The following is a 57,671-nucleotide window of genomic DNA, read 5'->3' as shown; positions in this document are numbered from 1 at the left end:
GGATTTCGAGGGCACGGCCAACAGCGCCTTCTGCAATGCCGGTGCGGCCGAGGATCAGAACGCTTTTGGCACCAATCTGTCCGATCTCTACGACGGCGATGGCCAGTACACCTTCATCGGTTCGTGCAACGCCGCGCTGCGCCAGACTTTCAGCCAGGGTGACACTGTTCAGGATATCATGGCCGCCGGTCTTTCGCAGGCGCAGGCCACGCAGGTGTTCAACGCGCTGAGCGCACCGGACAAGGCGAAGTCCGAAGGCGTGATCTTCAAGGGCACGCTGACGTTCACGCCGACCGATGACCTGCTGTTCTACGCCACCTATTCGGAAGGCTTCCGTCCGGGCCTGCTCAACCGCCCCGGCGGCGCGCAAGGGCCAGACGGCTTCACGGTTCCGTTCGAGTTGGAGACCGACTCAGTCAACAATTACGAACTGGGCTGGAAGACGCAGCTGTTCGATCGCCAGTTGCGGCTGAACGGCAGCGCCTTTTACGTGGACATCAGCAATCTGCAGACCACTATCTTCGATCCCAGCATCACCAACCTGTTCTTCTCGGACAATGCGGCGAATGCGGAGATCTGGGGGCTGGAAGCGGAGTTCACCTACGCACCCTATACCGTGCCGGGCCTCACGATTTCCGGCGCTTTGTCCGTGCTGGATAGCGAGATCACCGAGGTGCTGACGCCTACCGACGATGTGCAGCTGGGCAGCGATCTGGCTTATGCGCCCAACTTCCAGGGCAATCTGCGTGCGCGCTATGCCTGGGACGTCAGCCCGACGCTGAGCGCCTATGTCATGCCGCAGATGACGCATTCGGGTTCGAAGTTCACGGACATCATCGCCATCAACCGGCTGAAGCTGGACGGTTACACCACCTTCGGCCTGTCCGCAGGTGTCGAGACCGGCCAGTGGAATGTCGAGGTCTATGGCGAGAATCTGAGCGACGAACGGGCGCAGATCTCGGGCGATTTCTATTATGATCGTCCGCGCATCGTGACCAACCGGCCGCTCACCGTGGGTATCCGGGTCGGCTTCGACTACTGATCCGAGGGCGGATTGAATGGAACGGCGGCGGTGGCATTTGCTCCCGCCGCCGTTCCTGCGTTAGGGCACACGGCCATGACCAAAGGTGAAGAACGTTTGGCGCAAGGCCGCAAGGCTTTGCAGGAGGGCCGCCATACCGATGCGTTGGCCGCGGCAGACGCGGTGCTGGCGGATGACGGCGCAAATGGCGATGCTCTCTATCTGGCGGCGGTCGCGGCGCGCTATGCCGGTCGCAACCAGAAGGCTTCAGACTATCTCACCCGCCTCCACCGCGCGATGCCCGAATATGGCCGCGCCTGGCAGGAGGCCGGGCACCTCGCCCGCGATGCGGGTAAGCGCGACCAAGCGATCGGCGCCTATGGGCGCGCGGTGCGCTTCAACCCCGCGCTGGCGGCAAGCTGGCGGGAGCTTGCGCAGTTGCAGGCCGCGGCGGGGCGCGATGCCGAAGCGCAGGCAGCAGCGGCGCAGGAACGGCGGCTTGCCGGTCTGCCGCGCGAACTGCTCGCCGTGACCAACCACCTGCACGAAGGGCGGCTGCTGCGGGCGGAGGAAATCTGCCGCCATTATCTACGCAGCCATCCGCAGGATGTGGAGGGCATGCGGCTGCTCGCGCAGATCGGCATTCGGCTGGGAGTTCTGGACGATGCCGAATTCCTGCTGGAAAGCGCCTCCGCTTTTGCGCCGGAGGACGTGCAGATCCGCCTCGATTATATCGATGCCCTGCGCCGCCGCCAGAAATTCGAGCGCTCGCGGGAGGAGGCCAAGGCCTTGCATGCCCGCGATCCCGACAACCCGCTGTTCCAGTCCCAGCTCGCCATTGAGAGCTTGCAGACCGCCGATTACGACCGGGCGCTGGGTCTGTTCGAGCAGGTGCTGGACCGCCTGCCGCGCGATCCGGCCACGCTCACCAGCCGCGGTCATGCGCTGAAAACTATGGGGCAGCAGGACCGGGCCGTGGAAAGCTACCGCGCGGCCTTCGACGCCCGGCCCGATCATGGCGATGCCTATTATGCGCTCGCCAATCTGAAGACTTACAACTTTTCAGACGATGAAATGGCGCGGATGCGCGCGCAGGTCGATCGGCCCGATCTCGCCTTCATGGACCGCGTTCACCTCAGTTTCGCGCTGGGTAAGGCGCATGAGGACCGGAAGGATTATGGCGAGGCTTTTCGCTTCTACCGCGAAGGGAATGATCTGAAGCGCGCGCAGACGCGCTACAGCGCCGACGCGATGAGCGAAGAACTGGCCCGTCAGCGTGAAGCCTGCACCGCAGCGCTATTCGCCTCCAAACAAGGCGCGGGCCATAATGCGCCAGATCCAATCTTCATCCTCGGCCTGCCGCGCGCGGGGTCCACGCTGCTGGAACAAATCCTTGCGAGCCACAGCCAGGTGGACGGCACGCTGGAGCTGCCCAATATCCTGTCGCTCGCCCACCGTCTGCGCGGTCGCAGCGCCGCCCGCTCACGCTATCCGGCAGTGCTGCACGATCTGTCGGAGGAGCAGCTCACCGCTTTCGGCGAGCAGTATATCGCGGACACGCACATCCACCGGCAGGGCGCGCCTTACTTCATCGACAAGATGCCGAACAACTTCCGGCATATCGGCCTGATCCATCTGATCCTGCCGAACGCGACCATCATCGATGCGCGGCGCGACCCGATGGATTGCTGTTTCTCCGGTTTCAAGCAACTCTTCGCCGAGGGCCAGGAGTTCACCTACGGCCTGGAAGAAATCGGGCGTTATTATGCCGATTATGTGCGGTTGATGGACCATTGGGACGATGTGCTGCCCGGCCGCGTCCTGCGCGTACAGCATGAGGATGTGCTGGACGATCTGGAAGGCCAGACCCGCCGGATGCTCGACCATATCGGCCTGCCGTTCGAACAGGCCTGCCTCGATTTCCACAAGACCGAGCGCGCGGTACGCACCGCCAGCAGCGAGCAGGTCCGCCGCCCGATCAACCGTTCGGGACAGGGAGCATGGAAACCGTTCGAACCCTATTTGGACCCGCTGAAGGAAGCGCTCGCCAAAGGATGAGCGTTTTCGCCAGCCGCCCGGACTATCTACTATCGAAAACTTGAAGAATTCGATGGGCGCGCAAGCAGTTTGCGGTCGGACTAGATTGCAAATTTTCTCGATGGACTGAGGTCGCAATCAGGTTAGAGACTGCCTGATCCGCAAAAATAGCGAAAATTGCGATAAGAACCTGAGTTCTTTTGATGGCTGGGGTGGCAGGATTCGAACCTGCGCATGCCGATACCAAAAACCGGTGCCTTACCGCTTGGCTACACCCCAGCAGGCGCGTTTGCGTCCTGCGCGCCTATATACGGATCATCGCTGCGTTTGGAAGGGGAGTTTGCAGCCAAACTCTGCAAACCCCTTTTCGATGAGCGGAATGGCCCGAAGAGTTCAGCCGAGCCGTTTTACCCAGCCATGCGCGTCATTGCTCTCGCCGCGCTGGATTGCTTCCAGCTGGGTGTGAAGCTTGGCGGTGACATCTCCGGCCTGTTTGCCGTCGCCAATGGTGAAATCGCCCTGTTCGGACTTCACATGGCCAACCGGCGTCACGACAGCGGCGGTGCCGCAGGCAAAGGTTTCGACGCAGCGGCCGCTTTCCACGTCGGCCTTCCATTGCGCAAAGGCATAGCGCTCTTCGCGCACCTCGTGCCCGGCGTCGCGCGCCAGGGTGATGATCGAATCGCGGGTGATGCCGGCCAGGATCGTGTCGGTCAGCGGCGGTGTGACGAGGCTGCCGTCATCCATCACGAAGAACAGGTTCATGCCGCCCAGTTCCTCGATATATTTGTGCTCGGCCGCGTCGAGGAAGCATACCTGATCGCAGCCTTTGGAGAGCGCATGGCCGTGCGGCAACAGGCTGGCGGCGTAATTGCCGCCGCATTTGGCAGCGCCCGTGCCGCCGGGGCCGGCGCGGTTGTAATCCGATGACACCCAGAGCGAGATCGGCGCGGCGCCGCCCTGGAAATAGGCGCCGACCGAGCTGGCGATGACGATGAAAAGATATTCCTTCGCCGGGCGTACGCCGAGGAATACCTCACTCGCGAACATGAACGGACGCAAATAAAGCGCGGCGCCTTCGCCCGGCGGGATCCAGTCGGCGTCCGTCGCCACAAGCGTCTCGATCGCTTCCAGAAACAGGTCCTCGGGCAATTCCGGCATTGCGAGGCGGCGCGCGGAACGCTGGAAGCGCTGCGCGTTCTGTTCGGGCCGGAACAGTGCCGCGCCGCCATCGCCGAGGCGATAGGCCTTCATGCCTTCGAAGATTTCCTGCGCATAATGCAGGACGGCGGTGGCCGGGTCCATTTCGATCGGGCGGCGGGCGCTGACCTTGCCGTCGTGCCAGCCCTGGTCCTCGCTCCAGCGCAGCGTGACCATATGGTCCGTGAACAGCTTCCCGAATCCGGGGTTCTCCAGCAGCTGTTCGCGTTCACTGGCGGGGACGGGGTGGGGATGGGTTTCGACCGGGAAGTTTGTCATGCGGGCCGCTTTAGCGCGGGTTTGTGCCCATTTCCACCAGAGCATTATGCGTTTTGCACGATGCTTGCCACGGCGCGGCGCGCCCGCCATCCTGTGCCGCCCGATCCCGATAGGAACCGCCGCCTTGGCCGAACGCAACAGCCATTTCCCGCCCGCATCACCCATGTTCCTGCGCGAGGAGGAGGTGCGCCGCGGGCTCGAGCTGATGCACTTTGCCTCCGGCGCGCTGGAGGCTGCGGGTGACCGTGCGCTTGCCGAGGCTGGGCTGGGCCGGGCCCATGCGCGTTGCCTTTATTTCATCGCGCGCGATCCGGGCCTCAGCGTCAAGGCGCTGCTGGGTTATCTTGGCATCACCAAACAGTCGCTGGGCCGGGTGCTCAACGATCTGGATGCGCGCGGACTGGTGGAAAGCCGGATCGGGCGGAATGATCGGCGACAACGGCTGCTCTCGCTCACCGAACAAGGGCGGCGGGTGGAAGCGGGACTGTTCGAGGCGATGCGCATGCAGATGGCGGCGGCCTATGGCGATGCAGGGCAGGGGGCGGTGACCGGTTTCTGGCAGGTGCTGGAAGGGCTGATCGATCCGGCGGAGCGGCGCATGGTCGCCGGACTTGCGCGGCGCGGGGCCGATCGCCCTTGACGGAAGGGGCGCTTGCGGGCCACGCGGGCTGCATGAGCGATATTCTGAACCGGCTGGAAGCGGTGATTGCCGAGCGTCGCGCGGGCGATCCGGAAGCAAGCTATGTTGCCAAGCTGCGCGCCAAGGGGCGTCTTAAGATCGCGCAGAAATTGGGCGAGGAGGCGGTCGAAACGGTGATCGCGGCGGTTTCGAATGACCGCAACGGCGTGATCGGCGAATCCGCGGACCTGATTTTCCATCACCTCATGCTGCTGGCCGATTGCGGCATTTCGCTGGCCGAGGTGGAGGCCGAGCTGGAACGGCGCGAAGGTCTGTCCGGCCTTACCGAAAAAGCCGCCCGCCAAACTTAGGCGCGCGCACATCTTAGGAGATTGTCCATGAGCGTTGATGCCACCCAGCCCTATGACGAGGGCAATGTGTTCGCCAAAATCCTGCGCGGCGAAATACCATGCGATAAGGTCTATGAGGACGATCACGCGCTGGCATTTCGGGACATCAACCCGCAGGCCCCCACTCATGTGCTGGTGATCCCAAAAGCCGCCTATGTCAGCTGGAACGACTTTTCGGAAAAAGCGGGCGAGGCGGAAATTGCGGGATTCGTACGCGCGGTAGGCAAGGTCGGGCGCGATCTGGGGCTGGTAGAGCCGGGCTATCGCCTGCTCGCCAATATCGGCAGCGATGCGCATCAGGAGGTGGGGCACCTGCACGTGCACCTGTTCGCCGGCAAGAAGCTGGGCCCAATGCTGGCGGGGTGAACAGCGAAGCCGTTTACACTGGAACGCTTGGCTGACCCACTTCAATCCATCTCTTTTTTTGCGCCGCCCGGCGCAAATGAGGTCATGCAGCGGATGGGGCGCATTTTTTATTTTTTAGATCGGCAAAACGAGAAAATAGCACGATGGGATTTTTCAACGATTACCTGCCGACCACGGGTGACAAGCTTCTCACCAAATGGGCGCATTATTTCGAAGTCTATGAGCGGGAGCTAACTCGTTTTCGTAGCCGTCCGGTCCGCTTTTTAGAAATCGGTATTTTCCGCGGCGGTTCGATCCCGATGTGGAAAGAGTTCTTTCACGACGAATCGACGCTCGTATTTATCGATATCGATCCTGCTTGTGTCACGCACGCAATCGAGGGAACCCATGTCCGTATTGGCGATCAGTCCGATCCGGAATTTCTTCGATCCGTGATTGAGGAGTTTGGACCGTTCGACATTGTTCTGGACGACGGCAGCCACATCAATCGCCATCAAATTACATCTTTCGAGGCGATCTGGCCTGCGATCGATGATCGGGGCGTATATGTGGTTGAAGATTGCCACACATCCTATTGGCCCGGTTTCGGTGGAGGCTATCGCAACGAGGCCAGCTTCATGGAGTTCGCCAAGCGTATGATTGACCGGTTGCATTCCTGGTACACCGATCAGGATGAACTGTTTGAATTCGATCCGATTGCCAAGGATTTGCTGGGCGTTCGCATCTACGACAGCATCGTCGTTTTCGAAAAGCGGCTGAACAAAGAGGCGCCGATTTCTCTGCAGATTCAGAATGGGGAAGTCCAAGGCAGCCGCGCGCCGCTTACGATGCGTAATCGCACATCCATGTTTCGCGGGCGGGACGGAGGATGAATATCGTATCCGCAGGTCGCCGTTGAGACAGGATTACGGCCGGGGCGTCCAACTCGACAGGGAAAAGATCCTGCTGTAGGCCGCGCTGTATTTCATCGCACCTAACTCAAAAATAGGTCGCGATTACCCTCGTGGAGCGCACATATGTGGCATGGCGGATATGTATCCGAGATCGATTACACTCACGGATATTATGGAGAACTCGCGCCTGCGCGCATGCGGATGATTGCGACGCTCGCCCGTCAGAAAACCAGCGTTTCGGAAGAGCCGACCTATCTGGAGCTTGGCTTCGGGCAAGGATTGTCTCTCAACATTCATGCCGCGTCCAATCCAGGTGAGTTTTGGGGCAATGACTTTAACGCGGGGCAGGCAGCGACGGCGCAGGAACTGGCCGAAGCCAGTGGTGCCGGCGCTCATATTCTCGACGACAGTTTTGAAGAGCTGGCATCGCGTAACGATCTTCCAGAGTTCGACGTGATCGCTCTCCATGGTATCTGGTCCTGGATTTCGGACGAGAACCGCGCATTCATAGTGGACATCGCGCGGCGCAAGCTAAAGCCAGGCGGTATCCTCTATGCTTCCTATAACGTCACTCCGGGCTGGTCTCCGGCTGCGCCGCTCCGGCACCTGATGAAGCAATATGCTGACCGTTCGACATCGGGCACGTTGATCAGCAAAATCAATCAGTCACTCGAATTCGCAGAACGGGTCGTGGGCGCCGATGCGGCCTTTTTCAAGGCCAATCCCGCAGTGGCCAAACGGCTGGAGATGTTGAAGAAACAGGACCGCCGTTATCTCGCCCATGAGTATCTCAACTACAACTGGGACGTAATGCCTTTCTCCGACGTGGCGGAAATGTTGTCAGAAGCAAAACTGAATTTCGCAGCATCCGCGCAGCCGATCGACCTGATCGATATGCTGAATTTTCGCGAGCCAGCGATGAAGATGATGCAAGAGATCGACGATGTCGTGATGCGCCAGACGGTGCGAGATTATCTGGTCAATCAGCAATTCCGGCGCGATCTTTTCGTTAAGGGAGCCCGGTCGCTATCACCGCATCTCCAGTCGCAATACGCCCGCACGCAGCGTTTCGTGCTGACCTGCCCGCCGGACAAGCGACCAACCAAGGTCGCCACCGGCCGTGGCGAAATCCAGCTGAAGAATGAGATCTACGATCCGTTGGTCGAAATTCTTGCGGACGATAATTACCGGCCGAAATGTGTTGAGGAAATGATGGCCGATCCGCGCGGTTCGGGCATGAGCACGCAGCAGGTGGTGCAGGCGGTGATCGTGCTGGCAAACATCAATACGGTGCTCCCCGTTCATTCGGAAACGGCGGCGGCCAAGGTCAAATCCAGCACGGCAAAGCTCAACAGCGAGCTGTGTCAGAGGGCGGAGTATTCGGATGATGGCCGTTATCTGGCTTCCTCGCTGACCGGCGTGGGTGTTTCGGTCAGCAGGATCGAACAGTTGCTGCTTCGGGCAAATCAAGTTGGTGCGGAAGATCGTTCCGCATGGGCTTGGCAATACATGAAACGGGACGGCGTGAAATTTGCCGATAACGGCAAGGCAGTTGAAGGAGAGGCGGAAAACCTGCAGCGGCTACGTCAATCCGAGAAGACCTTTTTTGAAGATCGTTACCCCATTCTTGAACGGCTGGGTGCGCTGCCTGGCTGACCTGCGTTTGTTCTGCCGATCAGAGTGGTTCGGTCAGCAGCTTGGTCATTCGTTCATTCCATCGCAGGGCATCGAACCGTTCTTCGGCGAGAGCGCGGCTTTCTGCGCCCATCCGCGCGACCAATTCCGGTTGCTTAACGAAACGCTCCATGGCTTCGGCCAGTTCGTCAACAGAGCGGACCGGCACGACGAAGCCATTGCGGCCATCGACCACCGTCTCCCGGCATCCGACCGCATCGGTAGTGATGACTGCACGACCCAGTGCCGCGGCTTCTTGTGTGCTGCGCGGCACGCCTTCGCGATAGGACGGCAGCACGAAGACACTGGCATCGGAAAGCCATTCGGGGACATTGTCGACATGGCCTGGCCATTCCACGATGCCGTCCGCAATCCATGCGTCCAGCTCACCCCATGAAACGCTGCCCGGATTGGCATCGCGGTCACCCAGAAGGACGAAGCGAGCATCAGGATGGCGGGCCTTCACAATGCGGGCCGCCGCGACATATTCGCGCACGCCCTTCTCGCGCAGAAGGCGGGCCATCATGATGAAACTCGGCGGACCCGCCGGCGGAGAGGACGGTTTGAGTTCTTGCAGATCGACGCCGATTCCGCCGAGAACGATGATCTTGTCCGCCGTTACGAGACCCATTGCTCGGAATTGACCGGCGTCGTCTTCATTCAGAAACGCAACCTTATCGGCGGCACGCAGAGCGTTACGATAAAGCAGTTTAGTAATGGTACGCAGAAGCCACCGCTTCGCGCCGCCGCTATCTTCACCTTCGGTAAAGACGTACCCCAGACCTTCGATCAGTGCGATCCGGCGTGGCACTCGCGCGATCCACGCGGCCAACGTACCGAAAATGGCGGGCTTGGCGAAATAGCAAAGCACGGCATCAGGTGCCGTGCGGCGCAACTGCCCCGCCAGCAACCAACAATTCAGTGCATCGCGAATGGGATGCACGCCCGCCCGGTCCAGCGCTATATCTACCGGTTCCGCGCCATATGCGCGCGTGCGCTCGCGCAGTTCATCATTCCAGTCAGGCGCCATCGCGCTCAAATTGTGCCCTTGCCTGTTCAGCGACTGGATAAGCAGGCCGCGGAAGTTTGGTACGGTGATCGCACCACTAGTGATGAGCGTAATCTTCATCCGGCCTTTTCCCGATTCTGGTCTGTGATTTGGCGGAAGGCAGCGACGATGGCAGGCGCTATCGCCTGCAGCGAATAATGTTGCTCGACCCGGCGGCGAGCCTGTCCGCCCATAGCGGATCGCATATTGCGATCATTTGCGAGGCGATCGATCGCGGCTATCCACTCCCGCTCGTCAGAGGCGAGCAAGCCGACTTCCGGCGTTACGATCCGGCTGTTGACGCCCACCGGTGAAGCAATCACTGGTTTTCCCGCGGCCATATACTGAATAAGCTTATAACCGCATTTGCCGCGTTCCCATGGGCTGTCGACCAGCGGCATGACCCCAAGATCGATGCCGCTCAAAAGCTCACCCTCATCCTGCTCCGTCCAGGGCAGGTTCTCTTGGGGTGCGATCAAGCCCGGAACCGCTTCGGCACCAATTGTCACTAGCTTCAGGGCATGCCGGTCTGCCAAGGCGTTCATCGCCGCAATCACAGGGGCCAAATAGCGGGCGTTTGCCGGAGTGCCGATCCATCCGATCTTGACCAAGCCATCGTCAGGCGAGGGGCGCACTGGATAGCGATGCGGATCGACGACGGTGGGTATATCGAGAACGCGTTCTGCACCTGCTGCAAGTGCATAGTCGGCTAGATAGTCATTGCCCGCAAAAATCGCCGCGCTTCCGGCTATTAGCGGCTTCAGCTTATCTCCAAGCAGCTGGCGGACCAGCCCAGAGCCACTTTGATCATAGTTGTGGAAGATCGCGTCATCAAAATCGATGACATAGGGAGTTCGGCGCAAGGCAACCAGACTTTCCGCAGTGGCAGGAAGATAGGGAAACGCTTCCTTTTCAATCCACATAATGTCCGCTTTGGCCCTGAGCAGCGTACCGATGCGCCGCAGATGCGCCTCGATGGCCGCCCACTTGTCCTTTCCGCCATCTGCGAAGTAGCGGTGAAGGTACCGATCCGGAAAAAATGGATGGCTCTTGACCTCAAAGCCAGCCGCTTGAAGCGCCGGCACGAATTGGCTCATGCGCAGTCGGCTGCTCGGCCCCAGATCGGAGTAGCGGGGCAGAAGAAGGATGGTCGGTACTGGACTGGTCATGCGAAAGGGCGGTAGCCATAATGTGACGGGCGCCGCCCTTAACACCGACGGCCCGGCCTCACCAGCATTAGGATCGAAGCGCTTCATGGGTGATCAGGAATTTACTGCGGTATCTCGGCGCGTTGCCTTGGCCGGATTTGCCGGTATGGCCGCCTTATCAGGGCTCGCTTGCCAGCCCGTCGCGGGATCGGAGCGATCCGTCGAACTGCCGGACTTTCGCCAGCGCGGCGATGTGGACGATAATGCGGCTTTTCGCCGTGCTCTGGCCGCATCGTTGCATATTCATTTCCCGGCAGGGAAGGGTACCGCTGCCGATGGTGCCTATCTGCTGTCGGCGACGGACAAGGACAATTTGCCCTCCCAGCTGGAATTGAGCGGGGACGGTGCGGATAAAAGCGTTATCCGGCGATCTTATCACAGCGGAAGTGGTCCGTTCATCTTGCACGTCGACAGCGGAAGCGCGGACCCTGCGCGCAATGTCGCCGGGCTAGTCATTCACGATCTCGCCTTTGAAGATGAGGTGCAGGAGCGCGGTTTTTCCGAGTTCGATTATCTCGTGATGCTGAACGGCGTCAGTGATGTATTGCTTCGTAAATTACGCTTCACGGGTTTTCGGGGTGATGCGCTTCATTTCGGTTCGTCCACCGTTTCTCACGTCGAGCGACATAATCGCCGCATTGAGGTGCGCGGGTGCGTGTTTGACGGCGTCAATTCTAATAATCGAAATGCGATTTCCGTGATTGATGGTGACGGTCTTCTTATCGAGAATTGCCATTTCATCAATTGCAGCCGCACCGGCGATGGCGGCCGCAGCGCCCCTGATCCAATGAATCCGGAAACGGGGATATCGATGCCCGGCCCGATCGACCTTGAACCCAATCAGGACGATTTTGCGATTGTCCGTAATATCGCTATTCGTAGCAACGTCTTCACTGGGGGCGGCGGACAGGCCGTGAACCTAAACCTCTTGCCCGACTTCTTTGTTGGGACAGCTCAGTCGGGTATCGTGATCGAGGGCAATCAGATCGCAAACCGCTGGGGAGCGTTCGGTGTTCAGGCCGGGGCAAATCCGGATGGAAAGGATGCTCGATCGAACGCGATTACTTTTGCAGGCAACGAAGTTTCCAACTGCAACAAACCTTTTATCGTCGATGGATTGCGCGGCTTCGTCATGCGGGGGAACAGCTTTACCGACTGCGCCAGCATGGCGGAACTGGGCTATGTTAATGGCAATCGCGATGTGGTGATAACGGACAATATATTCGAGCGATTGGGTGAAACGGAGGGAGGCTATGGACTTTGGATCCGCACGGTCCAAAATTTGACGCTCGTTAACAATCAGTTCGTGGACATCGGCCTGAGAAACGGAACTTTCGGCATTGCGATCGCCTTGGTGGACGGCGCGATGCAGCAGGTCAGGATCAGCGGAAATCGCTTCGCTAGTCCGCGTGGACGTATGAAGGAGGCGCTGACTGTATTTCGCGACGCCGCGCCACGCCGCGCAAGCTTTGTGGTGCAGAGCAATGTTATGGCTTTCAGCGCACCCAACATTTTACGCGCTCTAGGTCTTTGATAGCCGAGATCAGTTGCCGGCTTTATTGCTTTGATGAAGCTTCACGATGCCGATGCTGAGCACCGGCATGAAATACATCCACTGAAAAATGAACGACTCCATATACGGATTAGTGAAGGTGCCGAGCAGCGCTGCTACGAACCCGCCGCCCATGTAAATATCCTCCTCACGCAGCGTGCCCGCATAGAAGTTGCGAGTGAAGGCGATACCGTAGACTACGAAGATCGATGCATAGATCGCCGTACCGATAACCCCGACACGGTAGAGCGTTGCGAGCGGAAGCACCTCGTAGCGCCAAGGATATATAGCGCTCCGGATATAATCGACGCCGATGCCGTGACCGGCACCCACGCCGTAGGTGTCGAGTACGCCTTCCAAAAGCGCACTGATCTGGTCGGTGCGCAGACTACCACCGCCGCTTCCCAGCTCGTCGAAGAACTCTCCGAAAATAATCGACAGGTTGATTCGGTCCGACACTATATCGATGATTATTACGACGGCGATCATGACGACGCCCATCAGGATGGTCGGCAGCAGGAAAGACTTTCTTTGCTCTCCGGAAGCGTTGGCGACCTTGCTCCGCGCGCGAACGAAGGTTCCGAAAATAAAGCCAATCGGGATTGCGAGGATTAGCGCGGATCGGCCGGAGGTGAGTGCGCAGACTACCAGCAACCCCGGAACGAGGATTCGTGCAAACTTGTTCTTGATAACATTCGGTTCGGCAAAGGCGCCGCCGCAAAGAAAGATCAGCGATCCGTACACCAGAATGGTAGCTCCGGCGTACCCACCGTCGACGTTCACATTTGCCTCGTCAGTCAGAAAGCTGACTGCTTCCTTACCGAAGGTAAGGAAAGCGAAGAAAAAGAGCGCCACGGATGCCATGGCGATGAAGGTGAGCCAAACCAGAATTCGGACTGTTTTCTCGATCCCATATTGCTGGAAAGTAACGGTCGAAACGATTAGCCAAGCGAGCGGCGACACGATGTAAACCGCTGCGTTCTGCAGCACCGAGTCCATCGGCGCGCGATGCGTGAAGCCAAGCCAGATATAAAAACTGGAAACCAGGACCCCCAGGAAATAAAACGGTAGCAGTCGATCGAAATATTCCGAGGAGCGCATCGCGAACAGGCAGATAAGCGTCGTGAGCGCGAGCAGGACCGCGGTTGGAACCTGAAAAGAGTGCGGAAAGACAACGCACAGCGCCAGGTTGAGCAGAATCAGCAGCCGGGCGACTGCATCCATCAACCCATAGGATTGACGCCCCGAACGCGTAACCATAGGCGGCGACATACGAGGCTCAAAATGGCTAGCCATTTACCATCCGCCGCAATTTGAGCATCGATCCAAACAGTGGATTGTTCCGCAGCCGATCAAGCTTCGCATCCGACTCGGTGCGTAGTTGCTGCTGTCTAAGGCCGCGGCCTAAAGTGGAGAAGAAGTCGCGAATTTTCGCGGCCTCTTCGACGTCTTTAGCGGCAGCGAACAGCGCCTCCATGGAAGGCGTGCACTGCGAACCAACGCCAAGCACACCCAGGCCATGTTCGTGATGAAATTCAAAAGAGGGGTAGCGCGAGGAGACGTCAGCCCAAAGCGTATAAACGCCAAAGTCGTCGCGCTTCACCTGCGTATCGTGAAACAGGATCACGCCGCGATCGGACATCTTGGGAAGCCAGGTCTCGAAATCGTGACTGACCGCCTCGAAAGTGTGCAAGCCGTCGATATGCAGCAGATCGATACTGCCATCTTCGGTATTGGCTGCAACGCTGTCGAAATCACTCTGCTCCAGCGTAGAGAACGCCGTGTAATGCGGATCGTGATAGGTGCGTAGCTCGCGCAGGATGCTGTCATCGATCGCACCGGCCTGCGTGTCGCCGCGCCAAGTGTCGATCGCCATCGCGCGCGTGTCGCAACCGAGCTGTTGGATCGACTGGCAGAAAGCGAGATAAGACATGCCGTACCACGTTCCCAGCTCGACCAGGCTGCGCGGACGCATGGCATCCACAATCCAGAAAGCGAAGGGAACATGCTCAGTCCAGGAGGACGGGCGAAACGCGCGCGGCGTGGAAAGGGCACTGGAGGGAATAGCGCGCCAGAAGGCGGGGCTTTGCGTAGTGGACATTCTGCTCAATCCTAAACTGTTCAATCGATCGCGGGCGCCGTCATGTCGGTTTGCGCTTTCCCGTTTTCTCTCGACGATCGCGCAGGACGCTGCGAACGGCCTGCCATGTACGCGGGGTATCTGCGTAAAGCATTCCGAAACCGCGCCAGGTAAACCATAATTCCTCCAGCGAGAAACGGAAGAGGGCGCGAAAACTGCGCGACACCGGTTCGACGAAATTAGTGACCAGTGCCACCGTGATCGCTTGACCGAGTGGTAAATGCTTGAACGCATAAACCAGGTTGCTCTGAAGCGAATAGAAAAGGCGATGGGCCTTCACCTGCTCTGATGTACCGCCCTGTTTATGGTAGGCCTCAACCGAAGCGCTGTAATGAATCCGCTTCTCCGCAAGCCACACACGGCGGGACAGATCCAGATCCTCCAAATAGACGAAGAAACGCTCGTCGAACCCGCCAAGCGAGCGATAGAGGTCCGTCCGGATCAGATAGTAGGCACCCATTACGTGATCGACATCACGGTCGCTTAAATGATCGAACTCGGTCAAGTGAATGGGTTTAAACCAGCGACGCGCAATACGCGTGAGGCCAAGGCTGTTGCCGACAAAGGTCTTCCAGTCCGGGAAACGCGCACAATGATGGTGCGCACGGCCGAACTGATCGTTCAGCCGAGCGCCTAGAACGCCAACATCACTATTTTCTTCGCTGTCCATAAACGCGAGAGAGCGTTGCAGCGCGCCTTCGCGCAATTCAGCATCGGGGTTCAATAACAGAATGTACGGGGCGCTCGCATGCTCGGCGGCAACATTGCAGGCGCGTCCAAAGCCCAGATTCTCACCCGTTCTGATGATCCGTAGTGGCAGGCCATGCTCTTCAACACGATCGGATCCGTCGACCGATCCGTTGTCCACGATGATCACCTGATCGATCTGATCCCCGCCATAGAGGCGGATCGAATCCAGACATTTTGCCAGCAATCCGCCGGAATTCCAGTTGACGATGATGATATCAACGCTGCTCACGGGCGACCCGTCCATGATATATCCAAATTTTGGCAGTGGGTTGCCGCGTGCGTTCGCACGGCACATTAGGCTTTCGAAGGCAATGCCCATAGCGTTGCCCCCGTCATTCGGCTAGTGGCTTTCGCCGTCGGCGGACGTGCCGCCTGCATCGGTTGCCGAATTTGGAGTATTAAGTGAGTATCGCGCGCCATACGGTTTACAATCTCGTGGGCGCGGTTCTGCCGTTATTCGTATCGATTGTGACGGTACCCGCTTACCTTCACCTGATCGGGCTGGAACGATACGGCGTCCTCTCTGTCTGCTGGTTGTTGCTGGGTTATTTCGGACTGTTCGACATCGGACTGGGCAGAGCGATCACGCAGCAGATTGCGCGGGTTCCCGTCGAAGATGTCGCGCAATCTAACCGCCTGTTTTGGAGCGCGATCTGGCTTAGCTTGGGCCTGGTGGTTTTTGCCAGCCTGCTTCTCGTACCGGCAGCGTATTGGGGCCTTACGCTCATCAAGTTCGATACGGCGGAGGTTGCAGCAGAAGTCGGCGGCACCGTGGTTTGGCTAGCATTCAGCCTGCCGGTAGCCATGATCATCGGCATCCTAAATGGCGCTCTGCAAGGTCGGGAGCGCTTTGCCGCGCTGAACGGTGTCGATGTGTTGTCGAACAGCCTCAGCGCGATCGTACCTCTGACCATCGCCTGGCTGGTGGGGCCCACGCTCTGGATGCTGGTGGCCGGAGCGCTTGGCGTGCGTGTGCTCTCAGCGGTTTTGCTATTCTACTTCTGCCGCCGATCGATCCCCTTGCGGCGACCGGTTAAGGTCCACCGTGGCGATGCGCGCGGCTTGCTGAGCTATGGCGGGTGGGTCAGCATCACCAGCATCATTGGCCCGATGCTTGTTTTCTGGGACCGTTTTGCCATCGGTTGGGTGATAGGCGCGGCGGCCGTTTCGATCTATGTTCTGGCATCTACGGTGGTACAGCGCGCCGCGGTGCTACCCAATGCGCTCACCCGCGCCATGTTCCCACGCTTCGCTTATGGAAGCGATGATTATGCCGCCAAAATTCAGGGCCAGGCTATCACCTTTTTATCAGTGGTCATGACGCCGGGTATGATCCTGGTCATGGCGCTCGTACATCCACTTTTGACCTTGTGGATCGGGGCAGATCTTGCGCGGCAGACCGCGCCGGTACTGCTGGTCCTGCTCCCGGGCATTTGGTTCAACGGCATGGCCCACATTCCGTATAACTATCTACAGGCTACCGGAAAACCAAACGTGGTAGCGATTATCCATTCGGTCGAGATCCTGCCCTATGTGGGGATACTGATGGTCGGACTCTATGCCTTCGGCATCCCGGGTGTAGCCCTGGCCTGGACACTGAGAGCCGTCGCTGATGCTTTGCTGCTCTACAGCCGGTCGCTCGGCGGTCTACGCGCGATGCGACCGGTAACGGCGGCGGCAGCGCTTTTGTCGGCTTCTACCGTTGCTGCTCTATTGCTGCCTGCCGGCAGTGCGCTGCGATGGGCCATAATGACATTGCTGGTGCTAGGTTCGTGCTGGCAGGCCTATCGCATGCATCCAGAGATCATTAGGCGCGGAATCGGCATGGGACTTTCGCGGGTGCGCGTCCTGCTGGCTGGGAGAACGATCTAACGCGGGCGATTAGAGCGAGGCGGTCGGGTGTCCAAGCCGATCAAGCGCAGCGATCAGCTCGACACGGTCGGCCAGATGTCCGTTCCGCGTGAATAGGGACCGTTTGACGAACGGAAACCCCTCTTCAAGCAGTTCGACAGGCCGGACCAGTGAAGGATCCAGCGTCGCGATTTCCTGAGCCGGCAAAGGCCGGAGTTTTCTCAGCAACGCAGTGCCTAGCGACAGTTCGACAGCGTTCGACGAACCCTCGAACCAATACGCCCCGACGCTCATACTGTCAGCTGCCACCCGTGCGAGCCGCGTTTCCTGAAGATTTACAACATCGCGGTAATGATCCAGTGCATGACTTTCGAACAGCACTGGACGCAATGCCTCGAGGCGAGCGGGCGTCACGTCCTGCAACACGAAGGCAAACGATTGGATGTGGTTCTCGATCGCTGCGCTGGCGAGGAAGCCGGTAAGGTCCCAAGGCGCCGCGGCAATCATGCGATCGATATGGCCGAACGGACCTAATACGGAATCATTTTGTATAAACGCACGCGCTCCAGGCGAGCGGGCGGCAAGTTGCTCGACCGCGATCGTATAGGCGGAAAAATCGAATCCGGGCAGTTCCTTGCGAATTAGCGCGTCCGCACGTTTGAACATTTTCGGCAAGGCGCATTCCTGGGGAATTGCGGCGATGATCGCAAAAGCACCACTGAGTTCGTGAAAACGTTCGATTGAATAAACCTGGCTGTCGGTTAGTTGCCCATCGGGGGCATAAAGAAACAGGATGTTCCAGCGATTTGCGGCTTCAAATGGCCTGATTATCTCAAAGTCAGGGCGGGCACCCGGCCCAAAAAGGCGGGACTTAGTGCGCGAAAGGTACGTAAGAAAGGATTGGGGAGAGGGCGTAAATGTCCAGTCGGTAAGGAAACCCTGCATCGACTTATTTCGAGCCAAAGCCGGTAATCACGATCCTAACGGTACGCGCAACGATCAACAGATCGATCCAGGGCGAGAAATTTTTAATGTAGTAAAAGTCGTAATGCAGTTTGCTCCGCACGTCATCGACTTCGCTCACATGTCCTTGGCAAACCTGCGCCCAGCCTGCGACACCGGGACGGACGATGTGGCGGTAGCGATAGAACGGAATTTCCACCTCATACCAGCGTGACAATGTCTCCGCCTCGGGTCGCGGGCCGATCCAACTCATTTCGCCGCGCAAGATGTTCAAGATTTGAGGAAGCTCGTCGAGCCGCGTCCGGCGCAGGATTTTGCCAATGCGCGTAATTCGGACATCGCCCTCCTGCGTCATTGCCGCACGTAGCGGATCAGCAGTATCAATTGGTGGTCGCTCGCTGAACATCGTGCGAAATTTGAAAACGGTAAAGGGGTGACCGCTGAAGCCGATCCGGGTCTGCTGGAATAAAGCCGGGCCGGGCGTATCCAGACGCACCAGAAGGCCAATCAACAACAGTAACGGCAGCAAAACTATCCCGACCAACAAGGCCGTAATCCAATCCAGAATGTGCTTAACCCACATATAGGCGGAAAGAGGGATGAGCGACCCGAAGCTATTTTCCGAAAGATGCTCCAGTTCTACCCTTCCGGTAAGGCTCTCCACGAGCGTCTTCACATGAAAAACCGGGACGCGCTGGAGAGCATAGTCGGCCAAGCGGCGATCCCATTCATTCGGCAGATCAATACGCAAGTCCGCAGCCACTGCGTCCAGGCCAGTAACATCAGTTTTGGTGTCATCGATCAGATGCCAGGTAACACCATCTATGCTTTGCCGAATAGCGGGATCGCCAAAGGGCAAATAGCCGATCCGCAAATGCTGGTTTCTTTGAACCATAATGCTCGTGAATACTGACCATATTATGATCAGTAGATAACCCGACGCAACAGCCGAGCGATTGTAGTCGAGCCGCCCGAGCACAAACACCATCAGCATGATGAAGTAGGAAGCGGTGAATACAGGGATGACGTAGCTACCGCCTTGCGCACCGGGGTACGTCGTGATGTTCCGCAGTAGCCAGAAGCCTGCAATGATCGCTGCGATTACGCCCAGCGTGGTCTGGTAAAGGACTGCATGCGCATCCGGCTCTAGTATCAGCATTCGCAAAGCTGACGGAATGATAGCGGCCAGCAAAAGGCCGCCGCCAAGCTGCACATCGATCCTGCGCCAGGGTGATCTTGATGAGGAAAGAAGCAACATTTACGGTTCGCTAAAAAACGGGAAGGCCATCAATCCGGTTGGGAAGACGCGCTGTTACTGCTGCTGCTTGAAGAAGAGGGCGCGCGAGCTGACTGATTGGTGCCAAGGCGAAGCGACATTCGATTGTCGAGGCGATTGGAAAGCCGTGAGTCCATGCGCGTATTCAGTCGCATGCCCGGTTGCCGGGTAATCGTTTCCTCATTGCCGCTGGAAAACCGGTTTTGTTGGGCTTCAGGAAGAACGTCGAAGGTGCTCCCTCTATCTGCACGATCCGTTTCACCTAGATTTTCGGCTGTTTGCGCGGTCCGCATTTCACCTCCTGCTTCCCGCACGCCGGTGGATTGCTGAGCGGCGGCTCCGGTTGTCACCACTCCACAGAGGCAAGAGAAGACCAGCGCGTGCACCAATGAACGCTTTTCGAATGTTGATAATAACGACACCGTCCGGACTACTCCGTCACCGAAAGATTGCTGACATACCCCTCAACGCCTTCCGGCGTATTTGCGGGAGCCAGCTCGAGCTGCAGGCTCTGGAAAGGGCAGTTTGAAGGGATCGTGAACTGCCAACGGAAAGGCTTTCCCTGTTCGTCACTTCTGGGCAGCTCAAGGCGTTGCGTGTTGGCGGTTTCGAGACAACGCAGCGTGAAGAATGGACGCTGCCCGTCAGTCAGCAAAATACCATAAGCCATCCCGGTGAGGCTGTGTTGTCCCGGTGGGAGGTGGAGTGTTTGCGAAGCGACCGTGCCACCCCAATCCATCGGCGCAGCAAAATACAGCGCTGTTCCCGCCCCTATCTGGCGCGGTTCAGCTACAGCTTCGCCATCGTCGCTAAGCCTCCAATCGAACGGTGAGGGATAGTCGGGTTGCTGTACGAACCTGCCGCCGCGGATAGTTTTCCGGGCATCTTGCTGGTTCATAGACGCATAAAGCTTCCAGGCGCCGCTGACGTCCTCGTCGTTCATAAAGCGTGATAGCGCTGTACTGATAGCTTGATCGCTCACCTGACCGCCGTTCTGTCGGATTGCGCCCAGTAGAGAGGCAAGAGCATCGAGATCGCCTGCATTCTGCGCCGCGTGCTGAACGAACTGTTCTTGCCAGACGGGATTTGCAGCAATAATTTTTGCTAGCGGGGGGACGATTGCAGGATCTGCGATAGCGTTCGTCAGGACCGGAAATAGCAGCGTCTTCGATGCGCGCGAGGTGCGCATTGCAATATCATAGTGACGCAACGCGGCCGGAATATCATCTCGCCGCACGGCATCTTCGATCAGCCAAAGTTGCGCCGGAAAATTGCGGCGCGACAGCGCTTGGGCATAAGCGAAAGCTGCGGTGGCGGCCTTCTGTTTCCGTTGCTGCTCTTGCACCAGACCGATGCCAACGGCCGCCGATGGCTGGGTGGCATCCGTTAGGATCGCCTGCTGCGAATGATAAGCCACACGATCGAGCGGCGGAGAAGAATCTTCGCCGGAAACCAGATCCATGGCTTTCTGCACATGTGCCGCAGCATTGGTGGCGTCAAAACGCAAGGCGCGGTCGGGAGCTCGCTCGGCAAGCACCATTGCCATGCTCTTCTGGCCGGCGACCGTGGCCAGGCCAGCAAGCAGTAATACTGCCGCTATTCGCCCCGCTACCGTGCGGACGCGTGCGGACTTTGTATTATCCGTCAAGAGCAGCGCTCCCGCGTGCATCCTTCTCGCCGTAGGTGTAGCCATAGGTATAGCCATAGCCATATTTAGCGCGCTTCGGCTCAAACTTGGTCAGGACCGCGCCGAGGATCGGAACATTCGCCGCCCGCAGACGGGCGATGGCGGCCTTGACGAAAGTAGACCGGGCGCCGTTGGATTCGATGGCGTAAATGACTCCTTCGACGCGGCTGCCGATGAGAGGAGCGTCGGCAAGACCCAGGACCGGCGGAGCATCGATCACAACGTAATCAAAGCGGGTCAGAAGCGCGTCGATCATCTTAGAGAGGCGATCGCTCGTAAGCAGCTCGGCTGCATTGGGCGGGATCGGGCCCGCCGTAATAGCGGTGAAGCCATAGTCGTCCACCGGGACCAGCATTTCATCGAAACTATCAACGCCGGCCAGATAGTTGCTGACACCGTTATCGTGCTTCACATCGAGCAGCTTGTGGACGGACGGCGAGCGCATGTCGCAGTCGATCAGGACCACCCGGGCGTTCGACCGACCGAGCATGGTGGCTAAAGCGAAAGCCGTTGTCGACTTGCCTTCGGTAGGCCGGGTACTGGTGACCGAAATGACGCGCGGAATACCGCTGGCACTGGCGAGCTGCAAGTTCGTCTGGACGGCGAGATAAGCCTCGACGATTTCCGACTTCCGATCGCGCAGAGCCATTTCTGGCGAACCTTCCTTCGACCGCGGGATCGTACCCAGAACGGGGAGCCCAAGCAGCTTCCGCACTTCCTCCGGGTCCGAAATCCGCTCATCGCTCTGATCGAATAGGAAGGCCAGGCCAGCCCCCACCGCGGCACCGCAAAACAGCGCTAGCAGCAGGTTGAGTATCAGCTTGGGGCTGGAGGGCTTTTCCGGAACGATAGCCTCGTCAACGATAGCGATATTGTTCACGCCCACGCCGCCTGCGACACCAATTTCTTTATAACGCTGCAGCAGAGCATCGTATAGCTGGCGGTTGGTATCCACCTCGCGTTGAAAGATGTTGTAGCGAATGCTGCGGCGGCGCTGATCAAGGAAGCTCGCCTTCAACTCGTCAACCCGCTGCTTAAGAGCCTCTTCGCGAGCACGGGCTGTGTCATAGGCGTTACGAATATAGTCGCTAACTCGCTGTTCTTCGCGAGCAATACTCTGATCAATCTGTCGCAGCTGCCGCTGCAGCGCCATGGCTGGCGGATATTGAGGTTCGAACTGAGCTAGAAGCTTCTGATAGTCAGCCGCAACGTCTGCCCGCCGCGCCCGTAATACGTTTAGCGCATTGTTTCCTAGCGCTTCTGCCGAGTCCGCTCCACGACCGGCCGCTTCCTTATATTTGGCTTCGGCCGCAAGTCGATCAGCGGTGGCGCTTGCCAACGCGTTGTTCAGGGAGACTAGATCGTAAGCGACGGTGGACTGCTCTGAACCCTGCGCGCCTTGACCGGGAAGGGTGATGATCCGCTGCTGCTGCGCATAGTTCATCAGCTCTTCTTCGGATTCATCGAGTTTGGTACGCAGCTGGCCCAGACGGTTCTGCAAGAAGTTACGGGCATAGGACGTCGCTTCGTAGCGGCGCTCTAGGCTCTCGCGAATGAAGTTGCGTGCCCAGGAGTTTGCGATCTTCGCGGAGAAAGTCGCGCTGGGGCTAGTGAACTCGATATCGACAAGGCGCGACTGGCGCGTCGGCGTAATATCCAGATGATCCAGAAGGATGTCGGCTGCTATCTGCTTGCGCTCCGCGCGTCCGGCAGCTGCTTTCGCGTTGTTATCGAACGACGCCAGAGCCTGCTCATTGCCAAACATCTCGAAAAAGTCGCGGTTGTTGGCGAGATTGAGCTCCTCGGTTACGCGTTCGGCGAGCGAGCGCGCCTGCAGCAGACCGTACTGCGTCTGGTAGAATTCCTGGTCGGCATCGCTGGCATCGCGCTGAACGCCTTGGATATTTACGATCTGGTCGGACTCACGCGAAATCTCGATCGTGGTCATGGCCGTATATTGCGGCGTCATCAAAAGTGTAATGACCAGGCCGATCAGCATGAAGCCTAGAATCGAGCCGAAAAACACATAGCGCCATCTCCAGAGTAGCTGGGAATAGTGGCGCAAAAAGCCAACGCGCTCTTGCTCCTCAGCCGCGATGGCGGCGGGGCTCATGGAGGACGTCTCGGCCGTGAAACGCTGCATACGGTCGGGGGTGTTCATTAATTGCCGTTCCGCTGGAGGAGAACAATGAGAGGCGTGGTGACAAGCGGCACCAGCGGCGCAACATTCTGCAGGAAGCGCTGCATCGGAGAATCCCCGACAATGACAACGTCATTGGCGTAGACTGTAGGATCAGCATAGGCACCGCGGCGTATAGCGCCGAGATTATAGAGGCCGGCATAGCGCTGATCACCCACCGTTCGCAGGATCACAACATCATCCAGTTTAGCGGATTCGGTAAGGCCCTTGGCCGATGCGATTGTGCGCATGAGGGTCATGTTGCCTGACACCGGGTAAAGCCCCGGCTCGATCACCGCGCCGTCAACTGTCACTGCCTGACTGACCGATTCGAGGAGGTTTACGCTGACCGAAGGATCGCGGACGTAGGTGCGCAGTTGCCGTTCGATCTCCCGCGACACCTCAGAGGGCGTCTTCCCGCCAACTTCGAGCACACCGACCAGCGGCATCGAGATTTGGCCTGCACCATCAACCAGTGCCTGCATGCTAAGTTCGCTGATGCCGTAAACATCGATGCCCAACTTATCGAGCGGACCGATCACGGCCTGTCGTGCTTCGGGCATCACATCGGTGCGTCCAGGAACCGGCATACCGCCATCCTGCAGCACCGTCAGGTCTGCCGATGAGACGGGAGGGGGATTGCCCGCACAACCCGATAGCAACGCCAACCCAAAGGCGGGGAGCAAAAGAATACGCATTTGACTATAGTTTCCCAACGGTTCCCAACGCGCCTATAATTAGCGTTCGGTATTTCGTAAAGCGCGGCCACGTGCCCACGGCAATTGCATCCAGCCGGCAGCAAGCACCAGCATCGTCATGATGAGCGGCGTTCGCGCCGGATAGTCCACCACGCTTGCAAGCGCCACCAGCAATATGATGACGGAGCCCGCGCGCCCCAGCGGAACGAAATTGCGCTCGCTTTCCTGAAGCCACAGCCGCCCAGTGCCGAACAGCCACCAGATAAGTGCCAGCGCGATGATGACGGCGCCCAGCGCCCCGCCTTCCAGCACCACTTGCAGATAGTCATTGTGCACCGCGTTTACGTAGCTGGTGCCAAGGTTGGCGAACGGCTCGAACCGGCGATAGACTGGATCGAACGCCCCGTAACCGATCCCGATGGGAAAGAAAGCGCGGGTCATTTCCCAAGCCACCGGCCACACGCTCGCACGCACCTCGTCGGCTACGCCAAGCCCCATGAACCGCTGCACCGCGGCTGCACGCTGGAAGCTCATGACCGCCGCCACGAACCCCGCAATCAGCACCAGTGCTCCACCGATATAATAGGGCCGCCGCTTGCGCCGCACCTTGCCATAGGCCTTGCGCAGCGAAGGCACGGCGACGGCAAGGGAAAGCAGGATGGACAGCACGCCCAGCACCAGTCCCGCGCGTGATCCGGTGGTGACCAGCATCAGCATCAGGAACACCCCCATGCCCAGCGCCACCCAGCCGCGCATCGGCACGCCCTTGCGACGGTCACGCTGCTGCATCGCCCACACCGCCATCAGCGGAAAGGCCATCGCCAGGAAGGTGGCATCATGGTTGCGGTTGGCGAACAGTCCCACGGCGGAACTGCGGTTGGTGATCGCATACCAGCGCAGCGGGGAGGCATCCCCCCCGCTGATTTGCGCCAGCCCCAGTACCGCGCTAGCGAAAATGATCACGATCAGCGGCATCACCAGCTGCGCGCGCGACGCCCGGTCGAGCGAGGTGAGGCCGATCGCCGCTGCCACCGGCACGACCAGCGAGAACAGCGCATTCCACCCCCGGTCCGGCGACAGATTGATCGGCCGCGCGGGCTGGGCGATCTGCGCAATCTGGGCGGCTTGTTCGTAAAAAGCGCGCCCCGGCAATCCGGTCCAGAGCGAAGGAGCAAGCGGGATCAGCTGCACGGCCGCGGCCAGCACGGCCAGCGCCAGCACCGCGAACACCGGCCACAGCGCCCGCGCCCGTCCCCAATCGATCCAGCCAAGCGCCACTAGGGCGCCAACATAAATAATGGACCCGACACGTACGAAGGGCTGCGCCAGTGAATCCGCGCGCGATGCGCCGCCCGTCAGCGCCACCAGCGCAAGGAAGCAGATCATCAGCACGAGGGGCCCGCGCGCGCGGAGCTCGGCGGACAGAGGGGTGGAGCGCCTGGCCATGAAGTTCCCGGATAGTGTCGGTGAAGACTGGGTCCGATGAAGCAAGCCGCCGTACCAGTCAACCGCGCGCACAGCCAAATCCCTGCGCGCTGTTTGGGTGTCGCGGCTCCATTCCGCAATCCTGCTGTATATTAGATGAATAATAGCCTCATGCGTGCCCCGGCATGTTGCCTTCGCTGACGCCATGACTTAGAAGTCGCATCCGCAACTCTGATCGACGGAACCGATTACGCCGACGGGCGTACCGATGTCGTCGAGGCGTTAACTACGCTTTAATGGTGCGAGCGCCAGGTGAGAATGAATTGACATTCGCACCCTGATGCTCAAAGCGGTTGGGGAAGCAGGGGGGTGGAACGCCCTCGCGCGGAAGTTTGAGTTTTAATCGAGGAGTTTTTGAGATGGCTACGTATGTAGGTACAGGTAATGCTGATACCATTACGCCGACGCAGTTTCCAGCGCTTGACGGCGCTGATGACAGCATCATCGGCAACGGTGGTGATGACACGCTGAACGGCGGTAGCGGTAACGACACGATCACCGGCGACGCTGGCGATGACTCGCTGATGGGCGCTGCTGGCAATGACTCGATCAATGGCGGCGAAGGCAATGATCTGCTCAACGGCGGAACCGGCGCTGACACGATGACCGGTGGCGCGGGTGATGACACCTATGTCGTTGACGGTCTTGGTGACATCATCAACGAAGCGAATGGCGCTGGTACGGATGCTCTTATCGCTGGCGGTAGCTATGTTCTGGGTTCTGGCGTTTATGTCGAAAACCTCAGCCTCGCCACTGCTGCTAATTCCACCACTTATGGTATTAGCGAGCCGGGCAATGGTAGCTACCTGATCGGTAACGAAGTCGGTGGTCAGACGCTTACCGGTAACGATTTTGCGAACACGCTTGATGGCGGTCGCAACACCTTGGGTGCTGCTGGTGATACGCTGATCGGCGGCGCAGGTAATGATACTTTCGCCGTTCGTAACCCGACCGATCAGGTCCAGGGTGGCGCTGGTAACGACGTCGTTTATGTCGATGCTGCTTCGCTCGTCGCTGGCGGCCAGATCGTCGCTTCCTGGGACGCAAGCAATACGCTTGCTGGTACGAACAGCACCGGCATCGAGACCATCTCGGCTGCCGATCAGAGTGGTACGGCTGCCCTGAACCTCACGGGTAACGCTGACGCACAGATCATCGCCGGCAATATGGGTGCGAACGTCCTTAACGGCGGCGGTGGTGCCGACACGCTGATCGGTCTTGGTGGAAACGACACTTATGTCGTGGATGCGGCTGCTTCGGGCGCCGTAGTGATTCAGGAAGCTGGCAACGGAGGCAATGACACGCTGAACCTTACCGGCACGACCGGTAACTTCAATCTTTCCACCAATAGTGATACGGCTTCGATCGAAACCATTAAGGTTACGAATGCTGATTATACCGGCACAATCACTGGTAACTCGCTCGGTCAGACGATCAATGCTTCAGTCACCGGTAACGCTGCTACGGGCGGTCCGGTCACGCTGAACGGTGGCGGCGGTGCCGACACGCTGATCGGCGGCGCGGGTTCGGACACGTTTCGCGTGGACTCCGCTGACGACGTTATTCAGGACTCGACTTCTACGGATAACAACGCGACGAACGAAACCAATGCGGTCGAGTTCCTTGGGAAAACCGGCGGCTTTGACTTGGCTGATGGGGTGAATGTAACGTCGATCACGGCAACTGCTGCGACAGAAGATGGCAATGTTTATCTCGTTGGTAATGGGTACAATCAGACCATTACGGGCAACGCTGGCAATAACGTTCTCGATGGCGGCAACGTGACAAAAGCCACTGACGGCACGGCGGTTACTACTCAGGGCGATACGCTAGATGGCGGTGCTGGTAACGACGTTTACCGCATCTACACTGCGAATGATCGAGTTATCGACGCCAGTGGCACCGATGTTATTTACACCAGTGCGGCGACGACCAATCTGGCAGTGGTTGCAAACGGATCGGCTATCGAAACCCTTTCTGCCTTCGATCAGTCTTCGAGTTCTATCAATTACACCCTGACCGGTGATGCCAACGCGCAAGCGATCATCGGTGCAATGGGGAATGATACGCTCGCTGGCGGTGGCGGTAAGGACACGTTGATTGGTCTTGGCGGCAACGACACTTACAATGTTACTGCCAACGCTACGGCAACAGACAACAGTGTCATTCAGGAAGCTGCGGGTGGCGGCAACGACATCCTCAACCTCACGGGTAATAATAACTACACACTTGCGAAAAACGTCGAAATTGAGCGTATTAATCTCGATAATTCGTTTAATGGTACTGGCGTGATGGGCGGCAGGACTGTGACGGGCAACGAGACCAGTCAGGTTATCGATGGTGCGAACGCTGCTGGTCCGGTTACGCTGAACGGCGGTGGCGGTACGGACACGCTTATCGGCGGTACGGGCAATGACACGTTTGTTGTGGACGACGCTTCTGATGTCATCATCGACACCAAGGGCGGCCCGAACAGCATCAGCTTCGCTGGTACGGGTGGTTACGATCTCGCCGCCGGCGTGAACGTTGATAACCTCTCGGTCGCTACGAGCGTGAAGAGCGGCGTGTACCTCGTGGGTAACGAGTTCTCGCAGGTCATCACCGGCGGCGCAGGTAACGACGTGTTGAACGGTGACGGCGGTCTGTCCGGCGCACTTGATACACTCCGTGGTGGCGCGGGTGACGATGTTTACCGCGTTTGGAACTCGAATGATCGGGTTGTTGAAAGCGCGGGTAACGGTTTTGACACCGTTTACACGAGCGTAAACTACTCGCTCGCTACCAACGACGCCAACAACGTTGCTGACGGCGCTGCGGCGGGTACGGTTCAGCAGATCGAGCAGCTCTCTGCTGCAGATCAGTCATCCACCGACTCCTTGACCCTTTATGGTAACGATGCTGCCAATCGCATCATCGGTAACAACGGCGCGAATATTCTCTCCGGCGGTGCCGGTCAGGACGTTCTCATCGGCCTCGGTGGTGCGGACACCTTCGTGTTCCAGAACTACGGTGCCGGCAACGCTGATACCATTCAGGACTTCAGCAAGGCTGAGGGTGACAAGTTCCAGCTTGTCGACGGGGCATCGACCACTGACTTCAACGGTCTGATGAACGGTTCTTCGGGTACGCTGGATGCCTCGCAGTTCGTCAGCGGTACGGAGACGACTTCTGCTGCTGGTACGGCGCAGATCGTGTACGATCAATCGACCGGTCGCATCTTCTTCGATGCGGACGGCGCCGGCGGCAACGCAGCGGCCCTGGTCGCTCAGGTGACCCCGGGTACCGAGCTGACGGCGAACGACTTCACCGTCGTCTCGGCCGCTCCGCAGATCTAAGATCGGCGATGAATAGGGAAGGGCCCTCGCTTCGGCGGGGGCCCTTCTTTTTTTGCTTTATGACGCAGGGGTTCTCGGCCATGCCCTGCACAAATGACGCGCACATCGGGCTTTGCCCGTCGCCAGTATCCGTCCTCTGAAGGCCGCTTCATTCATGCGTATGCAATCCGCGAAGTTATTGGATTCCACCGCGATCGCTCGCCCGCTTCTGGCGGGTCTTTTCGTTTGTGCGGCACTGGCGCCCCTCGGCAGCCTCTCCGCACAGGAAGTTCTGGAGGGCTATACCCCCTCCGTTGCCGTCCCGTCCGAAGCGGTCGATCCCGCAGCGCCGCCGCCCACGCCGCGGCCGCTCGATCCCGTTCCGCTGGACCGGCCGTCGGCGCTGACGCCCGACACGCGTTCCGCGCCGCCCCCACCGGCCCCGCCGCCGCTGCCCGCGCCTTACGCTACGCCGGCGCCGCAGTCGGGAACCGCAACTCCATCCGCGCGCGCCGATGATGCGCCGGAGCTTCCCGCTCCCGTTGCGCGCCCGCTCGCAATCGATCCCGCAACCGATCCCATCCTCATCCTAGCAGACCGCTCTGGCGACGCGGCCTACTTCACCGGAATTGTGAAGAGCGGCGTGCGCATGCACCCGTCGATTGATGAGGCGCAGGCCCTCGCGCGTCAGGCGCAGGAGGTGAAGGATGAAGCGGAAAGCGCCCAGTATCCGCAGGTCGAAGTGGGGCTTTCCAGCTACCGTGTGATCGCGCAAAGTTTCCGCAACGAACTGGACAATCTCCTTCAGCGCGCGCGCCCCAACGCTCGCACCGACATCACCGGCAACGTCACCCAGCGTCTGATCGATTTCGGCGCCACGGTAGACCGGATATCGTCCGCCGAATCGACCATCCAGGCGGCGCTTGCCGACGTGGATAATGTTGCCGCGCAACTCGCGCTCAACACCATCGGCGCATGGTATGATCTGTTTGCCGCGCGTACGTTGTTGCAGCTCACGTCCGATTATCGGGAGAGTGTGGCCAAAGGCGCTGATCAGATGCGCCAGCGGATCGAGCAGGGACAGTCGGCGCCCGCAGATATGGCGCGCGTGGACACCGAGCTTGCTTCGCTGGACGTGCGCGCTGCACGATATCGTCGTCAGGTCGCCAGCGCGGAAGCGCGGTTTCAGGAACTGACCGGTCAGCCCGTTCCGGAGGATCTGGGCCGCGCACCGCTGCTTGGGTCCGCGCCCATTACGCGCGAAGGGGCACGGATCGAGGCGGAGAATATTCCGGCGGTTCGTTCCGCCCGCGCGCAGGCCCGCGCGGCGGAAAAAGCTGCTGAAGCGGCGCGTGAGGATACATTGCCGTTGGTCACCGCCCAAGTGGCGGCGGGGCGCTACGGCGCCTTTGAAGTCTCGAAGGATTATGACGTCCGTGCGATCGTGAATGTGCGTCAGCAACTGTTTGGCCCGGGAGACGCCCGCGCGGATCAAGCCCGGGAGCGTTCCAGGGCATCGGATGCGCGGGCGGTTCGGGTGCGCGAGGAGTCAGGGCGCGATGCAGCGATTGCCTTCAGCGATCTGAAGGCCCTGGAAGCCCAATTGCAATCGCTGAAGGAAGCTTATATCGCGAGCCGGACCACGCGTGATGCCATTTCGCAGCGCTTCCGCTACTCCAGGGGCAGTCTTCTCGACGTGCTTGCCGCCAACGATACCTATTTCGCGGCGGCTGCTGCCTATGTCGACGGATTAACCCAGCGCGATGCAGCTTATTACGTGCTACTCGCGCGCACCGGGCGTCTTCTCGGGGCACTTGATATTAGGCCCACAACAGAAATGATGTTGTCCGAATGAGTGATTCCAATCTTTACACGGTAAGCAAACCGCGTTTCGCCCGCTGGCTTGTCGAGCCGATGCTACAGAACCGCTCGACCTATATGAAGGTCGCGGTCGCTGCCGCGCTGATCAACACCTTTGGTCTCGTCACGTCGATCTTCACCATGACGGTATATGACCGCGTGCTGCCGAACAACGCCACCACATCGCTGGCGGGCCTGACCATCGGGCTTCTGTTTGTGATCTTTTTCGATTTTGCGTTGCGGACCTTGCGGTCCTATTTCGTCGATATCGCTGGGGCTAATGTAGACCGGGACGTCGGCGATTCGGCATTCCGCAAGTTGATCGCAATGCGTCTCGACAACAAACGCGGCTCAACCGGCGCACTTGCCGGTACGCTGCGCGAACTCGAGACGCTCAGGGACTTCTTCGCGTCTGCCTCTCTCTCCGCATTCATCGATGTGCCCTTCATCCTGCTCTCGCTAGCCGTGGTCGCGCTAATCGGGGGATGGGTGGTAGTCGTGCCCCTGTTGATGGTTCCTCTCGTGGTCATTGCCGGTGTGGTTACCTTTCCGGCGATGGATCGGCTCGCCACCGAGTCCATGAACGAAAAGCTGCACAAGCAGTCTGTGTTGGTTGAGGCGATCGGCGGTATAGAGACGGTCAAGGCTACGGGCGCTGGCAATCTGCTTACGCGGCGCTGGCTGCAAGCGATCGACATGCAGTCGGAGCTGGGCACGCGCCAGCGCTTGATCGCCTCGCTGTCTACGAACGTCGCCAATGCGGCGCAGACCATGTCTTACGCTGGCGTCATCGTGATCGGCGTGTTGATGGTCGAGAACCGTGAGTTGACGACAGGTGGCCTGATCGCATGTTCGCTTCTTAGCAGCCGCGCGGTAGCGCCGTTGGGCCAGATCGCTCAGCTTCTGTCCCGTCTTACGGCCAGCCGTACTGCCTATCGCACGCTGAACCAGTTCATGCAGCAACCGCACGAGAACGAAGGTGATGGCAAGATCCGTCTTAATCGCATCGAGGGTCGCGTCGAATTCCGCGATGTGAGCTTCAAGTATCCTGGTGCAAAAGATTATGCGCTGGAACATGTGAACCTGAAAATTGAGCCGGGTGAGCGGGTCGGCATTCTTGGCCGTGTTGGCTCGGGAAAATCGACCATCGCGCGGCTTGCGCTCGGTCTTTATGAGCCAGCTGAAGGGCTGGTTCTGCTGGACGGCTCGGATCTCAATGAGATCGATTCGGTTAGCATGCGTCAGCATATTGGTTCCGCCCTGCAGGAGAGCGTTCTGTTGACCGGCTCCATCCGTGAGAACATTACACTGGAACATCCGCACATTGATGATGATGAGATGATCCGTGCTTCTCAGCTGGCCGGTGCGCACGACTTCGTTTCGCGCATCACGAACGGCTATAATGTCAAACTTTCCGATCGCGGCGAGAGCCTTTCGGGCGGTCAGCGGCAAAGTATTGCGCTTGCTCGCGCGCTCGCAGGTAAGCCGCGTCTCCTCATTTTTGACGAACCCACCAGCAGCATGGATGCGCAAAGCGAACAGGCGCTGATTCAGCGGCTTCAGGAAGAGACCAAAGATCGCACGATGATTATCATCACTCATCGTACGCCGATGCTTAGTCTCTGTACGCGCATCATCCTCATTCAGGATGGTAAGATTCAAATGGATGGACCACGCGATGCGGTTCTTCAGAAACTCTCACGTCCGGCGGCAGCATGAAGCAGGAAGACTCCTCGATTTTCGACTCGATGAGCAATCGCCTTAATCCGTCGAAAGCGTCGAACCTGCTGCTTGGCGGGATTGTAGTCTTTATCATTTTCTTCTTCGTTTGGGCCGCACTTACCGAGCTGGACCGGACTGTTTACGCGCGCGGTGTTGTGGTGCCGACCGCGCAGCTTCAGCGAGTTTCAAACCTTGAGGGCGGTATCGTTGATCGCATTCTGGTTCGCGAAGGTGAGATGGTGGAAGCCGGTCAGCCGCTGGTTGAGCTGGATAACACTGTCAGTACGGCCAATCTGGACGCGGGCGAAATTTCCTACGAGGCGCTGCGTTACAAGGTGGAGCGCCTGGAAGCAGAAGTTGTGGGCCGCGCGCCACGCTTCGTGCCGACCGACAATCCGCAACTTGCCAATCAGGCCGAGGTCGAGCGCGCTTTGTACCAATCGCGTCAATCCGATCTCAACAGTTCCTTGGCTGCGGCGCGAGATCGTGTGATCCAGGCTGAGCGTGCAGTTTCCGAGGCACAGGCAAATCAGGCCGCTGCCGCCAGTTCGCGGGACGCAGCAAGGGAGCAGCTCGATTTGTTGCGACCGCTGGTCGATAATGGGGTTGAGCCTCGCGCTTCTTTGATTCAGGCACAGCGTAATTACGACGTGGCGCAAAGCCAGGTGGCCTCGGCCGCCGCCGCTCTATCGCGCGCACGTGCAGCCGTCGGGGAGGCTAATTCCGCCATGCGGCAGATCAGCCAGCAACGGCGGTCGGATGCAGCAAACGAGCTGACCGCCGCCCGTGCTGAAATGGCCGGTCAACGTAGCGCGTTGCCCGCCGCAGAGGATCGTCTCGAAAGGACTGTCGTCCGTTCTCCGTTGAAGGGCCGCGTCAACCGTGTGCTTGTCAGTACGGTGGGCGGTTCGGTGTCGGCAGGTCAGCCTTTGGTGGAGATCGTTCCGAGCGAAGGAAATCTCGTTGTCGAGGCACGGGTGAAACCGGATGACATCGCGTTTGTTTTTCCGGGCCAAAATGCGCTTATTAAAATTACCGCTTACGATTATGCGATCTATGGCGGACTTGAAGGGCGTGTCGAAAACATTTCGCCCGATGCTATCGTCGAAGAGCGGACGGGCGAGACCTATTATAATGTTCGCGTTCGTGCGAACGCGAAGGGCTTGAAAGCTCAGAATGGCACACTGCTTCCTATCACTCCGGGTATGATCGCCGACGTCAATCTGACGGGTGATAAGCGATCGATCCTAGATTACATCCTTACCCCCTTCACGCGGGTGAAGAACGACGCTTTCCGCGAACAGTAGGGCCTGCGAAGTTCTATGAACCTGCTGATGTTTGGAAACGGTGAAATATCGTGAGAGTTCTTTTCGCTCATCAGAACTTTCCAGGTCAATTTCGCCACTTGGCTGCTGCGCTGGTGGAAAGTGGCAATCAGGTTCATGCGATGACCATGAACGACGCAGCGCCTATCCCCAACGGCGTTACAGCGACGCGCTCTATCTCCCGCCATGGAAGCGATTCCAAGGACAGCTGGGCGCGTGACATGGAAGCGAAAGTCATTCGCGCGCATGTGACTTTGGAATCGGCTGTTGGGTTGCGTCAGGAGGGTTATGTCCCGGACGTGATCGTGGGTCATCCGGGATGGGGTGATACCTTGTTCCTGAAGAATGTTTGGCCGGAAGCGCGCTTCGGCATTTACTGTGAGTTCTTTTACGAAGCGCAAGGGACGGACATCAATTTCGATCCGGAGTTCAAGAGCGCAGGCGATCCGATCATCGCCGATTGCCGTGCCAAGCTTAAAGCCCTGACGCAGCGGCTTCATTTCCCGATGGCGAATGCCGGTATATCACCGACCAATTTTCAGGCCGATACCTATCCGGATGAGTTCCGCGATCGTATTACGGTAATCCATGATGGGATCGATACGCGCAACATCCGTCCGCGTCCCGATGCTGGAATCCAGCTTGGGAGTGGCAAGCGCCTTACCCGCCAGGACGAGGTTATCACCTTCGTTGCGCGAAACTTGGAGCCTTATCGCGGTTACCATATCTTCATGCGCGCGTTGCCGAAGCTCATGCGCGAACGACCCAATGCCCGCGTCATCATTGTAGGCGGTAACGGTGTAAGTTATGGTGCCGCGCCGCCGGAAGGCAGCTGGCGGGAGCGTTTCCTGGGGGAAGTGGTCGGCGAATTGGATATGAGCCGCGTGCATTTCGTGGGCAATATCCCTTATGATGTCTTCACTCAGCTGATGGCGGTTTCAAAGGTCCATGTGTATTTGACCTATCCGTTCGTGCTTTCCTGGAGCCTGCTTGAAGCAATGGCGAGCGGCACAGCGGTGGTGGCTAGCGATACTGCCCCGTTGCAGGAAGTGATCAGCCATGGTGAGACCGGCCTTCTTTTCCCGTTTTTCGACCCCGACGGACTTGCCGCTCAGGTATGCTCGCTGCTGGAAGACGAACCGCGCCGAGCCTCCATGGCCGCAAAGGCGCGCGAGCATGTGATTGCGAACTATGATCTAACCACTGTCTCTCTGCCGCGGCAGATGGAATGGCTGCAATCGCTCTACGAGGCGGAGCCACTTCCGCCTTTCTGATGCGAAGCGGCCTCGCCTCGAAGATTAGTTACCGCGTTCTTCGATCAGACGGCGCACCACTGGCCTTAGAGACGTGCGCCAGCCGGGTGCATCGTAGCCGAATGTTTCGGAAAATCGCCGGCAATCGAGTCTCGAATTGGCAGGGCGTTTTGCCTTGGTCGGGAAGTCAGCGCTGGCAATTCGGTTGACCCTTGCGACAGGTCCATTGAATTCGTCGCTGAATGTAAAGATCGCCTGAGCGAAATCAGCCCAGCTTGCATCACCTGTTCCAGCAAAATGATAGATACCGTTGAGGCCATCGCCATCTGACAGTCCGTTATGATCGGCAATGGTCAGCAGTGCCTGGGCAATGTCAATGGCAGAAGTCGGGTTACCATGCTGATCATCAACAATGCCGAGCTCATCACGGCCGTCGGCGAGGCGAAGCATCGACTTTACGAAATTGTTTCCGAACGGGCTGTAGACCCAGGCGGTGCGTAGCACCGCATAAGCTGCGCCGCTTTCGGCGAGCGCGCGTTCCCCGGCAAGTTTCGTTTCGCCGTAAACGCCCAGCGGGGCGACGAAATCGTTTTCTGTCCAGGGTCTGTCGCCGCTGCCATCGAAAACATAGTCGGTGGAGAGATGGATGACCGGTATGCCTGCTTCGGCAGCGGCCGCGCCGATCACTCCCGGTGCGATACCGTTCACGGCCATCGCAACGTCGGGGTCATCCTCGGCTTGATCGACCGCGGTGTAGGCGGCACAGGAGAAAATCAGATCTGGCTTGGTTTTGCGGACGGTCCGGTGAACGCTCTCGGGATCGAGCAAATCGAGTTCAGGCCGTGCGCCGAAGACCAGCTCATGCGGTCCGCGGGCCGCCATTTCGGCTATGCTCTGGGCGACTTGTCCGTTGCGGCCGGTGACCAGAATTTTCATTTTTTGGTGCCCAGCCTCGTGCCGTCATAGGAGCCGAAGCGGATCGGGCCCCACCACCACTCATTGTCGAGATACCAGTCGATCGTCTTTTCGAGACCGGACTGGAAGCTTTCTTCCGGCGTCCAGCCCAGATCGGATTTGATCTTGGATGCATCGATGGCGTAGCGCTTGTCATGGCCAGGACGATCGGTGACGAACTCGATCAGGTCGCGGCGCGATCCGCTCTCCATGGGTCGCTTTTCGTCGAGGATATCGCAGATCGCTTCGACAACCGCGAGGTTGGTGCGCTCCTCGTTCCCGCCGACATTATAGCTTTCGCCGGGCACGCCCGTGGTCAGCACCCGCTCGAGCGCGCGCGCATGATCGTCGACATAGAGCCAGTCGCGCACATTGTCGCCGCGGCCGTAGACGGGCAGTTTCTTGCCTTCGAGCGCGTTGAGGATGGTAAGCGGGATCAGCTTTTCGGGGAAATGATAGGGTCCGTAATTGTTCGAGCAGTTGCTGATGACGGTCGGCAGGCCGTAGGTTTCATGCCAGGCCCGCACGAAATGGTCGGATGAGGCCTTGGAGGCGGAGTAGGGCGATTTCGGAGCGTACGCGGTTTCTTCGGTAAACAGCGTATCGTCGAATTCGAGTTCGCCGAACACTTCATCGGTGGAGATGTGGTGGAAGCGGAAGGCGCTGCGCTTCGCATCGTCCAGGCCGCGCCAATATTCCAGCGCGGCATCGAGCATCCGGACTGTGCCCATCACATTGGTTTCCACGAAGATGCCCGGTCCGTCGATCGAGCGATCGACATGGCTTTCCGCGGCCAGATGCATGACGCCGTCCACTTCATGGTCGCGCAGCAGCGACAAAACGAGCGCCGTATCGCTGATGTCGCCTTCCACGAAGACGTGCGCGGGCGATTCCGACACGTCCTTCAGGGACGACCGGTTGCCGGCGTAGGTCAGCTTATCGAGCGTGACGACTTTGCGGCCTTCCGCAATGAGGCGACGCACCACCGCCGAGCCAATGAAGCCGGCACCGCCGGTGACGAGGATCGTATTCATGTCGGTCCTTCTCGGGATAAATTCAGAAAAGTTCGTCCGGGCCAAGGTCGCCAATGCGGGGGGCGTCGGCGTCCTTGCCGGAAAGCACGGCGTCATCGATCGAAGGCCAGTCGATCCCAATAGCGGAATCGTTCCATAGGATCGAGCGCTCGCTCTGGGGAGCGTAAGCGGCATCAACCTTGTACTGCACCAGGACATCGTCGGTCAGCGTCATGAACGCATGGCCAAAGCCTGCCGGTACGAAGAGTTGATTGCCTTTGTCGGCAGAAAGCTCGCAGCCGTCCCACTGACCGAAGCGCGGGGAATCGCGCCGAAGGTCCACCGCGATGTCGAAGATCTTGCCGCTCAGTACCCGGACCAGCTTGGCCTGCGCAAAAGGCGGCAGCTGGTAGTGAATTCCGCGCACCGTCCCACGCTTGGCGGACAAGCTCTCATTTTCCTGCATCCATTCGCAGGCGATACCATTCTGGGCGTAGGTATCCTGATTGAATACCACGCTGAAGTAGCCGCGATGATCGCCGAAGCGATCGGGAGTTATCTCAATTACCTCTGGCAGGGAAAGCGAGCGAAAATCGGTCACAGCGCCATCTCCGTGCATTTTCGCAGATAGTCGGCATAGCCGGTCTTCCCGAGACCGTCTGCGCGGTCCAGCAATTCCTGCTTGCCAAGCCATCCGGCATTGAAGGCGATTTCTTCCAGGCAGGCGATCTTGGCGCCGGTGCGGTGTTCGATCGTGCGCACGAAGGCGCCGGCGTCATAAAGACTGTCATGCGTGCCGGTGTCGAGCCAGGCGTAGCCGCGGCCCAGGAGCGTGACGTCCAGTTCCCCCTTTTCCAGATAGTGACGGTTGACGTCGGTGATTTCCAGCTCGCCGCGTGCGGAGGGTTTTATGGATCGCGCGATGTCCACCACCTGCTCGTCATAGAAGTACAAGCCTGTGACCGCATAGTTCGATTTGGGGTTTTCCGGCTTTTCGGCGATGTCGTTCGCCTGCTTGGTTTCCGGATCGAACGCGACGACGCCGTAACGCTGCGGATCGTCCACGCGATAGGCAAATACGTTCGCGCCGCCCTTGGAGGCGGAGGCGGCCGCATCGGCGCAGCGGCGACCGAGTTCATAGCCGTGGAAAATATTGTCGCCCAGGATCAGGGCGCTCGTGTGCCCGTCCACGAAGTCGGCCCCAATGATGAACGCTTCAGCGAGGCCGTTTGGATGAGCCTGCTCGGCGTAGGAGAACTCAACACCGAAGTTTGAACCGTCGCCCAGCAGGGCCTTGAACATCGGCAGGTCCCGCGGCGTGGAGATGATCAGAATTTCACGAATGCCCGCCAGCATCAGCGTGGAAATCGGATAGAAGATCATCGGCTTGTCATAGACCGGTAGCAACTGCTTCGACACGGAAAGCGTGGCCGGATAGAGGCGCGTCCCGCTGCCTCCTGCCAGTACGATACCTCGCATTATGAATTCTCCAGTGCGGTGACGAACGGAACGTTCGATTATGATGCGGCCCTACCCTCGGGGCACCGGACTTAGCAACCATTTGCCGCCTGCGACTGCCGGCGGCGTAGGGAGGGGAATTTGTATTCTGGCGTTCAGGCCCCTAAGCCTTCAGTGAGATAAAAAATGCGAGCGAGGGGTATAAAATATGGCGGCAGCGGCCGGTAAGCAGACGACCGAGGGCTGGTCCTCACGCTGGGGGTTTATCCTGGCGGCAACGGGATCGGCGGTCGGGCTGGGCAATCTCTGGCGGTTTCCGTCGGAGGCTGGCACCAATGGCGGCGGCGCTTTCGTCATTTTCTACATTTTTTGCGTGGTGCTGATCGGTCTTCCGGTGCTGCTGTCGGAAACGCTGATCGGGCGGCACGGCAAGGCGGACGCGATCGAGAGTACCAAGACGGTGGCGCGCGATAGCGGTGCTTCGACTGCCTGGTCTGCGCTGGCGGGCATCGGCATGCTGGGCGCGTTCCTGATCCTTACTTTCTACAGCGTCATCGCGGGTTGGGTGATCTATTATATCGGCCTGTTCGCGGGCGATGTCGCCACCAGCATCGGCAATGGCGCATTGCTGGGCGGCGCTTTTCAGGGGGAGAGCCTGGAGCAGGTGCAGGGCTATCTGCCGGCGCTTTTCGCCGACAACGGAATGATGATCGGCCTGCACGCGCTCTTCATGGCGGTGACCGTTTTCGTCATCGCACGGGGTGTGGGCGGCGGAATCGAGAAGATCGCGGTCTATCTTATGCCGACCTTCTTCATCCTGCTGATCGGTATCACGCTCTACAGCCTTGCGACGGGCGCGGCGGGAGAGGCCTTTGCCTTTTTGTTCGCTTTTGATCCGTCGCGGCTCCTGCATGGCAATGTCATGCTGTCCGCGCTTGGCCAGGCGTTCTTCTCACTCTCGCTGGGTTCGGCGATGATGATAACCTATGGTGCCTATGCGGACCGCAAGACGAACCTTGCATCCACGTCCGCAATCATTGCCGCGGCGGACACGTCGGTTGCCATCATCGCGGGGCTGGCGATCTTCCCGATTGTCTTCGCCGCAGGCCTGGCATCGGATAGTGGCCCGACGCTGATGTTCCAGGTGCTGCCGGCCAGCTTCCAGACCATGCCGGCGGGATCGTTCATCGGGCTGCTGTTCTTCGTCATGGTGCTGTTTGCCGCGCTGACCAGCTCGGTCGCACTCCTCGAAGCGCCTACGGCATGGGTGATGAAGCGCCTGGGCCTGCCACGGGCGGTGACCGCCATCGGCCTCGGCATCCTTGCCTTTGCGATCGGTATCCTGTCGGCGATGTCGTTCAACTCACTGGAAAACTGGCATCCGCTGAACTTCAGCATTTTCGAAGGCCAGAACTTCTTCTCGATCGTCGATATCTTTACAGGCAAGATCCTGCTGCCGCTGTCGGCCTTCCTGGTTTCCGTTTTCGTTGGTTGGATCGCGGACAAGCGCCTGACCGATGATGAAAACGGCATCAGCGGCGGGCTGCACCTGACGTGGCGCTTCCTGATCGCTTGGCTCTGCCCGATCGCGGTGGGCGCGATCCTGGTGTTCGGCTTGATAAGCTGACGGTGCCCGCTCCCTATGGGGCGGGTCAGACCATCACTTGCTTGGCCGTGCGCGGGCGGGTGAACAGCTTTCCTTTTTCGGACCACAGGAGCAGCAGCAGCGCGCAGCTGCCGCAGATCAGGAACCCGCTGACGAGGGGCACCACCGTGCCGTCATAGGCCTGGCCGATGATGACGCCGAGGCCGGCGGCGCACAGCATGCGCATGCAATTCTGGAAGCTCGACGCGGCGCCCGCCATATTGCCGAACGGCTCCATCGCGATCGAGGAGAAGTTCGCGCCGATAAAGCCGCACATGCTCATGGTGAGCGCGTGGAGGATCAGGAAGGCGGTGAGCGATTCGCCGTTCCACGCGCTGATGAGGTGGATTGCGGACAACGCGATGAAGGCGATCAGCGCGCTATGGCTCACTCGCCGCGCGCCGAAGCGCATGACGATGCGGCTGTTGAAGAAGCTAGCCAATGCCATCGCGCCTGCGACGCCCGCAAACGCATAGGGAAAGACATCTTCCGCGCCGAAGGTGGTGAAGAATATCTGCTGCGCGCTGTTGATGAAGCCGAACAGCGCACCGAAGGCGATGCCGGAGCCGAACATATAGCCCAGCGCCTGGCGGTGGGTGATCACCTTGCCCCACACGTCCACGATGGCGGAGGGTTTGATGGGAATGATATGCTCGGGCTTCAGCGTTTCGGGAAGGCGCATAAACACCCAAGTCGCCACCGCCGCGCCCATCAGCGCCAAGAGCACGAAGATCATATGCCATTCGCTGAAGGCCAGGATCGCGGAACCCAGGCTCGGCGCGATGACGGGCACGCCCATGAACACGATGAAAACGAAGCTCATCAACTGCGCCATGGCATCGCCCGAATAGCGGTCTCGCACAATCGATCCGACCAGCACGGAGAACGCACCGGCCGCGATGCCCTGCGCCAGACGCAAACCGACGAGCATGGCGAAGCTAGCGCTGAAGATCGAAAGGATCGACAGGAAGGTGTAGGTGGCAACCGCGCCCAGCAGAACGGGGCGGCGGCCGAACCGATCGCTGAGCGGCCCGTAAAACACGGCGCCGGCACCGGTGCCGATCAAATAGGCGCTGACAATCCACTGCCGCAGATTCGGGTCGGTCAGCCCGAAATCGTCCGAGATATGTCCAAGCGCTGGCAGCATAGCGTCGATCGCCAGCGCGTTCATCGCCATCAGCGATGCCATCATCGCGACGAATTCCTTTGGGCCGAGCGCGAATTGCTTCACGCCGCGGGAGAGGGCGGCTTCATTTTGCATCGCAGCAATATGAGGCGCGGCGGTGTGAATTGCCATGGCCAAAAGGGACAAGCCCTATTGCGCGCGCGGTAAGCCGGGCGAAGCCGTGTAAAAAGGCCAGCATAACGCTATATCGCTTGGCGATCCCATGTCCGACGCGCCGCCCCTTCGAAAGATCATCCATGTCGATATGGACGCGTTTTTCGCGAGTGTGGAGCAGCGCGATCATCCCGAATTGCGCGGAAAGCCGGTGGCCGTGGGCGGATCGTCGCGGCGCGGGGTGGTGGCGGCGGCAAGTTACGAGGCGCGCGTCTTCGGCGTGCGCTCCGCCATGCCGTCCGTCACTGCGGCGCGGCGCTGCCCGGACCTGATCTTCGTGAAATCGCGGTTCGATGTGTACCGCGAGGTGTCCGGCCAGATTCGGGCGATCTTCCAGCGTTTCACCGACGCCATCGAGCCGCTGTCGCTAGACGAAGCCTATCTGGATGTGACGCAGGACAAGCAGGGCATCGGATCGGCAGTGAAGATTGCCAAGGCCATCCGCGCGGCAATCCGCGAAGAGACCGGCCTCACCGCAAGCGCGGGGGTCAGCTACAACAAGTTCATCGCCAAACTGGCGAGCGACCAGAACAAGCCCGACGGCCTGTGCGTCATCCTGCCCGAGCAGGGCCCGGAATTCGTCGCCTCGCTGCCGGTGAAGCGCTTTCACGGCGTCGGTCCGAAAACCAACGAGAAGATGGCGCGGCTCGGGATCCAGACGGGTGCGGACCTGCGTGAAAAGGATGTGGCCTGGCTGACGGCACATTTCGGGAGTTGGGGGGAGGGGCTTTTCCGCATGGCGCGCGGGATCGATCATCGTCCCGTTCGGTCCAGCCGTATTCGCAAGTCTCTTGGCGGAGAACGAACCTATGGCGAGGATAAATGGAGCGAGGGCGATCTGCGCGAGGCGCTGGACGGGATCGTGGAGATTGTCTGGGACCGTATAGCCGAACGGCAAGTCAGGGGGCGCACGGTGACGCTGAAGGTGAAATTCGCCGATTTCCGTCAGATCACCCGTGCGCGCTCGATCGAGCATGCGGTTGCATCGCGGGAGGAATTTTCAGCCATCGGCCATAGCCTGCTCACCGACATATTGCCGGTGGAAAATGGCGTGCGACTGCTCGGTCTAACCCTGGGATCCCTGGAGCGCGACGAGCAGGAGGCGAAGGCCGCCACACCGGTGCAGCAAGCCTTCGCCTTCGACTGATCGATCAGCTTGCCCCTCAGGAAGAGGGCGCGCCGGAACCGTCCGGCTGGATCAGGCGGTCGATCGTATAAATAACGCCGTTGCCGGCCACGATTGGCTCGCCGGTGACCATCGCGGCCTGATCGCCGCTGCCAATGCCGATCCGGTTGCCTTGCTGGGTAAATTCAAGGTTAGATCCCGCGACACTGGCAATCTCAACCGTGCCGTCCCCGCTCTTGATCGCGTTGACCAGATCTTCCTGGGCGAGAACGCCGGGCGCGATGTGGTAGCGTAAGAGTGCGATCAATTCAGGTCTTCCCGCATCGCTTTTCAGACGGTCGAGCTGCTCGCCATTAACCGCCTGGAGCGCCTCGTTCGACGGCAGGAACAGCGTATAGGGGGCAGGGCCTTCCAGCGCCGCCTCCAGCCCCGCCTGTTTGATCAATCCTGCCGCCGTCGAAAGATCGCCCGCATCGCCGAGGGTTTCGACCAGATCGGCCTGATCAGCTTTCTCTGCCGCACTGCTCGTTTTCGAGGTATCGTCCGCAGATTGCCCGCAAGCAGAAAGGCTGAACAGCAGCGCGGCCCCGGCGAGCGCCGTCATCTTGGAAATCGTCATAGAAATGTCCCCTGTTTTCAGGTCAGCAACTGAATAACCGACTGGATTAAGCGGGTTTTCGGATCGACCTGATAGACGTAGCCATCGCTGTAACGATACATGGCATCGGGGCGATCATAATAGCGATCGCGATACTGGTAGGGCACGTTATAAACGTCATAGCCCGCCGGCATAGGCTGGCCAACAGCGAAGTTGTTGCCGGTCAAAAGCGCCGCGATCGTGCTGATCGTATCGTTTTGCGGGTTCACCCCGAACAATGTGTCATCGGCATAGCGATAAGTGTAGTTCGGATTATTGCGGCCGTAATAGTCGCTGTAATAGGTCGGGGCGGCCTGCGAACCATATTGCTGCGGCCAGGTTTGTCCTTGGAACAGCGCACCGCCGACGAGTGGCAGGAAAGCCGTGACCAGCGAATTGTTGTTGTTCATTCGATAGGCGTAACCGTCCGAATAAACGAAATTGGAATCGCGGAAGCGCGGTTCGAGGCCAAGATAGCTCAGCAGCGAGCCGCGATCGTCGCGATAATAAGCCTGGCGCTGATCGTAGAGCTTGCGCGCCTGGCCCGGCGGCAGGCAGCCATTGTTCTTTTTCGCAAGGCCCGGAGGACACCCGTTGATCAGACCGTAATCGGCCTGTCGCCGGTCCCCGAAGCGCAGACGGCCATCCTCATAGAAATCATAGCGATCGCGCGGGCGGACGACATCGTTGCCGCGTAAGGTTACGTCCCGGCGCGCCTCGTCGATATTACCGCGAATGTCACGGCGCGCTTGCTGCACGCGGCGCGAAACGCCGTTTTCGATATCCCGCTGCGCACCGCGCACCTGTTCACGAATGTCGTTACGATTGGCAGGCCCACGATCGGCCTTGCCATTTCCCTTACCCGGATTGCCGATTTGCTTGGCGATCCGTTCCGGGCCGGAGGGGCCGCGATCCATCTTCGGGCCTTTGCCGTTAGCCTGGCCATTTCCATGATCGGGTTTGCCGGCATGGGCAGGGCCTTGGCCCTGATGACCATTGCCATTCCCGTTGCCCTTGCCTTGAGCCAAAGCGGGGCCTGCCATGACGATGGCAATGGAAGCGGCAGCATACATGAAGTTACGCATCATGATTCTCCTTGTTCTGGATGCGCAATGGTCGCTTGATTGCAAAGGTTCCCGATCGTGGAGGTAGAAACTTGGCGCAATCGGCGCACCGCTAATCGTTTTCCCGGGGTCTACCCCACAGCAAGAGCCATGATGCCGGTCTTAAAGAACGGCCGATTTGTTGACGTATAACCAGCGTCTTAGTTCACACTCGCGGTCTTGGAGCGCTCGCCCACTCACGAATCTGACCGTCACAAGCAGCGGAACGAACGGCCCCGATCAACATTTTTACTTGCAGTAGCGCGAGTGCCGACAAGTCTTTCCAGACACGCGCGCGAGTAGAGAGGACATGAGATCATGGCACGTGATTACGACAATTCTGCGTTTCGCACCGGAGCCGCTGGTGGCCGCAGCGAACAAAGCTTCGGCAGTTTTACCAATCGCATGGAGCGGGACCGCGGCTACGACGGGCGGCAAAGCCCCGAGAATGCATCCTATGGTCCGGGCGCAACGGCCTTTGACGAGCGCTATGTGCAGCGATCGAGAGGTGGAGGCGCCTATTCAGGTCGCGACCAGCGCGCACTTGGTGACACTTATGCGCCGCTGGACGATGATCGCCACACCGGCGGTTTCGGCAATCAAACGGGCTTTTATGTGGAGCGGGGCGGTGAGGATGAGGAACGCCGCTACCGCGATAGCGATCGCGGCTGGATGGAGCGTGCCGGTGACGAAGTGGCCAGCTGGTTTGGTGACGAGGAGGCCGCTGCGCGGCGCGATCTCGACCATCGCGGGCGCGGGCCAAAAGGCTATGTTCGCTCCGATGACAAGATGCTGGAGGATGTCAGCGAACGCATGTTCCATGATCCCAGGCTCGATGCATCGAACATCGAACTCAGCGTTACAGACGGCGAAGTGACCATGGACGGCACCGTTGACAGCAGGCAGGCCAAACGCCGCGCCGAAGATCTCGCCGACAGCGTAGCGGGTATCGGCCATGTGCAGAACAACTTGCGGGTCGATGACAGCATGAACCGCAATTTCGCAGGCGATCAGCGCTATGGCTACACCGCCGGCGCCACCCCGCGATCGGCTGTGCGCAGTTCACCCGAAGCGGACGTCAGCCCGATGGGGGACGAGCAGGACTATTCCAATAAAGCGAGCTGATAAGCCGCAAAGTTCGCGCAACGCGAGGGAAGGGAGAGCAGCAATGCTCTCCCTTTTCCTTTGGCGGATCAGACGTCGAGGTTGGCCACGTCCAGCGCGTTGTCCTGAATGAACTCGCGGCGCGGTTCGACAACGTCGCCCATCAGCTTGGTGAAGATCTCGTCGGCGACGTCGGCCTGTTCGATCTCGACCTGCAGGAGGGCGCGATTTTCCGGATCGAGTGTGGTTTCCCAAAGCTGTTCGGCGTTCATTTCACCGAGGCCCTTGTAGCGCTGAACCGCCAGGCCCTTCTTGCCGCTGGCGAGCACCGCGTCGAGCAGTTCGCTCGGCCGGGTGATGCGCGTTCCCGCGGCGCCGCCTTCGTCCGCACGATCGATAAGACGGCCCGGCGGGTTTTCCTGACCCTCGCTTTCCTCGGCGAGCGGATCATCGGCTTCGGCCAGTTCGGCCTCCTGCTCGGCGGCCTTCTGACTCATCAGGCGGCTGGCAGTAGCGTAGCTGTCCTTCTCCTCGGTCGCGAGCTTGTGGAGCTTGCGCGCCTCGGCGGAGACGAGGAACCCAGCATCGACGCGGTGATGGTCGGTCACGCCGCGCCACAGGCGTTCGAAGCGATAACCGCCCTCCTCGCCGACATGGGCGGACCAGCGGCCTTCTTCATCGGCGGCGTCCATCCAGCGCGCGGCCTCCGCGGCGGCGGCCTGACGCTGATCGGGCGTGAGATCGGGGGACAATGCGCCCGCCAGAGCCAGCGCCTCGATGATCGCGGGATCGTAGCGGCGCGGGATATAGGCCATCAGGCTGCGCATGCGGCGCGCATGTTCGACGAGCGTGCGGAGGTCCTCGCCCGCGCGTTGTCCGCCCTCGGTTTCCATCACCATCGAATTCAGGCCGGCATCGATCAGATAAGCGTCGAGCGCGTTGTTGTCCTTGAGATACACCTCGCTCTTGCCACGCCCGACTTTGTAGAGCGGCGGCTGCGCGATGTAGAGATGCCCGCGCTCGATGATCTCAGGCATCTGGCGGTAGAAGAAGGTGAGCAGCAGCGTACGGATGTGCGCGCCGTCCACGTCGGCGTCCGTCATGATGACGATCTTGTGGTAGCGCAGCTTCTCGACGTTGAAGTCCTCGCGCCCGATGCCGGTGCCCATTGCCTGGATCAGCGTGCCGACTTCCTTGGAAGACAGCATCCGATCGAACCGGGCGCGCTCGACGTTCAGGATCTTGCCCTTCAGCGGCAGGATAGCCTGGTAGTGCCGGTCGCGGCCCTGCTTGGCGGAGCCGCCGGCGCTGTCACCCTCGACCAGGAAGAGTTCGGATTTCGCGGGGTCGCGCTCCTGACAATCGGCCAGCTTGCCGGGCAGGGAGGCGATATCCATCACGCCCTTGCGCCTGGTCAGCTCGCGCGCGCGGCGGGCAGCCTCGCGCGCCGCGGCGGCGTCGACGATCTTCTGAATCACCGAAGCGGCATATTGCGGATTTTCCTCCAGCCATTCGCTCATCCGGTCCGCCATCAGGCTTTCCAGCGGCTGGCGAACTTCGCTGCTGACCAGCTTGTCCTTGGTCTGCGAACCGAACTTCGGATCGGGCAGCTTCACGGAAACGATGGCGGTCAGGCCTTCGCGCATATCGTCTCCGGTCAGCTTCACCTTTTCCTTCTTCATCAGCCCGGAACGCTCGGCATAATTGTTGAGCGTGCGGGTCAGCGCGGCGCGGAAGGCGGCGAGATGCGTGCCGCCATCGCGCTGCGGGATATTGTTGGTGAATGTGAGGACATTCTCATAATAGCTGTCGTTCCATTCCAGCGCGACATCGATGCCGATGCCGTCCCGTTCGGAACTGATCGCGATCGGATCGGGCAGGAGCGCCGTCTTGTTCCGGTCCAGATATTTGACGAAAGCCGCGATGCCACCCTCGTAGAACATTTCCTTCTCGACCGGGTCTTCGTGACGGCAATCGCGGATCACGATGCGCACGCCAGAATTGAGGAAAGCAAGCTCGCGGTAGCGGTGCTCCAGCTTGTCGAAATCGAACTCGTTCACATTCTTGAACGTGTCGGTGGACGGCAGGAAGGTGACGCGGGTGCCGCTATAGGGTTCTCCGCCGCGATCCGGCGCGGGCCCGCGATCTTCCAGCGGGGCGACCGAATTGCCATGTTCGAAGCGCATCCAATGTTCGCGCCCGTCGCGCCAGATGGTGAGCTCCAGCCATTCGGACAGTGCGTTCACCACGGACACGCCCACGCCGTGCAGACCGCCCGACACCTTGTACGCGTTGTCGTCGCTCGTATTCTCGAACTTCCCGCCCGCGTGCAGCTGGGTCATGATGACCTCGGCGGCGGAAACGCCTTCGCCCTTGTGCATATCGACCGGAATGCCGCGGCCATTGTCCTCGACCGATACGGAACCGTCCGGGTTCAGCTCGATCAGCACCTTGTCGCAATGACCGGCCAGTGCCTCATCGATCGCATTATCTGACACTTCGAACACCATATGGTGCAGACCGGAGCCATCGTCGGTATCGCCGATATACATGCCGGGGCGCTTGCGCACGGCGTCCAGCCCTTTCAGGACCTTGATGCTGTCTGCGCCATAGGCGTTGGAATTCGGGCCCGAAGGCGCGGGGTTTTCAGGAACTTCACTCATGAAAGGGATATAGGCGGAAATTCACCGCTTTGGAAGGCGAACCCCCCTTCCATCCACAGCTAATCAATGCTCCTATCCTCTCCTGCTAGCAGGGAGTCTCCAGTCATGAAATCCTCGTTCCTCATCGCCGCCTCGGCCATCGCCGCCATCATGACCGCTGGAGCGCCCGTTTCGGCGCAGGTCGCCACGGGCCAGATGGGTGCGCTTACGCCCGATCAGCAGCAGTTTTTCGGGCTGTACAAGGAGTTGATCGAGACCAACACGACCCAGTCGAGCGGCAGCTGCACGCAGGCGGCGCAGCAGATTGCGGACCGGCTGACCGCGGCGGGCATGGCGCCGCAGAACGTCACCGTCTTCACCGTGCCCGAACATCCCGTGGATGGCGGCGTGGTCGCGATCTATCCGGGCACCTCATCGACGGAAGAGCCGATGCTGCTCCTCGGCCATATCGATGTGGTGGAAGCCAAGCGTTCGGATTGGGAGCGCGATCCGTTCAAACTGGTGGAAGAGAACGGATATTATTATGCGCGCGGCGCGGTGGACGACAAAGCGATGTCGGCAATCTGGGCCGATACGCTCGTGCGGTTCGCCGAAGCGGGGTACAAGCCGAAGCGCACCGTGAAGATGGCACTCACTTGCGGGGAAGAGACCGATACCGCGTTCAATGGGGCGCAATATCTGGCGAACGAGAAGCGCGATTGGATCGATGCAGCGTTCGCGCTGAACGAAGGCGGGGGCGGGCGCACGGACGGCAAGGGCCATCTGATGGTTCAGACCATCCAGGTCGGCGAAAAAATCTATCAGGATTACAAGCTGGTAGCGACCAACCCCGGCGGACACAGCTCTCAGCCGGTGCCCGATAATGCGATCTACGAGATGGCGGGCGCGCTGGAGCGGATCGGCGCCTATGATTTCCCGGCGGAGTTCAACGATACGACCCGCGCGTTCTTCCAGAAAAGCGCCGCCATGCGGAAGGATGAAACCGGCGCCGCGATGAAGGCGCTGGTGAACGACCTTGGCGACGAGGACGCGATGGCGATCGTCAACAAGGACAAGGCGCTGCACTCCATGCTGCGTACCACCTGCGTCGCGACGACCATCGAGGGCGGCCATGCGGTGAACGCCCTGCCGCAGCGCGTCGAGGTGAATGTGAACTGTCGCATCTTCCCCGGCCACACGCCGGAGGAGGTGAAGGAGCAGCTCGCGAAGCTGGTGGACGATCCGAACATCACCATCACCCTGGCGCGCGAGGATAAACCGCTCGCCAAATCGCCGCCGCTCGATCCGGCGCTGATCGGGCCGATGGAAACCCTCGCCGCGAAATATTTCCCCGGCGTGCCGGTGCTGCCCAGCATGTCGACCGGGGCGACCGACGGACTGTACATGTCCGCGGTCGGCATACCGACTTACGGGGTGCCGAGCGTGTGGGGGGATCCGGATGGAAACGGCGTGCACGGCCTCAACGAACGCGTCGAGGTGAAGGCGCTCTATACCGCGCGCGACTATCTCTACGATCTCGTCAAAACCCTGGCAGGATGAGCCTATCATGAGCAATGCGAGCGAAGCCGCTATTCCCGAACCGATCGCCCGGAAGCTGGATGCCGAATTCGGCTCCTGGCCCGGCGTGCTTGCCGATTGGGCGGCAGCGAACCCGGATGGGGATATGCTGATCGACGAAACCAAACGCCTCGGCTGGGGAGAGGGCTGGGCGCTGGTCGAGCGGATCGCGGCGTCACTCCAGCGCGATGGTCTCGTGCGCGGGCAGGCGGTGGCGATCCTCGCTACCAGCGGGGTCGACTATGCTTTGGTCTATCTTGCCGCGATGCGCGCGGGCGGGTGCGCGGCTCCGCTGACGACCTCTGCAGCGCCGAAGCAACTTGCAGCGATGATGGCTGACAGCGGTGCAGCACATCTGTTCGTCGAGCGCGCGAAATGGACGGAGCTGCAGGAAAGCGGCGTGGAACTGCCTTCGCTCACCGTCGTCATGCTGGATGAAGGCGAGGGGGATTCGCCCGCGCTCACCGACTGGATGGCGGAAGAAGGCGCGATCGCCGAACCGGTTTCGCCCCATGTCGGCGATCCGTTCAACATCATCTATTCCAGCGGCACGACCGGCGCGCCTAAGGGCATTGTCCACGCGCATCTCATGCGCTGGCGACAGGCAGCGGGCGGCTTCAAATCGATCTACGGCCCCGAAAGCCGCACGCTCTGTTCCACGCCGCTTTATTCAAACACCACACTGGCAGTGTTTCTACCGACGCTGCTGTGGGGCGGCTGCGCCTATATCATGGGCAAGTTCGATGCCGCGCGCTGGGGCGAAATTGCCGAGGCGGAGCGCATCACGCATACCATGCTAGTGCCGGTCCAATATCAGCGGCTGATGGCGCAGCCCGGGTTCGACGAACACGATCTGTCGTCGCTGCAGTTCAAATTCTGCACCAGCGCACCTTTTTCCGCGGATCTGAAGGCGCAGGTGCTACGCCGTATGCCGGGCGCGCTGACGGAGATCTACGGCCTCACCGAAGGCGGCGTGGTGTGCATGCTGCACGCGCATAAATTTCCGGACAAGCTCCACACCGTCGGCCAGCCGCTGCCCAACCATCAGCTGATCGTGATCGATGAAGAGGGCAATCGTCTGGGCGCGGGCGAGAAGGGCGAAATGGTCGGCCGGTCGCCCACGATGATGAGCGGTTATCGCAACCGGCCGGACGCTACCAGCGCGATGGAATGGCGCGACGAGGCGGGCGAGCTGTGGCTGCGTACCGGCGATATCGGCGTCATCGACGAAGACGGGTTCGTCCAGATTGTAGGCCGCGCCAAGGACATGATCATCTCCGGCGGGTTCAACATCTACCCGGCCGATCTGGAAGATGCGCTGATGGCGGTGGACGAGGTGGCCGACGCTGCGGTGGTGGGCATGCCGTCCGAAAAATGGGGCGAGACGCCGGTCGGTTTTGTGACGCTAAAGTCCGGAAGTAAGCGCGACGGCGCCGCAATTCGCGATCAGGTCAATGCCGGGCTTGGCAAGACGCAGCGCCTGTCGGAGGTGCATGTTCTGGAGGAACTACCGCGCAGCCATATCGGCAAGGTGCTGAAGACCGAGCTGCGTGCCATGATTCCGGAGCTCGCGGGCTAAGAGATCAGTCGGTGGCGGGCTCGTCCAGCTTGGCGAGCGCGCGTTCCACATCTTCGCGACGATAAGGCTTGGCGACCACCGGCGTACCGGGGAAGCGTTCCAGGATTGCGCTGTTTTCGCCATAGCCGGTCGTGAAGATGAACGGCTTGCCGATCTCGGTCAGCCGCTGCGCGACCGGCGCGCTGTTCTCATTACCAAGATTGATGTCGAGAAGGGCGATATCGAAGTCGTCATTGTTCAAGCGCCGCAAGGCTTCGCCCACGCCGCCGACCACATCAATTTCGCGCGCGCCGAGCGCCTTCAGCATCTCTTCGGCATCCAGCGCGATGATGAGATTGTCCTCGACGATCAGGGCACGGCCCAGATCGCGCATCTCTTTCTTTGTCGCCTCGGGGACGGATCGTTCGTCTTCGGCGGCGGGTTGATCTTCGATCCGCTGGATGCAGTTGGCCGGAAGCACATAGTCCGCGCGAAGCCCTGTGAGTTCGAAGCGGATATCGGCCTCGCCGCCAAGCTCATAGGGTATGGAGCGTTCGATGATCGTCGATCCGAAGCCGCGCCGGCTGGGGGCTTTCACCACCGGGCCACCACTCTCACGCCATTGCAGATCGAGCGAATGGTCCTCTCGCTCGGCAATATCGATCGCGATCGTGCCGCTGCTGTCCGACAGAGCGCCATATTTCACACAGTTGGTCAGCAGTTCGTGGATCACGAGCGCGATGGCGGTGAACGCTTCGGGCTTTAAATAAGCGTCCGGACCGCTAACCTTGACGCGGTCCACCGAATTTTCGGCATAAGCCTGGCATTCGTTTCGGATCAGTTCTTTCAGCGATGCCGGTGCCCAATGTTCGCGGGTGATCTGATCATGCGCGCGTGCCAAAGCGTGGATGCGGCTACCAACCACTTCGGCGAAGTCCTCGACGCTGCCCGATCCGGTATTGCTCTGCTGCACAAGGCCGCGAATGAGGTTCAGGATGTTGCGCACGCGGTGGTTAAGTTCCGCGATCAACAGTTCCTGCTTTTCGCTGCTGCGCGCGCGTTCCTGCGCGTTCTGATCGGCTATGCGTAGAATCAGCTCCACCAGCGTGGTGCGGAACGCTTCGGCAGCCCGCAGCTGAGCATCGCTCCACGATATGGATTCGCCGCGCACTTCCTCGGTCCACGCCTCGAAACTTTTGCGCGGCGTCAGGCGGTCCCCGAACCGGCTGTTCTCCACCGCTTTCTTGGGATTGCCCGCCCAGCTGACCTGCTTGGCCACTTCCTTCCGGAAGAGCACCACGAAGTCGCGCGGTGTACGCGAAAGCGGGATCGACAGGAGCCCGGCAGCCTCGGCCGCGTAATCGGCCGCAGGCTCGTGTTCCGCGGCGATCGATTTCGTCGCGTAGACGCGCATTTGCGACTTTTCCTCGAGCAGCGGCAAAAGCTCGCGAAATTGATCTTCGCTCGGCGTGGCACCACGCGCATGGAAACGCTTGTTGATCCAGCCGACCGCGCCGTCATGTGGCACGATGTCGGCCATATTCTCGATGATGGTATCCAACTGGGAGGCAAGATCGTCGCCATCGGCCAGACGCGGCATGAGCTTGTCGCGCATCGCATCGGCACGGATCATCTCATCCCGCAGCAAGTCCGCTTCAAGCTGGTCCAGCACGAAGGCGAACAGCTCGCCGAACAGCTCGGCAGCGGTCCGCACCGAATAGGACAGGACATGCGCCGTCGAATGATGGCAGGCGAACAGCCCCCACAGCTTGCCGCGCTTCATGATCGAAACGGACATGGACGCACCAACGCCCATATTCTGCAGATATTCGACATGGATCGGCGAAACGGCGCGAAGCGTGCTCATGGAGAGATCGAGCGGTTCGTTCTCCGAGTCCTGGGTTCGGATCGCCACGGTGGGATCGTCCACATCGGCGATGATGCGCAGAAGATTACGCTGGTAAAGCTCGCGTGCCTGCTTCGGAATATCGCTGGCGGGGAAGCGCAGCGACAGGAAGCCGTCCATATTGCTTTTGACGCTTTCGGCGAAAACCTGCCCGCTGCCGTCTTCGCCGAAGCGATAGACCATCACCCGGTCGAACCCGGTCAGCGCGCGCAGCTGCCGCGCGCCCTCATTGCAGATGCCTTCCAGATCATCATGCGTGCGCACCCGCGCGATCATCGGGCGCACATAGCTTTGAAAATCACGGCCTTCCGTTCCGGCGGGTTCGAACTCCATCACGAAGTGGTCGCCGGACTGATGCAGGGCTGCATCGAACAGGCGGCCATCTTCGAACAGATCTATGCCAAACAGCCGCTCTACCATGTCGGAGAGGGAGAGCGATTGCAGGCGGGACCGGATGTCATGGACCGCGCTGTCGCTAAGAAGCTCGGTCACGGGATTGCCGATCATCGTTTCGGCGGAAACGCCCAGCATTTCTTCGCAATTTTCGGAGGCGTAACGCACCATCCATTGACGCCCGACTGCGATCAGACAGCCGAAGCTCTGCACGCGCCCCGGGATGTGAATGGGCTCCCGGTCGCAGTTGGTGAGATCAACCTGTTCGTGGCGGCGATCGACGGTCATTCCGGCAGGGTGTCCCGGCTGTGGCGAAGCGCCTCCTCGAAGGCGGCGAAGGTGGCGGCGGCGCTGCTCATGATCACGGCACGCTCTTTCTCGTCCGAATCGAGGCGGCCCAGCTGCTCGACAAGCGCGCGCCAGCTTGGCTCATGCGTACGGTCGGACAAATAATGATCAGAACGCGATCCATGGGTGTCGTGCTTTGCCCAATATTCCCCGCGTTGCAACAGGCGGTTGCCAAGGCGCGAGCCCAGTAGAACATAGGCGATGCCCATAGGATGCTGCTCGCCCTCCAGCGTGGATGGCTGCCAATCGTCCTCCGGCAGATCGAGCGCAGCGGCGTCCGCTTCCAGCAAGGGCGTAAGTTGTATCGCAGGAAGGTTCTCGGCTCCGTTCAATTGTCGTTCCGCAGCGCGTGCAGCCAGGCGATGGGCCTGAATGAAACGTCGGTAATCGCTGCGTTTCTCAAGATCGAGCGCGCCGAATGCGGCATCAACATTCTCATGAAGGGGCGCCGTCTCGCGGCGTAAGTCGAAGCGCATCGTCACTAATTAGGAACAAGCCGAACGCGAAACAATTGCTCTATGTTTGTATCGACTTTGTATTGCGGCAGACCGTCCGCGGCGGCAGCGACTGGACTAAAGCGGGCAAGCCTCATATCGCGCGGGCCATGACCGCTACCCAATCCGAATCCATCCTCATCGTCGATTTCGGCAGCCAGGTGACGCAGCTGATCGCGCGCCGCGTGCGCGAGGCCGGCGTCTATTCTGAAATCGCGCCGTTCAGCGCCGCCGAAGAGGCATTCGAGCGGATGAAGCCGTCGGGCATCATCCTGTCCGGCAGCCCCGCGTCGGTTCCCGCCGAGGGCAGTCCGCGCGCGCCGCAGGTGCTGTTCGACAGCGGCCTGCCGATCCTCGGCATCTGCTACGGCCAGCAGGTGATGAGCGATCAGCTGGGCGGGCGCGTGGAGCCGGGCGATAGCGGCGAATTCGGCCGCGCCTTCATCACCGTGTCCGAACCCTGCGTGCTTTTCGAAGGCTTGTGGGAAGTCGGCGAACGCCATCAGGTGTGGATGAGCCACGGCGACAAGGTGACCGAGTTCGCACCGGGCTTCCGCATCGTCGCCACCACCGAGGGCGCGCCCTTCGCGCTGATCGCAGATGACGAGCGGCGTTATTACGGCACGCAGTTTCATCCCGAGGTGGTGCACACGCCGGACGGTGCAAAGCTGATCGGCAATTTCGTGCGCCATGTCTGCGGCTGCGCGGGCGACTGGACGATGGCCGAGTTCCGCGACACCAAGATCGCCGAAATTCGCGAGCAGGTGGGCGAGGGCAAAGTGATCTGCGGCCTCTCCGGCGGCGTCGACAGCGCGGTGGCCGCCGTGCTGATTCATGAAGCGATCGGCGATCAGCTGACCTGTGTATTCGTGGACCATGGTCTGTTGCGTTCGCAGGAGCGCGAGCAGGTCGAGACGTTGTTCCGCGACAGCTACAACATTCCGCTCGTCGTGGTGGATGCCGAGGCGATGTTCCTCGAAGGGCTGGCGGGCGAGAACGATCCCGAAAAGAAGCGCAAGTTCATCGGCAAGACCTTCATCGACGTGTTCGAGGCGGAGGCGAAGACAATCGGCGGCGCGGATTTCCTGGCGCAGGGCACGCTCTATCCGGACGTGATCGAATCGGTGTCCTTCACCGGCGGTCCCTCGGTGACGATCAAAAGCCACCACAATGTCGGCGGCCTGCCCGAGCGGATGAACATGAAGCTGGTCGAACCCTTGCGTGAACTGTTCAAGGACGAGGTGCGCGATCTTGGCCGCGAACTCGGCCTGCCGGACGCGTTTGTCGGGCGCCATCCGTTCCCGGGCCCGGGCCTTGCCATCCGTATTCCCGGCGAGGTGACCAAGGAGCGGTGCGATATCCTGCGCAAGGCGGACGCGATCTATCTAGATGAAATCCGCAAAGCCGGGCTGTATGATGCGATCTGGCAAGCCTTCGCCGTGCTGCTGCCTGTGAAAACAGTCGGCGTGATGGGCGACGGGCGCACTTATGACAATGTCTGCGCACTGCGCGCCGTGACCAGCACCGACGGCATGACCGCGGACGTCTACCCCTTCGACAGCGCTTTCCTCAGCAGCGTCGCAACGCGCATCGTGAACGAGGTGAAGGGCATCAACCGCGTAGTCTACGACTATACGTCGAAGCCGCCCGGCACGATCGAATGGGAGTGAACCGTGATACGAACTCGTCCGGGGGATGATTTCGACCGGTTCATTTGGCGCCGCAAGGTGCCGCGGAGGGTTAGCCTGAGATGCAGCTGTCTCTCGTGGGCGATCCGCGCACGGATGTCCTCCGCCGCCTCCACGCCGCGCTGATCGCGCGCTTCGGGCGGATCGAGCGGCAGCATGAAAAGCGCGAAGATCCGGTCTGGACGCTGGTGCAGGGCGTCATCGGCGCGCGCAGCAAGACCGCAATCTCCAACGCGGCGACCGATCGACTCCTTCAGCGCTTCGGCACATGGGAAGCGGTGGCCACGGCGCATGTCGAGACTCTGACCGACGAATTGCGGACGCAGACCTTTCCGGCGCAGTCCGCGGAGCGATTGAAGGCATGCCTTCAGGCGATCATGGCGGAACGAGGCGAGGTGGATTTGCGGCATCTGTCCAACCTGCCGACCGAAGACGCGATGGCGTGGCTGGAACGGCTTCCCGGCGTCGCGCGCAAGATCAGCGCCGGAATCATGAACACATCACGTTTCCAGCGCCGCGCGATCGTGATCGACAGCCATCACCGCCGCATCATGCAGCGCATGGGCTTGGTCCCGCTCAAGGCCGATACGACGCGCGCTTATGATGCGTTGATGCCGATCCTGCCGGACGAGTGGTCCGCAGCCGATATCGACGAGCATCATCTGCTGGTGAAAAAACTTGGCCAGACGCTCTGCCGCCCGTCCGAAATGCTGTGCGCCGACTGTCCGGCGCGTCCGGACTGCGCGACGGGGCGGGCATCCCCAGGGCACTGAGCTGCCTGCGAGGGGGCAGGTGCTACGAAACTCCCGCTCGCGCGTTCGCCAGGGTATGGAAGACGCAAAATTGCTTTCCCCCGCCGATGTTGAAACCGTCTTCGAGCGGCTGCGCGATGTCATGCCGGGCCGCACCAAGGATGCGAAGGGGCCGAAGGAACAGCCCGATCCGTTCCGCAGTTGCATCTCCTGCATGCTCTCCGCTCAGTCGCTCGATCGGAACACCGCACAGGCAAGCAAGGCGCTGTTCGCGCTCGCCGCTACGCCGCAGGCGATGTTGGAACTGGACGACGAGACCGTCGCCGCCGCGATCAAGCCCGCCGGACTCTATAATATGAAGGCGCGCAACATCCGCAAATTCTGCGAGACGCTGATCGGCGAACATGGCGGCGTGGTGCCGGACACGCGCGAAGGCCTGCTGAAAATGCCCGGTATCGGCCGCAAATGCGCGGACATCGTCATGAGCTTTACCTTCGACGCGGACGTGATCGCGGTCGATACGCACGTTCACCGCGTCTGCAACCGCATCGGACTGACGCACGCGAAGACCGCGGACAAAACCGCTGAGCAATTGGAAGACCGCGCACCCGATTGGGCGCATCGCGACGGCCATTTCTGGCTGATCCAGTTCGGCAAACGCATCTGCGTATCGCGCAGCCCCAAATGCGATATCTGCCCTGTATCAGACCTTTGCCTCTGGTACGCCGTGCACCGAAGCGGAGAGAAGGAGCAGGCATGACGCTAACGATTTACGGTAACCCGATTTCAAGCAGGTTTTTTAATGTGAGAAGGCGGATGTTCGACGCAGACGCCTGGACGTTGCCCCGCGCAATCATACTCGGCATGATCCGGGGATGAAGGCATATCGACCCTCTTTAATTGTTGTCGCTCTCTGCCTTGCCGCGACCGGTTGCAATCAACCTCCGGAGACATATGCATCAAGCTGTTCGAAGCCACTTCCCCATTGGGGTCGAGAGAAAGATGGCGTCGGGCATCTACGTATGGTGCAACCGGTTTATGTTGGTTCCGATGGGTCGGTACTGTGGAATAATGTGGTCATCTCCGACACGACTCTTCGTCGTTACATGGCGAAGATGAGTAA

At 59.9% G+C, this 57,671-nt stretch carries 45 protein-coding genes and 1 tRNA gene (1 of these 46 cut by a window edge); 22 read left to right on the top strand and 24 right to left on the bottom strand.

Annotation, left to right across the window (positions count from 1 at the left end):
- Both H7X45_RS06085 and H7X45_RS06080 read left to right on the top strand, forming a co-directional pair.
- Positions 1 to 1,042, top strand: partial view of a TonB-dependent receptor gene (locus H7X45_RS06085; protein WP_187336617.1) — the final stretch only. It extends 1,652 nt beyond the left edge of the window; only the last 1,042 of its 2,694 coding nucleotides appear in the window; its start codon lies off the left edge, out of view; the stop codon is at positions 1,040 to 1,042.
- A 75-nt stretch (positions 1,043 to 1,117) separates the two neighbouring features.
- A complete protein-coding gene (locus H7X45_RS06080) occupies positions 1,118 to 3,079 on the top strand; it encodes a tetratricopeptide repeat-containing sulfotransferase family protein (protein ID WP_187336616.1) in 1,962 nt (653 codons plus the stop codon).
- 183 nt (positions 3,080 to 3,262) lie between these two features.
- Here H7X45_RS06080 and H7X45_RS06075 read toward each other — a convergent pair.
- Both H7X45_RS06075 and H7X45_RS06070 read right to left on the bottom strand, forming a co-directional pair.
- Positions 3,263 to 3,337, bottom strand: a tRNA-Gln gene (locus H7X45_RS06075).
- A gap of 114 nt (positions 3,338 to 3,451) precedes the next feature.
- On the bottom strand, positions 3,452 to 4,537 hold the full coding sequence (locus H7X45_RS06070; RefSeq protein WP_187336615.1) for a branched-chain amino acid aminotransferase: 1,086 nt from the start codon (positions 4,535 to 4,537) through the stop codon (positions 3,452 to 3,454).
- 163 nt (positions 4,538 to 4,700) lie between these two features.
- Here H7X45_RS06070 and H7X45_RS06065 point away from each other — a divergent pair, with 163 nt between their 5' ends.
- From H7X45_RS06065 to H7X45_RS06045, 5 genes are all read left to right on the top strand, one after another.
- Entirely contained in the window at positions 4,701 to 5,177 is a 477-nt protein-coding gene (locus H7X45_RS06065) for a MarR family winged helix-turn-helix transcriptional regulator (RefSeq protein WP_246449832.1), read from the top strand.
- 32 nt (positions 5,178 to 5,209) lie between these two features.
- Positions 5,210 to 5,527, top strand: coding sequence for a phosphoribosyl-ATP diphosphatase (locus H7X45_RS06060; protein WP_187336613.1), 318 nt, complete (start codon positions 5,210 to 5,212; stop codon positions 5,525 to 5,527).
- 27 nt (positions 5,528 to 5,554) lie between these two features.
- Entirely contained in the window at positions 5,555 to 5,932 is a 378-nt protein-coding gene (locus tag H7X45_RS06055) for a histidine triad nucleotide-binding protein (RefSeq protein ID WP_187336612.1), read from the top strand.
- A 143-nt stretch (positions 5,933 to 6,075) separates the two neighbouring features.
- A complete protein-coding gene (locus H7X45_RS06050; protein ID WP_187336611.1) occupies positions 6,076 to 6,804 on the top strand; it encodes a class I SAM-dependent methyltransferase in 729 nt (242 codons plus the stop codon).
- Positions 6,805 to 6,948: 144 nt separating this feature from the next.
- Positions 6,949 to 8,481, top strand: a complete 1,533-nt coding sequence (locus H7X45_RS06045) for a class I SAM-dependent methyltransferase (RefSeq protein ID WP_187336610.1) — start codon at positions 6,949 to 6,951, stop codon at positions 8,479 to 8,481.
- A gap of 19 nt (positions 8,482 to 8,500) precedes the next feature.
- On the opposite strand, the gene H7X45_RS06040 is transcribed toward H7X45_RS06045, so the two are convergent.
- Both H7X45_RS06040 and H7X45_RS06035 read right to left on the bottom strand, forming a co-directional pair.
- The gene (locus H7X45_RS06040; protein WP_187336609.1) at positions 8,501 to 9,628 is read right to left on the bottom strand and encodes a glycosyltransferase family 4 protein; all 1,128 of its coding nucleotides are present in this window, start codon (positions 9,626 to 9,628) and stop codon (positions 8,501 to 8,503) included.
- Positions 9,625 to 10,803 (bottom strand): glycosyltransferase, encoded by a 1,179-nt coding sequence (locus H7X45_RS06035; RefSeq protein WP_214645522.1) that lies wholly within the window; start codon positions 10,801 to 10,803, stop codon positions 9,625 to 9,627. Before H7X45_RS06035 ends, H7X45_RS06040 begins: the two co-directional genes overlap by 4 nt.
- Here H7X45_RS06035 and H7X45_RS06030 point away from each other — a divergent pair.
- Positions 10,802 to 12,289: a right-handed parallel beta-helix repeat-containing protein gene (locus tag H7X45_RS06030; protein WP_187336607.1), complete on the top strand. Its 1,488-nt coding sequence runs from the start codon at positions 10,802 to 10,804 to the stop codon at positions 12,287 to 12,289. The two genes, H7X45_RS06035 and H7X45_RS06030, sit on opposite strands and share 2 nt — an antisense overlap.
- A gap of 9 nt (positions 12,290 to 12,298) precedes the next feature.
- Here the strand turns inward: H7X45_RS06030 and H7X45_RS06025 are convergent, their stop codons facing one another.
- From H7X45_RS06025 to H7X45_RS06015, 3 genes are read right to left on the bottom strand one after another with little or no spacing between them, the layout of a single operon-like run.
- On the bottom strand, positions 12,299 to 13,603 hold the full coding sequence (locus tag H7X45_RS06025; protein ID WP_187336606.1) for a hypothetical protein: 1,305 nt from the start codon (positions 13,601 to 13,603) through the stop codon (positions 12,299 to 12,301).
- Positions 13,596 to 14,408: a class I SAM-dependent methyltransferase gene (locus H7X45_RS06020; protein ID WP_187336605.1), complete on the bottom strand. Its 813-nt coding sequence runs from the start codon at positions 14,406 to 14,408 to the stop codon at positions 13,596 to 13,598. The genes H7X45_RS06025 and H7X45_RS06020 overlap by 8 nt, the downstream gene beginning before the upstream one ends.
- Positions 14,409 to 14,448: 40 nt before the next feature.
- Positions 14,449 to 15,426 carry a glycosyltransferase family 2 protein gene (locus tag H7X45_RS06015; RefSeq protein WP_187336604.1) on the bottom strand — a complete coding sequence of 326 codons (978 nt, stop codon included), beginning with the start codon at positions 15,424 to 15,426 and terminating at the stop codon, positions 14,449 to 14,451.
- Positions 15,427 to 15,599: 173 nt separating this feature from the next.
- Here H7X45_RS06015 and H7X45_RS06010 point away from each other — a divergent pair, with 173 nt between their 5' ends.
- Complete coding sequence (locus H7X45_RS06010) at positions 15,600 to 17,069, top strand: flippase (protein ID WP_187336603.1); 1,470 nt, start codon at positions 15,600 to 15,602, stop codon at positions 17,067 to 17,069.
- Positions 17,070 to 17,078: 9 nt separating this feature from the next.
- On the opposite strand, the gene H7X45_RS06005 is transcribed toward H7X45_RS06010, so the two are convergent.
- Genes H7X45_RS06005 through H7X45_RS05975 form a run of 7 tightly spaced genes read right to left on the bottom strand, consistent with a single transcriptional unit; the run spans position 17,079 to position 25,297 of the window.
- Positions 17,079 to 17,993 carry a hypothetical protein gene (locus H7X45_RS06005; RefSeq protein ID WP_187336602.1) on the bottom strand — a complete coding sequence of 305 codons (915 nt, stop codon included), beginning with the start codon at positions 17,991 to 17,993 and terminating at the stop codon, positions 17,079 to 17,081.
- 4 nt (positions 17,994 to 17,997) lie between these two features.
- On the bottom strand, positions 17,998 to 19,269 hold the full coding sequence (locus H7X45_RS06000; protein ID WP_187336601.1) for a sugar transferase: 1,272 nt from the start codon (positions 19,267 to 19,269) through the stop codon (positions 17,998 to 18,000).
- Between the two features lie 29 nt (positions 19,270 to 19,298).
- Positions 19,299 to 19,673: a hypothetical protein gene (locus tag H7X45_RS05995; protein WP_187336600.1), complete on the bottom strand. Its 375-nt coding sequence runs from the start codon at positions 19,671 to 19,673 to the stop codon at positions 19,299 to 19,301.
- A gap of 44 nt (positions 19,674 to 19,717) precedes the next feature.
- Complete coding sequence (locus tag H7X45_RS05990; RefSeq protein WP_187336599.1) at positions 19,718 to 20,935, bottom strand: hypothetical protein; 1,218 nt, start codon at positions 20,933 to 20,935, stop codon at positions 19,718 to 19,720.
- Entirely contained in the window at positions 20,925 to 23,135 is a 2,211-nt protein-coding gene (locus tag H7X45_RS05985) for a GumC family protein (RefSeq protein WP_187336598.1), read from the bottom strand. Before H7X45_RS05985 ends, H7X45_RS05990 begins: the two co-directional genes overlap by 11 nt.
- Complete coding sequence (locus H7X45_RS05980; protein WP_246449745.1) at positions 23,135 to 23,851, bottom strand: polysaccharide biosynthesis/export family protein; 717 nt, start codon at positions 23,849 to 23,851, stop codon at positions 23,135 to 23,137. The genes H7X45_RS05985 and H7X45_RS05980 overlap by 1 nt, the downstream gene beginning before the upstream one ends.
- Before the next feature lie 39 nt (positions 23,852 to 23,890).
- Positions 23,891 to 25,297 (bottom strand): O-antigen ligase family protein, encoded by a 1,407-nt coding sequence (locus H7X45_RS05975; protein WP_187336597.1) that lies wholly within the window; start codon positions 25,295 to 25,297, stop codon positions 23,891 to 23,893.
- Between the two features lie 398 nt (positions 25,298 to 25,695).
- On the opposite strand from H7X45_RS05975, the gene H7X45_RS05970 reads away from it, so the two are divergent.
- From H7X45_RS05970 to H7X45_RS05950, 5 genes are all read left to right on the top strand, one after another.
- Complete coding sequence (locus H7X45_RS05970) at positions 25,696 to 28,671, top strand: beta strand repeat-containing protein (protein WP_187336596.1); 2,976 nt, start codon at positions 25,696 to 25,698, stop codon at positions 28,669 to 28,671.
- Positions 28,672 to 28,825: 154 nt separating this feature from the next.
- Entirely contained in the window at positions 28,826 to 30,505 is a 1,680-nt protein-coding gene (locus tag H7X45_RS05965) for a TolC family protein (protein WP_187336595.1), read from the top strand.
- Positions 30,502 to 32,229 carry a type I secretion system permease/ATPase gene (locus H7X45_RS05960; protein ID WP_187336594.1) on the top strand — a complete coding sequence of 576 codons (1,728 nt, stop codon included), beginning with the start codon at positions 30,502 to 30,504 and terminating at the stop codon, positions 32,227 to 32,229. The genes H7X45_RS05965 and H7X45_RS05960 overlap by 4 nt, the downstream gene beginning before the upstream one ends.
- A complete protein-coding gene (locus H7X45_RS05955) occupies positions 32,226 to 33,539 on the top strand; it encodes an HlyD family type I secretion periplasmic adaptor subunit (protein WP_246449742.1) in 1,314 nt (437 codons plus the stop codon). The genes H7X45_RS05960 and H7X45_RS05955 overlap by 4 nt, the downstream gene beginning before the upstream one ends.
- Positions 33,540 to 33,679: 140 nt before the next feature.
- Entirely contained in the window at positions 33,680 to 34,831 is a 1,152-nt protein-coding gene (locus H7X45_RS05950) for a glycosyltransferase (protein WP_214645521.1), read from the top strand.
- Positions 34,832 to 34,855: 24 nt separating this feature from the next.
- Here the strand turns inward: H7X45_RS05950 and rfbD are convergent, their stop codons facing one another.
- From rfbD to rfbA, 4 genes are read right to left on the bottom strand one after another with little or no spacing between them, the layout of a single operon-like run.
- On the bottom strand, positions 34,856 to 35,746 hold the full coding sequence (gene rfbD, locus H7X45_RS05945; RefSeq protein ID WP_187336592.1) for a dTDP-4-dehydrorhamnose reductase: 891 nt from the start codon (positions 35,744 to 35,746) through the stop codon (positions 34,856 to 34,858).
- Positions 35,743 to 36,798, bottom strand: a complete 1,056-nt coding sequence (gene rfbB / locus H7X45_RS05940; protein ID WP_187336591.1) for a dTDP-glucose 4,6-dehydratase — start codon at positions 36,796 to 36,798, stop codon at positions 35,743 to 35,745. Before rfbB ends, rfbD begins: the two co-directional genes overlap by 4 nt.
- Before the next feature lie 22 nt (positions 36,799 to 36,820).
- Positions 36,821 to 37,378: a dTDP-4-dehydrorhamnose 3,5-epimerase gene (rfbC, locus tag H7X45_RS05935; RefSeq protein ID WP_246449739.1), complete on the bottom strand. Its 558-nt coding sequence runs from the start codon at positions 37,376 to 37,378 to the stop codon at positions 36,821 to 36,823.
- Entirely contained in the window at positions 37,375 to 38,256 is an 882-nt protein-coding gene (gene rfbA / locus H7X45_RS05930; protein WP_187336589.1) for a glucose-1-phosphate thymidylyltransferase RfbA, read from the bottom strand. Before rfbA ends, rfbC begins: the two co-directional genes overlap by 4 nt.
- A gap of 187 nt (positions 38,257 to 38,443) precedes the next feature.
- Between rfbA and H7X45_RS05925 the strand changes: the two genes are divergently transcribed.
- Entirely contained in the window at positions 38,444 to 39,862 is a 1,419-nt protein-coding gene (locus H7X45_RS05925; protein WP_187336588.1) for a sodium-dependent transporter, read from the top strand.
- Positions 39,863 to 39,887: 25 nt separating this feature from the next.
- On the opposite strand, the gene H7X45_RS05920 is transcribed toward H7X45_RS05925, so the two are convergent.
- Positions 39,888 to 41,177, bottom strand: a complete 1,290-nt coding sequence (locus H7X45_RS05920) for a multidrug effflux MFS transporter (protein ID WP_246449736.1) — start codon at positions 41,175 to 41,177, stop codon at positions 39,888 to 39,890.
- A 91-nt stretch (positions 41,178 to 41,268) separates the two neighbouring features.
- Here H7X45_RS05920 and dinB point away from each other — a divergent pair, with 91 nt between their 5' ends.
- Complete coding sequence (gene dinB, locus H7X45_RS05915; RefSeq protein ID WP_187336587.1) at positions 41,269 to 42,366, top strand: DNA polymerase IV; 1,098 nt, start codon at positions 41,269 to 41,271, stop codon at positions 42,364 to 42,366.
- A gap of 16 nt (positions 42,367 to 42,382) precedes the next feature.
- Here dinB and H7X45_RS05910 read toward each other — a convergent pair whose 3' ends face one another.
- Positions 42,383 to 42,964 (bottom strand): fasciclin domain-containing protein, encoded by a 582-nt coding sequence (locus H7X45_RS05910; RefSeq protein WP_187336586.1) that lies wholly within the window; start codon positions 42,962 to 42,964, stop codon positions 42,383 to 42,385.
- Between the two features lie 17 nt (positions 42,965 to 42,981).
- Positions 42,982 to 44,070, bottom strand: a complete 1,089-nt coding sequence (locus H7X45_RS05905) for a hypothetical protein (protein WP_214645520.1) — start codon at positions 44,068 to 44,070, stop codon at positions 42,982 to 42,984.
- Between the two features lie 333 nt (positions 44,071 to 44,403).
- Here H7X45_RS05905 and H7X45_RS05900 point away from each other — a divergent pair, with 333 nt between their 5' ends.
- Complete coding sequence (locus H7X45_RS05900; protein WP_214645519.1) at positions 44,404 to 45,210, top strand: BON domain-containing protein; 807 nt, start codon at positions 44,404 to 44,406, stop codon at positions 45,208 to 45,210.
- A gap of 68 nt (positions 45,211 to 45,278) precedes the next feature.
- Here H7X45_RS05900 and gyrB read toward each other — a convergent pair whose 3' ends face one another.
- Positions 45,279 to 47,852 (bottom strand): DNA topoisomerase (ATP-hydrolyzing) subunit B, encoded by a 2,574-nt coding sequence (gyrB, locus tag H7X45_RS05895; RefSeq protein ID WP_187336584.1) that lies wholly within the window; start codon positions 47,850 to 47,852, stop codon positions 45,279 to 45,281.
- A gap of 105 nt (positions 47,853 to 47,957) precedes the next feature.
- On the opposite strand from gyrB, the gene H7X45_RS05890 reads away from it, so the two are divergent.
- Positions 47,958 to 49,391 (top strand): M20/M25/M40 family metallo-hydrolase, encoded by a 1,434-nt coding sequence (locus H7X45_RS05890; protein ID WP_187336583.1) that lies wholly within the window; start codon positions 47,958 to 47,960, stop codon positions 49,389 to 49,391.
- 7 nt (positions 49,392 to 49,398) lie between these two features.
- Positions 49,399 to 50,988 carry a class I adenylate-forming enzyme family protein gene (locus H7X45_RS05885; RefSeq protein WP_187336582.1) on the top strand — a complete coding sequence of 530 codons (1,590 nt, stop codon included), beginning with the start codon at positions 49,399 to 49,401 and terminating at the stop codon, positions 50,986 to 50,988.
- Positions 50,989 to 50,992: 4 nt separating this feature from the next.
- Here H7X45_RS05885 and H7X45_RS05880 read toward each other — a convergent pair whose 3' ends face one another.
- A complete protein-coding gene (locus H7X45_RS05880; RefSeq protein ID WP_187336581.1) occupies positions 50,993 to 53,554 on the bottom strand; it encodes an HWE histidine kinase domain-containing protein in 2,562 nt (853 codons plus the stop codon).
- Positions 53,551 to 54,096, bottom strand: a complete 546-nt coding sequence (locus H7X45_RS05875) for a biliverdin-producing heme oxygenase (RefSeq protein WP_214645518.1) — start codon at positions 54,094 to 54,096, stop codon at positions 53,551 to 53,553. The genes H7X45_RS05880 and H7X45_RS05875 overlap by 4 nt, the downstream gene beginning before the upstream one ends.
- Before the next feature lie 122 nt (positions 54,097 to 54,218).
- Between H7X45_RS05875 and guaA the strand changes: the two genes are divergently transcribed.
- The 3 genes from guaA (at position 54,219) to H7X45_RS05860 (ending at position 57,308) form a co-directional block, all read left to right on the top strand.
- Positions 54,219 to 55,778 (top strand): glutamine-hydrolyzing GMP synthase, encoded by a 1,560-nt coding sequence (guaA, locus tag H7X45_RS05870; protein ID WP_187336579.1) that lies wholly within the window; start codon positions 54,219 to 54,221, stop codon positions 55,776 to 55,778.
- Positions 55,779 to 55,858: 80 nt separating this feature from the next.
- Positions 55,859 to 56,569, top strand: coding sequence for an endonuclease III domain-containing protein (locus H7X45_RS05865; protein ID WP_187336578.1), 711 nt, complete (start codon positions 55,859 to 55,861; stop codon positions 56,567 to 56,569).
- Between the two features lie 70 nt (positions 56,570 to 56,639).
- Positions 56,640 to 57,308: an endonuclease III domain-containing protein gene (locus H7X45_RS05860; protein WP_214645517.1), complete on the top strand. Its 669-nt coding sequence runs from the start codon at positions 56,640 to 56,642 to the stop codon at positions 57,306 to 57,308.
- Positions 57,309 to 57,671 lie beyond the last annotated feature (363 nt).

This window comes from Novosphingopyxis iocasae, assembly GCF_014334095.1.
Lineage (GTDB): Bacteria > Pseudomonadota > Alphaproteobacteria > Sphingomonadales > Sphingomonadaceae > Novosphingopyxis > Novosphingopyxis iocasae.
The sequence above is the reverse complement of the archived record's forward strand: the minus strand, read 5'-3'. Positions and strand labels throughout refer to the sequence as shown.

Coding starts and splice junctions, on each gene's coding strand:
- H7X45_RS06080 (WP_187336616.1), top strand. CDS start 1,118: ATGACCAAAGGTGAAGAACGTTTGGCGCAAGGCCGCAAGGCTTTGCAG.
- H7X45_RS06070 (WP_187336615.1), bottom strand. CDS start 4,537: ATGACAAACTTCCCGGTCGAAACCCATCCCCACCCCGTCCCCGCCAGT.
- H7X45_RS06065 (WP_246449832.1), top strand. CDS start 4,701: ATGTTCCTGCGCGAGGAGGAGGTGCGCCGCGGGCTCGAGCTGATGCAC.
- H7X45_RS06060 (WP_187336613.1), top strand. CDS start 5,210: ATGAGCGATATTCTGAACCGGCTGGAAGCGGTGATTGCCGAGCGTCGC.
- H7X45_RS06055 (WP_187336612.1), top strand. CDS start 5,555: ATGAGCGTTGATGCCACCCAGCCCTATGACGAGGGCAATGTGTTCGCC.
- H7X45_RS06050 (WP_187336611.1), top strand. CDS start 6,076: ATGGGATTTTTCAACGATTACCTGCCGACCACGGGTGACAAGCTTCTC.
- H7X45_RS06045 (WP_187336610.1), top strand. CDS start 6,949: ATGTGGCATGGCGGATATGTATCCGAGATCGATTACACTCACGGATAT.
- H7X45_RS06040 (WP_187336609.1), bottom strand. CDS start 9,628: ATGAAGATTACGCTCATCACTAGTGGTGCGATCACCGTACCAAACTTC.
- H7X45_RS06030 (WP_187336607.1), top strand. CDS start 10,802: ATGGGTGATCAGGAATTTACTGCGGTATCTCGGCGCGTTGCCTTGGCC.
- H7X45_RS06035 (WP_214645522.1), bottom strand. CDS start 10,803: ATGAAGCGCTTCGATCCTAATGCTGGTGAGGCCGGGCCGTCGGTGTTA.
- H7X45_RS06025 (WP_187336606.1), bottom strand. CDS start 13,603: ATGGCTAGCCATTTTGAGCCTCGTATGTCGCCGCCTATGGTTACGCGT.
- H7X45_RS06020 (WP_187336605.1), bottom strand. CDS start 14,408: ATGTCCACTACGCAAAGCCCCGCCTTCTGGCGCGCTATTCCCTCCAGT.
- H7X45_RS06005 (WP_187336602.1), bottom strand. CDS start 17,993: ATGCAGGGTTTCCTTACCGACTGGACATTTACGCCCTCTCCCCAATCC.
- H7X45_RS06000 (WP_187336601.1), bottom strand. CDS start 19,269: ATGTTGCTTCTTTCCTCATCAAGATCACCCTGGCGCAGGATCGATGTG.
- H7X45_RS05985 (WP_187336598.1), bottom strand. CDS start 23,135: ATGAACACCCCCGACCGTATGCAGCGTTTCACGGCCGAGACGTCCTCC.
- H7X45_RS05980 (WP_246449745.1), bottom strand. CDS start 23,851: ATGCGTATTCTTTTGCTCCCCGCCTTTGGGTTGGCGTTGCTATCGGGT.
- H7X45_RS05975 (WP_187336597.1), bottom strand. CDS start 25,297: ATGGCCAGGCGCTCCACCCCTCTGTCCGCCGAGCTCCGCGCGCGCGGG.
- H7X45_RS05970 (WP_187336596.1), top strand. CDS start 25,696: ATGGCTACGTATGTAGGTACAGGTAATGCTGATACCATTACGCCGACG.
- H7X45_RS05965 (WP_187336595.1), top strand. CDS start 28,826: ATGCGTATGCAATCCGCGAAGTTATTGGATTCCACCGCGATCGCTCGC.
- H7X45_RS05960 (WP_187336594.1), top strand. CDS start 30,502: ATGAGTGATTCCAATCTTTACACGGTAAGCAAACCGCGTTTCGCCCGC.
- H7X45_RS05955 (WP_246449742.1), top strand. CDS start 32,226: ATGAAGCAGGAAGACTCCTCGATTTTCGACTCGATGAGCAATCGCCTT.
- H7X45_RS05950 (WP_214645521.1), top strand. CDS start 33,680: ATGACCATGAACGACGCAGCGCCTATCCCCAACGGCGTTACAGCGACG.
- rfbD (WP_187336592.1), bottom strand. CDS start 35,746: ATGAAAATTCTGGTCACCGGCCGCAACGGACAAGTCGCCCAGAGCATA.
- rfbB (WP_187336591.1), bottom strand. CDS start 36,798: ATGAATACGATCCTCGTCACCGGCGGTGCCGGCTTCATTGGCTCGGCG.
- rfbA (WP_187336589.1), bottom strand. CDS start 38,256: ATGCGAGGTATCGTACTGGCAGGAGGCAGCGGGACGCGCCTCTATCCG.
- H7X45_RS05925 (WP_187336588.1), top strand. CDS start 38,444: ATGGCGGCAGCGGCCGGTAAGCAGACGACCGAGGGCTGGTCCTCACGC.
- H7X45_RS05920 (WP_246449736.1), bottom strand. CDS start 41,177: ATGGCAATTCACACCGCCGCGCCTCATATTGCTGCGATGCAAAATGAA.
- dinB (WP_187336587.1), top strand. CDS start 41,269: ATGTCCGACGCGCCGCCCCTTCGAAAGATCATCCATGTCGATATGGAC.
- H7X45_RS05910 (WP_187336586.1), bottom strand. CDS start 42,964: ATGACGATTTCCAAGATGACGGCGCTCGCCGGGGCCGCGCTGCTGTTC.
- H7X45_RS05905 (WP_214645520.1), bottom strand. CDS start 44,070: ATGATGCGTAACTTCATGTATGCTGCCGCTTCCATTGCCATCGTCATG.
- H7X45_RS05900 (WP_214645519.1), top strand. CDS start 44,404: ATGGCACGTGATTACGACAATTCTGCGTTTCGCACCGGAGCCGCTGGT.
- gyrB (WP_187336584.1), bottom strand. CDS start 47,852: ATGAGTGAAGTTCCTGAAAACCCCGCGCCTTCGGGCCCGAATTCCAAC.
- H7X45_RS05890 (WP_187336583.1), top strand. CDS start 47,958: ATGAAATCCTCGTTCCTCATCGCCGCCTCGGCCATCGCCGCCATCATG.
- H7X45_RS05885 (WP_187336582.1), top strand. CDS start 49,399: ATGAGCAATGCGAGCGAAGCCGCTATTCCCGAACCGATCGCCCGGAAG.
- H7X45_RS05880 (WP_187336581.1), bottom strand. CDS start 53,554: ATGACCGTCGATCGCCGCCACGAACAGGTTGATCTCACCAACTGCGAC.
- guaA (WP_187336579.1), top strand. CDS start 54,219: ATGACCGCTACCCAATCCGAATCCATCCTCATCGTCGATTTCGGCAGC.
- H7X45_RS05865 (WP_187336578.1), top strand. CDS start 55,859: ATGCAGCTGTCTCTCGTGGGCGATCCGCGCACGGATGTCCTCCGCCGC.